This is a genomic window from Kitasatospora albolonga (assembly GCA_002082585.1).
In the GTDB taxonomy this organism is placed as follows: domain Bacteria; phylum Actinomycetota; class Actinomycetes; order Streptomycetales; family Streptomycetaceae; genus Streptomyces; species Streptomyces stephensoniae.
Window position 1 is genome coordinate 171,575 of sequence record CP020563.1, and the last position, 57,671, is coordinate 229,245.

The following is a 57,671-nucleotide window of genomic DNA, read 5'->3' on the forward strand; positions in this document are numbered from 1 at the left end:
GTCACGTCGATGAGGAGGCCGGGCTCCTCGACGCCGAGCTTCATGAGGTCGACGAGGTTGGTCCCGCCGCCCAGGAACCGGGCTCCGGGTCCGGCCGCGCAGAGCCGTACGGCCTCGGCGGTGGAGATGGGTCGCTGATAGCCGAACGGTTTCACGGCGTCACGTCCTCGATGGCTTCGACGATCCGCGGGTAGGCCCCGCACCGGCACAGGTTGCCGCTCATCCGCTCGCGGATCTCGTCCGGGCCGAGGGAGGCGGTTTCCGCGGTCAGGGCGTCCGGAGGGGTGGCGTGGGACGGGTGCCCGTCGGCCGCCTCCTGGAGCATGCCGACGGCCGAACAGATCTGTCCGGGGGTGCAGTAGCCGCACTGGAGGGCGTCGCGTTCCACGAACGCCTGCTGCACGGGGTGCAGGGTGTCGCCGTCGGCGAGACCCTCCACCGTGGTGATCGCCGCGCCGTCCTGGGCGACGGCGAGCAGCAGGCAGCTGTTGGTGCGGCGGCCGTCCACGAGGACCGTGCAGGCGCCGCACTGGCCGTGGTCGCAGCCCTTCTTGGCGCCGGTCAGACCGAGCTGTTCGCGCAACAGGTCCAGGACCGTGGTGCGGTGGTCGAGCGTCAGTGTGGTCTCCTCCCCGTTGATGCGGAGGGTCACGGTGGAACGTTCGACGGCGACCGGTTCCGGTGCGACGACCGTCTCCAGGGCGAGGGAATCCATGCGCGAGCACCTTTCACTGCGGGCTGCTGTTGACCCTGTTCACAGCCTTCTCGGCGTACGCCGCCCTCGTGCGGGGCGACGGGCGTGTCAGCGGTTCTCCAGGCGGAGCCTGACCTCCTGCTCCTGGTCCCCCGCCGCCGTGCCGACGACGCGCACGGTGAACGCCCCGGTGAGGTGGGTCCGCAGCCGGTCGACGGCCCAGTAGCCGCCCTGGGCTTCCACCGTGACCGGGGCGGTGAGCGTCACGGGTTCGGCGGCGGCCTTCGGCTCGGAGACGTCGACCGTGGTGACCCAGACGGTCGGGCGGGGGCCGCTCGTCGGTCCGGGTTCGTCGCCCGCGTCGCGGTCGGACGCGAAGGCGCTGCCGAGGACGCCGAACACGCTCCGCGCGTCCGCGAGGCCGCACCGGCTCAGCGACACCAGCACCTCCTGTCCGTGGCCGTCGGTGACTCCGTCGCCGCTTCGTTCCGTGGTGCTGTTCACGGGGTTCCTTCCGTCGGGTGCCGGCTTCGGGCCCGCTTCGGGCTTCGGGTCCCTTCCAGGCTGACCCCGCATCGGGCCGACGGCGACACGGGAGGGCCGAAGGAAGAGGGCTACAGCTCGCGCAGAGCGGGCAGGAGTGCTTTCTCCGCCCACGAGATGAAGGACTGCTGGTGTTCCCCGCCCACCTGGACGAGCGCGATCTCGGTGAAGCCCGCCTCGGTGTAGGCGCGCACCGCGTCGACGAACGCGTCGACGTCCTGGCCGCAGGGGACGGCCGACGCGATGTCCTCCTCGCGGACGAGTCCGGTCGCCTGGGCGAAGCTCTCCGGCCCGGGCAGCTCGGAGTTGACCTTCCAGCCGCCGACCGACCAGCGGAACTGTTCGTGGGCGCGGGCGATCGCGGCGTCGCGGTCGGGGTCGTAGCAGACGGGCAGCTGGCCCACCCGGGGCTTGCCCGTACCGCCGTGCCGGTCGAAGTCGGCCAGCAGCCCGCTCTTGGCCTCGGTCGCGATCACCAGGTCGGCGCCGCGCCCGGCGAGCGCGCAGGAGGCCGGGCCGGAGACGGCGACGCCGATGGGCACCCTGGTCTCCGGGAGGTCCCAGAGCCGGGCGTTCTCCACGTCGAAGTGGGTGCCGTGGTGGTTGACGTTCCCGCCGTCGAAGAGGGCGCCGATGATCTCCACGGCCTCCTCGAGCATCTCCAGCCGTACGTGGGCGGCGGGCCAGCCCCCACCGACGACGTGTTCGTTGAGGTTCTCGCCGGAGCCGAGGCCCAGCCGGAACCGGCCCTCGGCGAGGATCTGGAGCGTCGCGGCCTTCTGGGCGACGACGGCGGGGTGGTAGCGGACCGTCGGGCAGGTCACGTACGTCATCAGGCCGATGCGTTCGGTGGCCTGGGCCGCCGCGCCGAGCACCGCCCAGGCGTAGGGGGCGTGCCCCTGTTCGCGCAGCCAGGGGAAGTAGTGGTCGGAGGTGACGGAGAAGTCGAAACCGGCCCTCTCCGCGGCCACCACGTCCCGTACGAGCTCTCGCGGTCCGGTCTGTTCGGTCATCATCGTGTAGCCGATTCGCACCATGCGAAACGCTTTTCCCGTTAGATACCCATAAAACATGAATTGATGTGAACAGCCGACTGACGCCGTCCCCCTGGGGTATGCGGCAAGCATGGACGTATCGAACGGAGCCACGCAGTCACTGGCCGCCCCTCTCGCCGACGGCACGGGCGCGCTGGCAGCCGTCCTCTTCCCCATCGCCGCCCTCGCCGTGGTGGGGCTGCTGATCGGCGGCTTCCTGCTGGGCAAGCGGAAGAGGGACACCGAGCTGCCGCCGCCGCACCCCGACGAGCAGCCCCCGCAGCCCGAGGGGCGCACCCACATCGACACGCGCGATCCGCACGCCCCGGACCGCTTCCCCGACGACGGCAGCGCCCTCACCCCCCACCAGCTCGACGACCACGGCAACGCGCCGCTCCCGCCCCACCCGGACGACCCGCGCACCGATACCGATCCCCCGCGCAGCTGACCCGTCCCCCCACAGGGGGCGGGTCACCCGGCCCCCTCGTCACCGGAGGTAGTGATGAGCCGGTCGGCCGCCGACCGACAGACCCGTTTCACCGTCCTGGTCGCGCTCGCGGCCAACCTGGTGATCGCGGCAGCCAAGACCACGGGCGGGCTGATCTCCGGCTCACCCGCGCTGCTGTCCGAGGCGGCCCACTCGGTCGCGGACAGCCTCAACGAGATCTTCCTGCTCGCCGCGCTCCGGCGCAGCAGGCGTCCCGCCGACGCCCGTCACCCGTTCGGCTACGGCAAGGAGCGGTACTTCTGGGCGCTCCTCGCCGCCGTCGGCATCTTCGTGATGGGCGGCTGCTTCTCCTTCTACCAGGGGCTCCACGCCCTGCGGCGCGACGACGACGAGTCCCCCAGCGGCTACACCGCCGGGCTGATCGTCCTCGGCGTCGCCCTCATCGCGGAGAGCACCTCGCTGGCCCGGGCCCTGCACCAGGCGCGCGGCAAGAAGGGCGCGGCCATCGACCCCGCGCTGCGTACGGTCATCGCGGAGGACAGCACGGCGGTGCTCGGCGTCAGCCTGGCCATCGCCGGTATGTCCCTGCACCTGGCCACCGGAAGCGTGGTCTGGGAGGCGGCGGCCTCGCTGGGCATCGGGCTGCTCCTCGTCTACGTCGCCTTCCGGCTCGGCCGCAACGCCCGTGACCTGCTGATCGGGGAGTCCGTCGATCCGGAGCTGCAACGCGAGCTCGTGGGCTTCCTGATGCGCCAGAAGGAGATCGACAACGTGGCCGAGCTCCTCACCATGCGCATGGGCATGCACTCCGTGCTGGTGGCGGCCCGCATCGACCTGGCCCCGGGCATCGACAGCGAACGGGTGGAGGAGGTCTCGATGCGCATCCGGCACGCGATGTGCGAGCAGTGGCCGCAGGCGGACCAGGTCTTCCTGGACATCACGAACGCCCCGCCGCGCATCGGGCTGTGAGCGCGCCCCGCGTTGCGCCGCCGCACGGGCCGACCGAGGGTGGGTGCTGGACCGCAGCGGCCGCCGCGCGCGCCGCACACCCGTGAGAAGGCAGTGGACCATGACCGGAAGCGATCCCCGTACGGCACCCTCCGCAGCGCCCCTGACGGGCTCCGCCGCGCCGTGCTGGGTCACCTTGATGACCCGGGACCTGCGGGCCGCCCAGCGGTTCTACGGCGGGGTCCTGGGCTGGTCGTTCCGCCCGGGGAAGGCCGGCGCGGAGTTCTCCGTGGCCCGCCGCGGCGACATCCCGGTGGCGGGGATCTTCGCCGTCTCGACCGCGTACCAGGTCGCGGTGGCATGGACGCCGTACTTCGCGGTGGCGGACGCGGACGTGGCCGCCGCCCGGGTCCGCGAGCGCAGCGGGACGGTGGCGGTGGGGCCGCTGACGCTCGGCAAGGGGCGCGGTGTCCTGGCCGCCGACCGGGACGGTGCCGCGTTCGGCCTCTGGGAGCGCACCGAACCCGCCACCTCGCCACCGGCCCCCGACGGCCACGCGCACGCCTGGCTGCGGCTGCGCACCCGCGACGCGTTCGACGCGGCGATCTTCTACGGCGAGGTGCTCGACTGGGCGAGCGGACGCCCCGGGTGCTGTGACGTCGCGTACGAGGGCGAGGAGGTCATCGTCCGGTGCGAGGGGCGTCCGCTGGCCCGGATCAGCTCGGGGGCGGTGGAGGCCGCCGTCGATCCGCTGGTGCGCCCGCACTGGCAGGTGCAGTTCCCGGTGGAGGACCTCCCCGTGACGGTCGCGGAGGCCGTACGGGAGGGCGGCACCCTCGTCGAGGAGCGTGCCGTCCTCGACGGCAGGGAGGCCACCCTGCGGGACCCCGACGGCGCGCTGTTCACGGTGACCGACGTACGCGGTCCTGGCGGCCCGGCGAGCTGAGCCCCTCCGGTCCCGCGGGCCCGCTGCCCCGCGGACCGGCGGACGGGCCCCCGTCACCCCCATCGCGCGGCTCGTCCGTGCGCGGCCCCGAACGGCCACGGGCCAGCGCCCAGAGGGGGAAGCCGAACCAGCAGGCCAGGAACCACAGCGCTATCCCGGCGACCAGCCACAGGGCGAACGTGTTGTGGAGCGCGACGCGCATGATGAGCAGCAGGGTCGAGCACATGGTGAGGAGCAGCAGCACCAGCCCGACCATGGTCATCCGCGAGGCCCAGATGACCGTCTGCGGCTTCATCCGGCGGCCGGTGAGCAGCCGGTGGTAGGTGACGGGGCCGATGAGGGCCGCGACGGTCGCGGAGCCGAGCACCACCGTGGTGACGTAGATGTCCCGGTCCACCTCGGACAGTTCGGCGAACCGTGACTGGAACACCACGGCGAGGAGGAAGCCGAAGAGGATCTGCACCCCGGTCTGGGCGACGCGGAGTTCCTGGAGCAGCTCGGTCCACTGCCGGTCCGCCCGCTCCTCCTCGGTCTCCTCGCGGCCTCTGCCGTCGGTCGTTGACACGGGCGCCTCCTCATCTCGACGCGACCGGGTACACCGGCACACCCGTTCGATACGGGTCTACTGGTTCCCCGGCCCGAGGGGCTCAATCCCACCGGTGGGGCGCCCGCGTGCCACTCGACCGGACCACAACGACGGCGGCTGAGCGCGGGCGGTCAGGAGGCGCCGACTGGAAGCAGGAATGCCGGGCGGTCCCACATGACCTCCGGCGGTCGGGCGCGGACCGTGCCGGTGGGTTCCGCGCCCACACTGCGGTAGAAGCCCTCGGCGGGCGGGTGCGCGACGATCCGGACCCCGGTGAGGCCCGCGCGCCCGGCCTCCTCGCGCAGATGGCCGATGAGCAGCCGCCCGATGCCGAGCCCCTGCGCGTCGTCGGCGACGAACATCAGGTCGAGCTCGGGCGGCTGGAGGATCAGCGCGTAGAAGCCGAGGACCCGGTCGTCTTCGCGGTCGACGGCCGCGAAGACCCGGTGCGCCTCGATGTAGTCCGCACCGACGCGGTAACCGGCGACCATCGCGGCGTAGGGCTCCTCGTAGGCGCGGGACGTCCGGACCAGGCGGGTGAGCCGCCGGGCGTCGTGGGCCGTGGCACGGCGGACCAGGAGGTCGGGGCGGAGCGGGCCGCGCCCGGAGCGCGTAATACCTGATCTCATGCCGTGAATATTACGTGGCGCCGCCCATGGACGGTACACGGAGCGGTTCGGCGAACCCCGGCCGCATGAACGGCCGTCCGGGGGTACACGGACTCCTGCACGCCGCCCGGGGGTCACTCCCGCCGGGCCCGGACCGAAAGGGGTTGACCACTGTGCGAGAACAGACCCGCGTACCGGCCGATGAGCGGTGGGGGCGGTAGCCGTGACAACAGCGATCATCATCGTCGCCGTGGCCCTCGTGCTGGCCGCAGCCGTCTACTTCTTCCTGGTCCGTGGCCCCCAGGGCGGCGGCCGGGGGCTGCGCAGCCGCTTCGGCCCCGAGTACGACCGGGTCGTCGCCCGGCACGGCGGTGACACCAAGGCGGCCGAGCACGAGCTCGAGGAGCGGGTGAAGCGTCACGGGCACCTGGAGAGGCGCCCGCTGACCGAGGCGGCCCGCGCCGAGTACACCGCCCGCTGGGCCCGGACCCAGGAGCAGTTCGTCGAGTCCCCGCAGCAGGCGCTCACCGAGGCCGACGCGCTGCTGGCCGAACTCTCCCGCGACCGCGGGTTCCCGGGCGGCGAGAACTTCGAGGAGCACACCGACGCGCTCTCCGTCCACCACGCCCGCCATGTCGACGGGTACCGCCGGGTGCACACCGCGCGGAACGACGGCACCGGCACCGAGGAGATGCGCGAGGCGTTCGTCGAGGCCCGCGGCCTCTTCGACGCGCTCCTGGCGGACGGCCCGGCGGAACACGGACACGGCAACCGACAGCTGACGAAGGGACGGAGCACCTCATGACGCAGACACCGAACGGCGCCGGGAACACCGGCCGCACGCCGGAGAGGCCCACCCCGCCGACCGGGGCCGAGCGGGTACCGCCCGTGACGCCTCCCGGCACCGCTCCCGTACCGCCGACGGCCGCCAAGCCCTCCGAGCCGTCGCCGACGGCCCCCGGCACGCCGGGCCCGTCCGCGCCGGCGGCCGACAAGGTCCACGCCGATTCCGCCCGTACGGACGGCGCCCGGACCACCGGCCGTACGACCGCTCCCCCCGCGACCGCCTCCCCCGGCTCCGCGGACACCGGACGCCCGGCGAAGGACGGCGGCGCGGACAAGGGCCGTCCGCTGTTCGCGCCGGAGGAGCGGGAGAAGTTCGACGCCCGTATCCACCAGGCGGTGGCCGGTTTCGTGGAGAACCCGCGCCAGGCGGTCCAGGAGGCCGACGCCACCTTCGACGAGGTCGTCGCCGGGCTCACCGAGGCCCTCGCCACCCGGTCGCGTCTGCTGCGCGCCGACCGCGACGGCGAGCGGTCCGAGGCGGGGACGGAGGACCTGCGGATCGCCCTTCAGCAGTACCGCGATCTGACGGAACGCCTCGTACGCCTCTGAGGGGCGACGGCGCGATGCCGGGCCGCGAGGGCCGGTCCGACCGGTACGTCACGGTCGGACCGGCCCTCGCGGCGTACGGCCTCCGCCTCACGGCTCCCCTTCGCCGTGGCCCTCCTCGTGATGGCTGGTGGGGGCGGGCCTGGGGGTGGGAGCGGGCTCCGGGTCCGACCCGGTCATCCTGCCGACCCCGAAGGCGACGGCGAAGACGGCGGCCACCGCGGCGACGAAGGCCGCGATCCTGAATCCGGTGTTCATGGCTGCCTCCCGGCGGACGACGGTGGTTCCCGACACCGCTCAATATACCCCCTAGGGGTATCCATGTCACACCGGTGGCCCCTCCCTGTCCGGGCCGGGGCTCAGCCCGCGATCACCAGGCCCTCGCGCAGCCGGTCCAGGGCGGCTTCGGGGAGGCGCAGCCCGGTGCGTACATAGCCGTCGAGGCCGCCCCACCGCTCGTCCATCGCGTCGAGCGCCACATCGAGGTAGCGGGGACGGACCTCGACGATCGCCGCCGCGACGGCCGGATCGCCGCCGCCGTCCAGGAACTTCTGGACGTACGGCGCGAAAGCGGCCCGTACGGCGGGGTTCACGGAGAGGAAGTCCGACCGGACCGTCTCGCGGGACGCCCCCAGGATCATCAGCAGGACGGCCGCCGCCCAGCCGGTGCGGTCCTTGCCCGCCGTGCAGTGGAAGAGCACCGGCCGGGCTGCGGGGTCGGCGACGGTCTCCAGGAAGGCCCGGTAGGCGGCGGCAGCGCCCGGCGAGAGCACCATCTTGCGGTAGGTGTCGGCGAACAGCTCCTCGGCCCGGCCGCCGCCCAGCGCGCGTTCCGCCTCGTCCGGATCGGCGAGCAGCGCCTTGAGCCGGGCCGGTGCCACCCCGGGGTGGTCGCCCAGGACGTCGGCGACGAAGATCCGGGCCCGGTCGGGGAGCCGGTCCGGGGCCCACTGCCGTTCGTCGGCGGTGCGCAGGTCGACGACCGTACGGATGCCGAGCGCGGCCACCGCCCGGTCGCGGTCCGGTTCGAGGCCGCTCAGCTGCCCCGAGCGGAACAGGACCCCCTGCCGCACCCGGCGGTCACGGCCCAGGGCGATACCGCCCAGGTCGCGCAGATTGACAACGGTGGCGGCCGGAACGGTCCGGGCGGTCTGCACGATGAACTGCCTCTTTCCTGATGAGAACGCCGACGACAGGCCCTGGGGGCGTCCGGCCGGCCCACCGGCCGGGACTCAGTCCGCCAACAGATCCGCTTTCTGCTGGGCGAACTCGGCGTCCGTGAGCACGTCCCGCCGCCACAGCTCGGCGAGCCGTTCCAGCCGGGTGATGATGTCGTCGCCCTCCGCCGTGTCGTCCGCGGCCGCCCCGGCCGCGCCGAAGCGCTCATGGGCGACGAAGGCGCCGCCCGCCTCCCGGAAGGCACGGGCGAGCTCCGAGCTCCACAGGTCCTCCCGGACGACGAGGGCCACCGTCTCGCCCTGCGGCACCCTCCGCTCCAGCGCCTCCACATCCTCGGCGCCCGGCGCCACCGCCGCCCCGCCCCGGGCGGTGTCGCGGGGCACCGCCCCCTCCGGGTCGAGCTCCGCCAGCTCCACCAGGGCCAGCGCGCCGTCCCCGGCGCGGCGGACGAAGGCCAGATCGGAGGCCCGTACGGCGCCGGACGCCACGGCATCGGCGAGAACGGGCACGACGGCCCCGGTGAAGCCGCTGCCGGGGAAGGCGATGACGAGGTGTTCCACAGGTCCGACGGCCACGGTCGCGTCCTCTCCGCATCCCGGCGGCCGTGAGGGCTCCGGGGTGGATACGGGCATTCCAGGGATTACGTATAGCGCGCATGACATAAAGAAACGGAAACTTCGCACATAATATGCATCAACCACCCCATTCACCCCGTTGTCGAGCACGGCCGTGTTGCGCCCGGCCCGATCGGGTCCCTGCCGGGTGACGGGTCCGGCCGATAACGCGACGTTCAGTGAACGATCAAGTGCGGACCGGAGAGGGCAAGGTCACAGCACGTGCCCCTGCTGCTCATTCCACACACTGGCCTAGCATCTGAGCATGACGGTCCAGCCTGCTGACGGGCTCTCTCCGGCCGCCGCGTTCCCCGACCCCTCCCATGACCAGTGGCAGAGCCTCGTCGAAGGCGTTCTGCGCAAGTCGGGCAAGGAAGTCTCGGGCTCGGCCGCCGAGGAAGCGCTGTCCACGACACTGGAGGACGGGCTCACCACCCGCCCCCTCTACACCGCGCACGACACCTCGCCGGACACCGGTTTCCCCGGCTTCGCCCCCTTCACCCGGGGCAGCAGGGCCGAAGGGAACGCGGCGGGCGGCTGGGACGTGCGCCAGCGCCACGCCCTGAGCGACCCGGCCCGGCTCAACGAGGCGGTGCTCGGTGATCTGGAGAACGGGGTCACCTCGCTCTGGCTCACCGTCGGCGGTCCGGCCGGGGTCCCCGTGGACGCGCTCGGCCGTGCGCTGGAGGGCGTCTACCTCGACCTGGCGCCCATCGTGCTCGACGCCCCGGCCGACCTGGACGCCGCCGCCACCGAGCTGCTGCGGCTGTACGGGGAGCGGGGCGTCGCCCGGGGCGAGGCGCGCGGCACCCTGGGCGCCGACCCGCTCGGCCACGAGGCCCGGACCGGCATCGAGGCCGACCTCACCGCCGCCGTCCGCTGGGCGAAGGTCTGCGGCCAGGAGTACCCGGGGCTGCGGGCCATCGCCGTGGACGCGCTGCCGTACCACGAGGCCGGCGGCTCGGCCGCCGAGGAGCTGGGGCTCTCCCTGGCGACCGGCGTCGCCTATCTGCGGGCGCTGACCGGGGCCGGGCTGGGCGTGGAGGCGGCCTGCGCACAACTGGAGTTCCGTTACGCGGCCACGGCCGACCAGTTCCTGACGATCGCCAAGCTGCGGGCGGCGCGCCGCCTGTGGGCGCGGGTCGCCGAGGCGTCGGGGGCTCCCGGGGCGGGCGCACAGCGCCAGCACGCCGTCACCTCAGCGGTGATGATGACGCGCCGCGACCCGTGGGTGAACATGCTGCGCACCACGCTCGCCACGCTGGGCGCGGGGGTGGGCGGCGCCGACTCCGTCACCGTCCTGCCGTTCGATCACGCCCTGGGGCTGCCCGACGCGTTCGCCCGCAGGATCGCCCGTAACACCTCGACGATCCTCATGGAGGAGTCGCACCTGGCCCGGGTCATCGACCCGGCGGGCGGCTCCTGGTACGTGGAGCGGCTCACCGACGAACTCGCAGCGGCGGCCTGGGCGTTCTTCCAGGAGACCGAGCGGGCGGGCGGGCTGCCCGCCGCCCTGCGCTCGGGGACGGTCGCGGAGCGGCTGGCCGCCACCTGGGCGGCGCGCAGTGCGAAGCTGGCCCGCCGCAAGGAGCCGGTGACGGGGGTCAGCGAGTTCCCGATGCCCGCCGAGCGGCCGGTGGAGCGCGAGCCCGCGCCCGATCCGTACGCGGGTGCCCCGGGCGGGCTGCCCCGGGTCCGGCGCGACGAGGCGTTCGAGGCGCTGCGGTCCCGCTCCGACGCGCATCTGGCGGCGACGGGCGCGCGGCCGAAGGTGTTCATCGCCGCGCTGGGTCCGGCCGCCGCGCACACCGCGCGGGTCTCGTTCGCCGTCAACCTCTTCGGGGCGGGCGGGATCGAGGCGGTGCACGAGCCGGTGTCGGTGGACGCGGCGACGGCGGCCGGTGCCTTCACCGCCTCCGGTGCGGGTGTCGCCTGTCTCTGCTCGTCGGACGCGCTGTACGCCGAGCAGGCGGCCGGGGTGGCCGGGGCGCTGAAGTCGGCGGGCGCGGCGCGGGTGTTCCTCGCGGGGCGCCCCGGCGAGTACGCCGATGTCGACGCCTACGTCTTCGCGGGCTGCGACGCGGTCGCCGTTCTCACCTCCGTACTCGATCGCATGGGAGTGGCGTGATGCAGACATCGCCCACGGAACAGAAATCCTCCGTTCCCGACTTCTCCGGGGTCCCGCTGGAGTCCCCCGCTCCCCCGGCGGGCTCCGCCGAGGAGTGGCAGGCGGCCGTGGCGAAGGCGGGCGACGGGTCCGAGGCACCGCTCTGGGAGACGCCCGAGGGCATCACGGTCAAGCCGCTGTACACGGGCGAGGACCTGGAGGGCCTGGACGCGCTGCACAGCTACCCGGGCATCGCCCCGTACCTGCGCGGTCCCTACCCGACGATGTACGTCAACCAGCCCTGGACGATCCGTCAGTACGCCGGGTTCTCCACGGCCGAGGAGTCCAACGCCTTCTACCGGCGCAATCTCGCGGCCGGGCAGAAGGGGCTGTCGGTCGCCTTCGACCTGCCGACCCACCGGGGGTACGACAGCGACCATCCGCGCGTCACCGGTGACGTCGGTATGGCGGGCGTGGCGATCGACTCGATCTACGACATGCGCCAGCTCTTCGACGGCATCCCGCTGGACCGGATGTCGGTGTCGATGACGATGAACGGCGCGGTGCTCCCCGTACTGGCGCTGTACATCGTGGCCGCCGAGGAGCAGGGCGTACCGCCGGAGAAGCTGGCCGGGACCATTCAGAACGACATTCTCAAGGAGTTCATGGTCCGCAACACCTATATCTACCCGCCGACCCCGTCGATGCGGATCATCTCCGACATCTTCGCGTTCACCTCGCAGAAGATGCCGCGCTACAACTCCATCTCGATCTCCGGGTATCACATCCAGGAGGCGGGGGCGACGGCCGATCTGGAGCTGGCGTACACGCTGGCCGACGGGGTGGAGTATCTGCGCGCCGGGCAGGAAGCGGGCCTGGACGTCGACGCGTTCGCGCCCCGGCTGTCGTTCTTCTGGGCGATCGGGATGAACTTCTTCATGGAGGTCGCCAAGTTGCGGGCGGCCCGGCTGCTCTGGGCGCGCCTGGTCAAGCAGTTCGACCCGAAGAACCCCAAATCCCTTTCGCTGCGCACCCATTCGCAGACCTCGGGCTGGTCGCTCACCGCGCAGGACGTGTTCAACAATGTGACGCGTACGTGTGTGGAGGCGATGGCCGCGACGCAGGGGCACACCCAGTCGCTGCACACCAACGCGCTGGACGAGGCGCTGGCGCTGCCCACCGACTTCTCGGCGCGCATCGCCCGTAACACCCAGCTCCTGCTCCAGCAGGAGTCGGGCACCTGCCGGGTCATCGACCCGTGGGGCGGCAGCGCGTACGTGGAGAAGCTGACCCGCGATCTGGCGGAGCGGGCCTGGCAGCACATCGAGGAGGTGGAGGCGGCCGGCGGGATGGCGAAGGCCATCGACGCGGGCATCCCGAAGCTCCGGGTGGAGGAGGCGGCGGCCCGTACGCAGGCGCGGATCGACTCCGGGCGGCAGCCGGTGATCGGGGTGAACAAGTACCGGGTGGAGACCGACGAGAAGATCGACGTCCTCAAGGTCGACAACTCCTCGGTGCGCACGCAGCAGATCGAGAAGCTGCGGCGGCTGCGCGAGGAGCGCGACGAGGTGGCCTGCCAGGAGGCGCTGCGCGCGCTGACGGCCGCCGCCGAGCGCGCGCCGGGGCCCGGCCTGGAGGGCAATCTGCTGGCGCTCGCGGTGGACGCGGCGCGGGCGATGGCCACGGTCGGGGAGATCTCGGACGCGCTGGAGAAGGTGTACGGGCGGCACGCCGGGCAGATCCGTACGATCTCCGGTGTGTACCGCAAAGAGGCAGGGGATTCCCCTTCGGTGGACCGGACCCGCGCGCTGGTCGACGCGTTCGAGGAGGCGGAGGGGCGCCGTCCGCGCATCCTGGTCGCCAAGATGGGCCAGGACGGCCACGACCGGGGCCAGAAGGTGATCGCCACGGCCTTCGCCGACCTGGGCTTCGACGTGGACGTGGGCCCGCTGTTCCAGACGCCGGGCGAGGTGGCGCGGCAGGCGGTGGAGGCGGACGTGCACATCGTGGGCGTCTCCTCGCTGGCGGCCGGGCACCTCACCCTGGTGCCCGCGCTGCGCGAGGAGCTGGCCGCCGAGGGGCGCGAGGACATCATGATCGTGGTGGGCGGGGTGATCCCGCCGCAGGACATCGAGGCCCTGCACGAGGCGGGCGCGGCCTCGGTCTTCCCGCCGGGGACCGTGATCCCGGACGCGGCCCACGATCTGGTGACGCGGCTCGGTGCCGCGCTCGGCCACGAGCTGTGAGCCGCTGACCGGATGGCTGCCAAGATCGACATCGACAGTTATGTGCAGGGAGTGCTCGACGGCAGGCGGGCGTTCATCGCCCGCGCGATCACGCTCGTCGAGTCGACGCGGGCCGAACACCGGGTGCTGGCCCAGGAGTTGCTGAGCCGGTTGCTGCCGCACGCGGGGGCGGCCCGGCGGATCGGGATCAGCGGGGTGCCGGGGGTGGGCAAGTCCACGTTCATCGACGCGCTCGGCACGATGCTCACCGGGCTCGGCCACCGGGTGGCGGTGCTCGCCGTCGACCCGTCCTCCAGCCGTACGGGCGGTTCCATCCTGGGCGACAAGACCCGGATGGAGCGGCTCGCGGTGGACCCGGCCGCCTTCGTCCGCCCCTCCCCCACCGCCGGGACGCTGGGCGGGGTGGCGAAGGCGACCCGGGAGTCCATCGTGGTGATGGAGGCGGCGGGGTACGACGTGGTGCTCGTGGAGACCGTGGGGGTCGGGCAGTCGGAGACGGCCGTGGCCAACATGGTCGACACGTTCCTGCTGCTGACCCTGGCCCGGACCGGCGACCAGCTGCAGGGCATCAAGAAGGGGGTCCTGGAGCTGGCGGACGCCATCGCGGTGAACAAGGCCGACGGTCCGCACGAGCGCGACGCCCGCTCGGCGGCGCGTGAACTGGCGGGCGCGCTGCGGCTGATGCACCCGGCGGACGCGGCCTGGACGCCTCCGGTGCTCACGTGCAGCGCCCGCGAGTCGACCGGGCTCGACACGCTGTGGGACCGGCTGGAGCAGCACCGTACGGTCCTGGAGTCCACCGGCCGTCTGGCGGCCAAGCGCCGTGACCAGCAGGTGGACTGGACGTGGTCCATGGTCCGCGACGAGCTGCTGGACAGCCTGCGCAACCACCCGGCGGTACGGAAGCTGGCGCCGGAGCTCGAACAGCGCGTCCGCGAGGGCACGTTGACGGCGACGCTGGCCGCCGAGGAGATCCTCGGCGTGTTCCGGGGCGACGGGCCCGCCTGAGCGGTGCCCCCGGAACGGACCGATGGGCCCCTGGACGGAGGGGCCCATCGGCGTTTTCGGGGACGCTGACTGACGATGCGTCAGGCAGCGACGGGAGGCGCGCTCACGGTCGGTACGACGACGGGGGTGCCGTCGGAGGTGGCGGTGAGGATCTCCGCCTCGATGCCGTACAGCTCCCGTACGAGGTCGGCGTCGACGATCTCGCGGGGCGGGCCGGAGGCGACGATCCGCCCGGCGCGCATGGCGACCAGGGTGTCGGCGTACCGGGCGGCCCCGGCCAGGTCGTGGACGACCATGACGATGGTCCGGCCCTCGGCCGCGACCTCGCGCACCAGGTCCAGCACCTCGACGGCGTGGCCGATGTCCAGGGCGCTGGTCGGCTCGTCGAGCAGGACGATCGGGGTCTCCTGGGCGAGGGCCATGGCGAGCCAGCAGCGCTGGCGCTGGCCGCCGGAGAGCTGGTCGAGGCGGCGGTCGGCCAGACCGGTCGTGCCGGTCGCCTCCAGGGCCCGGGTCACCGCCTCCTCGTCCTCGTGCGACCACTGGCGGAACAGCCCCTGGTGCGGGTGGCGTCCGTACCGTACGAGCCCGGCGACGGTGACGGCCTCCGGGGCCTGCGGGGACTGGGGCAGCAGGGCGATGCGGTGGGCGGCGTCCCGCTGGCGCAGCTCCCAGATGTCGGCCCCGCCCGCGAACACCTTGCCCGAGCGCGGCTGGTGGAGGCGGGCCACGGAGCGCAGCAGGGTCGACTTGCCGCAGCCGTTGGGGCCGACGATCGCCACCACCTGTCCGGACTCGACGGTCAGATCGACACGGTCCACGGCGGTATGACCGGCGTACCCAGCGGTGAGCTGTTCAACACGGATGTCCACGAGGACCGGCCTTTCCGAAGAAATGGGGCATCACCTTGCTTGATGCCGCTAAAGTAAGGCTAACCTTAGCCCGCCGAGTGGTCGTCGGTCGCCCCCGTGCTGCCGCGATGTCCTCGTCAGCTTCATGTCCCGTTGATTCCGGAGTCCTTGATGAACCTGCACCGCCCTGTCCGCACCGCCTCCCGAAGAGCCGCTCAGGCCGTCGCCACGCTCGGGGCCGCCGCCCTCCTGCTCACCGGCTGCGGCGCGGACTCCGACTCCGGCAGCAGCAAGCCGTCCGGCGACAAGCCGGCCAAGGCGGACTCCTCCGCGTCCAAGACCCGGACCGTCAAGGACGCCACGGGTGCGGCCGTGGAGATACCCGCGGAGCCGAAGCGCATCGTGACGCTCACCCAGGAGGACCTGGACGCGGTGCTGGCGCTGGACATCAAGCCGGTCGGTATCACCAACGGGCAGGGCCTGGACAAGCCGCCGGCCTACCTGGCGGACAAGGTCGAGGGCATCAACATCGTCGGCAACCTGCTCCAGCCGGTCATGGACAAGGTCGTGGCCGCCAAGCCCGACCTGATCCTCGCCGGTGACATGCAGGACGAGCAGGTGCTCAAGCAGCTCCGCGAGATCACCCCGGCCACGCTGGTGACGATGGCTCCGGCCGACGACTGGAAGCTGTTCTTCCGCGGGGTCGGCAACGCCGTGAACAAGCTGGACGCGGCCAACAAGTTCATCACCGACCACGAGGCCGCCGCCAAGGCCGCCGGTGAGAAGCTCGGCAAGAACAAGGGCGCCGAGGTCTCCATCGTCCGCTGGAACCCGGACGGGCCGAGCTGGATGGAGAACAAGCAGTTCGCCAGCGGTGTCGCGCTGGAGATGGGGCTGAAGCGGCCCGCGTCCCAGAACAAGGACGGCAACGCGCACACGCCGTCGCTGAGCCTGGAGAAGATCAACGAGATCGACGGCGACTGGCTGTTCCTGTCGACGCTGACCTCGGACGGCGCCAAGGCGCTCAAGGACGTCCAGAACAAGCCGGCCTACAAGGAGCTCGGCGCCGTCAAGAACAAGCAGGTCGTGACGGTCGACGGCTCGGTCTGGTCCACCCGTGGCGGGCCGCTCGCGGCCGACGTGGTGATGGAGGACTACATCAAGGCGCTCTCCGCCAAGTAGTCGCTCCGCGGCGACACTTGATGCCGAACGGCCCGGCGGCCCGGCCCGCGATTCCGGGCCGGGCCGCCGGGCCGTTCGGGCAGGGAGCGGACGGACTCCGGGCGCGGTCAGACGGCCGGGGAAGCTTCCGTACCGGCCGCACGGGCCGCCGCGAAGTCCGCCGCCGTCCATGCCATGCCCACCGCGCCGTCCAGCAGCGCCTGTTCGGCCGCCGGGGAGACCGCCGCGGCGACGAACTCGGGCTCGTGCGGGCCGCAGGCCCCTCCGCTGATGTCCAGCACCGGGTGGATCGAGGGCACCACGTGCGAGACGTTGCCCATGTCCGTACAGGCGAAGGGCGGGCGCTCGACGGATTCGGCGCGGCCGAGCTCGCGGGCGTTGGCGGTCCAGAGCCGGAGCAGCTCCGGGTCGCCCCGGAAGTCGAGGTAGTCGGGCTCGGGGCGCTCCAGGGTCACTTCGCAGCCTGTGGCGAGCGCACCGGCCCGGAAGCAGTCCTCGACGCGCTGCCGCAGCTCCCGCAGGTCCTCGGCGGCGAGCGCGCGGATCTCGTAGGTGGCGGTGGCCCGGTCGGGTATCAGGTTGGGCGCGGTCCCGGCCGCCGTCGTGACGCCGTGCACCCGCCACTGGGGCGGCAGTTGCTGGCGCAGGAGCCCCAGGGCGACCTGGGCGACCGTGAGCGCGTCGGCGGCGTTGCGGCCCTCGTGCGGGTTGAGGCTGGGGTGGGCGGAGCGGCCGGTGTAGGTGACGTCCAGGGTGCCGAGGGCGAACGAACGGAAGTCGGCGAGTTCGAAGGGGCAGGGGTGGACCATCATCGCGGCGTCCACGCCGTCGAAGGCCCCGGCCTCCAGGAGCAGCGCCTTGCCCGCCCCGCGCTCCTCGGCGGGGGTGCCCAGAACCCGTACGGTCAGGCCGAGTTCGTCCGCGTACGGGGCGAGGCCGAGCGCCGCGCCGACCCCGGCGGCGGCGATCAGGTTGTGGCCGCAGGCGTGGCCGAGGCCCGGCAGGGCGTCGTACTCGCAGGCGATGGCGACGGTGACGGGCCCCGAGCCGATCGCGGCCCGGAAGGCCGTCTCCAGGCCGTGGGCGGGTGCGGTGACCTCGAAGCCGTGCGCGGCCAGGAGTTCGGCGCAGAGCGCGGCGGAGCGGTGCTCCTCGAAGGCGGTCTCCGGATCGGCGTGGATGCGCCGGCTCAGCTCGAGCAGGGCGTCGGTGTGCTGGGCGACCGTGGCCCGTACGGCGGACCTCAGGGCGCCGAGCCGCTCGTCGGCCACCTCTTCGGCCGGGGTGGCGGAGCGTTCGGTTCCGGGGGCGGTCATGGGGCTCTCCTGGCGTTCCGGACCGCCCGGGGACGGTCGCCTGCAGTGTCGGAAATAGGTTAACTTAGCCTTACCTAAGTGCGTGCCGGGGAGTCTGGTGGCCCGGCGTCCGTTGTCCTTCAGGGGAGTCGTCACACACATGCATGAGCGTCCGAACCGCCCGACCAGCTCTTCGGCAGCGCACCCCGGCAGTCCTCCTTCCCCGCCGCTGCCCCTCCTGACCGCCCAGTCGGGCATCTACTACGCGCACCAACTGGCGCCCTCGGGCACCGAGCTGAACACGGCCGACCGCGTGGAGATCGACGGGCCGCTCGACGGGGACCTGCTCGCCGGGGCGATCGTACGGACCGTGGGCGAGGCGGACACGCTGGCCCTGCGGCTCTCCGACGCCGACGGCACCCCCGCGCAGCACGTCGTGCGCGCCGAACCCGTCGTCCACCGGCTCGATCTGACGGAGGAGCAGGCCGAGGCGTGGATACGGGAGGATTTGGCGCGGCCGGTGGACCTCGCCTCCGACGGCGGGCTGATGACCCAGGCGCTGATCCGTGTGGGCGAGGACCGCCACTGGTGGTACCAGCGCGTCCACCACATAGCCGTCGACGCCTATGCCCTCTCGCTCATCGGGCAGCGGGTCGCCGAGCTGTACTCGGCCGCCGTCGCCCGGGAGCCCGCGCCCGAGGGCCGGTTCGCCCCGCTGAGCGAGCTGACCGACGACGAGACGGCGTATCTGTCCGGCGAGGAGTACGCGGCGGACCGCGCCTTCTGGGCGGAGCGCATGGCCGGGTACGTCCCCGAGGCCGCGCCCGTCCACGCCGGTGGCCCCGCCGACGGCGGCCTCCGCCACCGGACCACCGACCTTCCCGCGAGCACCCTGGACCGGCTCTCCCGGGCGGCGCGCGCCGCGAAGGCGACCTGGGCCGAGCTCGTCGTCGCCGCGACCGCCGGGCATCTGCACCGGCTCACCGGCACCGAGGACGTGGTGCTGGGCCTGCCGCTGACCAACCGGCGCGGCCCGGCCGCCCTGCGCACCCCGGCCATGACGGTGAACGTCCTGCCGCTGCGGATCGCCGTGCGCCCGCGGGACACCGGGGCCGAGCTGCTGCGCCGGGTGGTGCTGGAGATCCGCGCGGTCCGCCGCCACCAGCGCTACCCGCAGGCCGACCTGCGCCGCGATCTGGCCCTGGAGTCGGCCGACGCGCCGCTGACGGGCCCGATGGTGAACATCAAGCCCTTCGACGGCTCCCTGGACTTCGCCGGGCTCCCCGGCACCGTGCACAACCTCGCCGCGGGCCCCGTGGAGAGCCTCGCGGTCGGCGCGGCGCCGGGCCCGGACGGCGGTCTGCGGCTGACGCTGGACGCCAACCCGGCCGCGTACGGGGAGGCCGGGCTCGCCGCCCACGAGGAGACGTGGCTGCGCTACCTCGACGGTCTGGCCGAGCTGCTGCTCACCGCCCCCGACCGGCCCGTCGCCACCCTGGACCTGCTCACCGCCGACCAGGTCCGCGAGGCCACGGCGGGCCGCACCGAGCCGGCCGTCGATCTGGCCGTCCCGCAGACGTTCACCGCCCGGGCCGCGCTGACGCCCGGGGCCGTCGCCGTACGCTCCACCCTCGCGGGCACGTTCCGGGGAGCCGGAGAAGCGGCGGACGCGCCCGGGACCGCCCTCACCTTCGCCGAGCTGGACTCCGCGTCCGACCGGCTGGCCCATCTGCTGGCCGGGCCCGGGACGCCCGAAGGGGCCCCGGCGCGGACCGGTGCCACGGTGGCGCTCGCGCTGCCCCGGACCGCCGACATGGTGGTGGCCCTGCTCGCCGTGCTCAAGGCGGGCCTGGTCTGCCAGCCGCTGGACCTCGGCCACCCCGCCGCCCGGACGCTCGCCGTCCTGGAGGACGCCCGGCCTGTCGCCGTCATCGGCACGGCCGCGACCCTGGCCGCGCTGCCGCCGCACGGCGTGGCCACGGTGGCGCTCGACGAGCCCGCCACGGCCGACGCCCTGGCCGCCGTCCCCGACGGGCCGCCCGCCACCGGGCCCGCCCTCGCCGACCCGGCCTATCTCATCCACACCTCCGGTTCCACCGGGCGCCCCAAGGGCGTCCTGGTCAGCCACGCCGCACTGGCCAATCTCGGCGCGGGCCACCTCACCGACCACATCGCCCCGGCCGTCGCCCGCACCGGCCGGGAGCGGCTCCGGGTCGCCCACAGCGCCTCGTTCGCCTTCGACGCGTCCTGGGACCCGCTGCTGTGGCTGGTCCACGGCCATGAGCTGCACCTGCTGGACGACGCCGCCTACCGGGACCCGGCGGTCCTGTCCGCGTACGTCGACAGCCACCGCGTCGACTATCTCGACATCACCCCCTCCTATGCCGAAGCGCTCATCGCCGAAGGTCTGCTGGACGAGGGGCGCCACCACCCCGCCCATCTGGTCGTCGGCGGCGAGACCGTGCCCCCGGCCCTGTGGGAGCGGCTGACCGCCGCCGGGGCCGTGCACCCGGTCAACCTCTACGGCCCGACCGAGACGACCGTCGACGCCTACTACTGGCTGCCCGGCGACTCCGCCGACCGGCCCGAGGGCAGACCCGTGCGCGCATCGCGGGTCTACGTCCTGGACTCCTCCCTGCGTCCCGTGCCCGCCGGGGTGACCGGTGAGCTGTACGTCGCCGGGCCCTGCCTGGCCCTCGGCTACCTCGGCCGCCCCGACCTGACCGCCGAGCGGTTCGTCGCCGACCCGTTCGGTGACCTGCACGGCGCCCCCGGCGGCCGGATGTACCGCACCGGGGACCTGGTGCGCCGCCGCGAGGACCACACGCTGGAGTTCCTCGGCCGCAGCGACGACCAGGTGAAGATCCGCGGCTTCCGGATCGAACTCGGCGAGATCCAGGCCCGGCTGGCCGCCCACCCCCAGGTCGCGGCGGCCGCCGTCATCGCCCGGGAGACCGGGCACGGCAAGCGCCTCCTCGCCTACGCGGTCCCGGAGAAGGGCGACGCGGCACCCCCGGCCCCGAACGCCCTCCGCGACCATCTGGCCGCCGCGCTGCCCGAGCACATGGTCCCCGCGACCGTGACGCTGCTCGACGCCCTCCCCCGTACCGCCAACGACAAGCTGGACCACCGCGCCCTGCCCGATCCCGAACCGCTCTCCCCCGCCATCGGGGCGGAGGTCGTCGGCGAGAGCGGGCCGCACACCGAGATCGTGCGCGGGCTCTACGCCGATGTGCTCGGTATCGCCGAGCCCCCGGCCGCCGACGCGGGCTTCCTCGACCTCGGCGGGCACTCCCTGCTCGCCGCCCGGCTGGCCGCCCGCGTCCGCGAGCACTTCGGCGTCCCGTTCTCCATCGCCGACGTCTTCCGCCACTCCTCCCCCGCCGCCATCGCGGCGCAGGTGCGCACCCGCAGCGGCGCGGCCACCGCGTCCGTCCCGCTCTCCCTCGTCCCCCGCACGGGTCCCCTCCCGCTCTCCCCGGCCCAGCAGCGGCTGTGGTTCCTCCACCGCCTCGAAGGGCCCAGCCCGACCTACAACATCCCGCTCGTGCTCAGCGTCAACGGCCCCCTGGACCGGGACGCCCTCCAGCTCGCCCTGCACGACCTGGTGGACCGTCACGAGACACTCAGAACGGTATATCCGCCCACTGACAACGGGGCCGGAGCCGACGGGGACGGCACCCCCCACCAGGTGATCCTTCCCCCGGGCCATGAGGCGGCCCGCCCGGTGCTGCGCCTCGCGGAGCCCGGCAGCGATCTGACCGAGGCCGTGCGGTACTGCTTCGACCTGGCCGCCGAGCCGCCGCTGCGCACGGTCCTGTTCAGCGAGGCGAACGACCACCACACCCTGCTCCTGCTGCTCCACCACATCGCGGGCGACGGCGCGTCCACCACTCCCCTGGCCCGTGACCTGGCCACCGCCTACACAGCCCGCCTCGCGGGGAGCGCCCCGGAGTTCACGCCGCTCGTCGGCCAGTACGTCGACCACGCCGCCCGGCTCCAGGAGGTGCTGGGCACCCCCGCCGATCCGACCCCGCTGGCCGAGGCGCAGCTCGCCCACTGGCGCGAGGCGCTGGCCGGACTGCCGGACCAGCTGGAGCTGCCCACCGACCGGCCCCGCCTGCCCGTCGCCACCTCGGCCGGTGACACCGTGCCGTTCGCCCTGGACGCGGCCGCCCACGAGGCACTGCGCCGACTGGCCCGCGAGCACGGGGCGACGGTCTTCATGACCGTGCAGGCGGGTCTCGCCGCCCTGCTGACCCGGCACGGCTGCGGCACCGACATCCCGCTCGGCACCCCCGTGGCGGGCCGCGACGACGACACCACGGCCGGGCTCGTCGGCTTCTTCACCAACACCGTGGTCCTGCGCACCGACACCTCCGGCGACCCCGGCTTCGGCGCCCTGCTGGACCGGGTGCGGGCCACCACGCTCGCCGCCTACGAGCACGACGCGCTGCCCTTCGACCACCTGGTGGAGGCGCTCAACCCGCCGCGCTCGCTGGCCCGGCACCCGCTGTTCCAGGTGATGCTGGCCTGGCAGTCGATCGCGGACGGGCCCGCCGCCTTCGGTCCGGACGCCACCGCGCGGCTCGCCGCCGTACCGTCGGGCACCGCCAAGTTCGACCTGACCCTGAACGCGGGCGAGCTGGCCGGGGGCGGGATCGCCGGGTTCCTGGAGTTCCGCACGGACCTCTTCGACCGGGCGACCGCCCAGGCGCTCGCGGACCGGCTGGCCCGGCTGCTGACCGCCGCCGCCGAGCGGCCGGAGACCCCGGTGGGGCTGCTGCCGGTGCTCGGCGAGGACGAGGTGCACCGCGCCCTGGTCGAGGCCAACGGTCTGCCCGCCGACCGGCCGGTGCCCCTCACGCTCGCGGAGGTCTACGAGGTGGCGGCCCGCCGTCACCCGGAGCGGGTGGCGGTGAGCTGTGCGGGCGATTCCCTGACGTATGCTCAGCTCTCTTCCCGCGCGCAGTCGTTGGCGCGGCTGCTGGCGGCCCGGGACATCGGGCCCGGCTCCATCGTGGCGCTGGCGCTGCCGCGTTCGCTGGACCTGGTGGCGGGGCTGCTCGCGGTGTCGCTGTCGGGGGCCGCGTATCTGCCGATGGACCCGGACTACCCGGCGGACCGGCTGGCGTACATGCTGGCGGACGCCCGGCCGGCCGCGCTGATCACGGACGCGGCGACGGCGGACCGGCTGCCCGCGCACGAGCTGCCGCTGATCACGGTGGACGAGGCGGCGGGCTTCCCCGACGGGCCGCTGAGCCAGGCGGACCGGACGCGGCCGCTGAGCCCGCAGGACCCGGCGTACGTCATCTACACCTCGGGTTCCACCGGGCGCCCCAAGGGCGTGGTCGTCACCCAGCACAATGTGACGCGGCTGATGACGGCGACCGAGCACTGGTTCGCGTTCGGCCCCGAGGACGTGTGGACGCTGTTCCACTCCTACGCCTTCGACTTCTCGGTGTGGGAGCTGTGGGGCGCGCTGCTCTACGGCGGCAAGGTGGTCGTCGTCCCGCATCTGACGAGCCGTGACCCGCAGGCGTTCCTGCGGCTGCTGGCCGACGAGCAGGTCACCGTCCTCAACCAGACGCCGTCCGCGTTCTACCAGCTGGCCGCCGCCGACCGGGAGGCGCCGGGGCACGAACTGGCCCTGCGCTACGTGGTGTTCGGCGGTGAGGCGCTGGAGCTCGGGCGGCTCGCGGACTGGTACACGCGGCACGGCGAGAACGCGCCGACGCTGGTCAACATGTACGGCATCACCGAGACCACGGTCCATGTCTCCTATCTCGCGCTCGACCGGGAGACGGCGGCGTCCGCCGTCTCCAGCACGATCGGGGTCAACATTCCCGACCTGCGGGTCTATGTGCTGGACGACCGGCTCCAGCCGGTGCCGCCCGGGGTGACCGGTGAGATGTACGTGGCCGGGCAGGGCGTGGCCCTCGGCTATCTGGGGCGGCCGGACCTGACGGCGGGGCGTTTCGTCGCCGATCCGTTCGCGCATCTCTTCGGGGAGAGCGGGACCCGGATGTACCGTTCGGGCGACCTCGCCCGGCGGCGTGCGGACGGGGCGCTGGAATACTTCGGGCGCGGCGACCAGCAGGTGAAGATCCGCGGGTTCCGTATCGAACTGGGCGAGATCGAGGCCGTATTGGCCGGGCATCCGGAGGTCGCCGATGTGGCGGTCGTGGTCCGGGAGGACGTGCCGGGCGACAAGCGGCTGGCCGGTTACGTCGTTCCCGCTCCCGGCACCGACCCGGTCCCGAGCGAGCTGCGCGAGCACGCGGCGGCCTCGCTGCCGGTGCACATGGTGCCCTCGGCGGTGGTGGTGCTGGAGCGGCTGCCGCTGACCGGCAACGGGAAGCTGGACCGCAAGGCGCTGCCCGCGCCGGGGGTTCCGGTGGGCGGGGGCGGCCGGGCGCCGCGCACGGTCCGCGAGGAGCAGCTCTGCTCGATCTTCGCCGAGGTGCTGGGGCTGCCGTCGGCCGGGGTGGAGGACAACTTCTTCGACCTGGGCGGCCATTCGCTGCTGGCGGTGCGGCTCGCGGGGCGGATCAGGTCCGCGTTCGGCATCGAGGTGTCGATCGGCACGGTCTTCCAGGCACCGACCCCGGCCTCGCTCGACGCGGCGCTGGACGTCTCGCGCGAGGACGATCCGCTGGACGTGCTGCTGCCGCTGCGGCCGGCCCGCCCCGGCGACCGGGCGCCCGTCCACTGTGTGCACCCGGCCGGCGGTCTGAGCTGGTGCTACGCGGGGCTGATCCGCCACCTCCCGGCCGATGTGCCGATCTACGGGCTCCAGGCCCAGGGCGTCGGTGAGGCGACGGCACAGGCGCCGCTGCCGACCACGCTGGAGGAGCTGGCCGCCCACTACGCCTCGCGCATCCGCGAAGTGCAGCCCGAGGGGCCCTACCGGCTGCTCGGCTGGTCGACCGGCGGGATCATCGCCCACGCCATCGCGGCGGTGCTCCAGGAGGCGGGCCACGAGGTCGAGTTGCTGGCGATCCTGGACGCGTACCCCGCCGAGGGGTTCCGGGGCCTGCCGGTGCCCGACCAGGCCGAGGCGCTCGAATCGCTGCTCACCATGGGCGGTTACGGCCCCGAGAGCCTCGGCGACAAGGAGCTGACGACGGCCAACGTGGTGGAGGTGCTGCGCCGCGAGGGCTCCCCGCTGGCCGCGCTCTCCGCCGCGAAGATCGAGGCGCTGGGCGAGGTGTACCTCAACACCAACGACCTCGTACGGGCCTACGACCACCGGGTGTTCCGGGGCGATGTGCTGTTCTTCCGGGCCACGGTGGACACCATCGACGACACCCTGACGCCGGAGACCTGGACCCCGTACGTGAGCGGGCGCATCGACAACACGAACGTGGCCTGCTCGCACAAGGACATGACCCTGCCCGAACCGATCGCGCACATCGCGCGCGTGGTCGCCGACCGACTGACCGAGCTGGAGAAGTGACACCGATGAGTGACGCACCCGCCAACCCCTTCGACGCGGACGGGGAGTTCCTCGTCCTGACCAACGACGAGGGGCAGCACTCGCTCTGGCCGCTCTTCGCGGCGGTGCCCGCCGGGTGGTCGACGGCGCACGGTCCGTGCGCCCGCCAGGAGGCGCTGGACTGGATCGGCGCCCACTGGTCCGGCCCCCTCGCCGCCCGGTGAGCGGGCTGCTGATCCGGCCCCGGATACGTCCCCGGGTCGCCGTCGTCCTCGTCTACACGGCCGCGATGTGCATGAACGGCCTGGACTCGACGATCGTGAACCCGGCGCTCTACACGATCGCGGGCGACTTCGGCCGCCCCCTGTCGGCCGCCAACACCGTCGAGACGGCCTTCCTGGTCGCGCTCGCGGTGGGACTGCCGGTGGCGGGGTGGCTGGGCGACCGGTTCGGGACCAAGCGGGTGTTCCTCGGCGCGCTGACCGCGTTCACGATCGCCTCGGCGGTCTGCGGTCTGGCGCCCGACCTCAACACGCTCGTGGTCGCCAGGGCCGTACAGGGCCTGGCCGGTGGGCTGTTGACGCCGGTCGGGATGACGCTGCTGTTCCGGGCGTTCCCGCCGCACGAGCGGATGAAGCTGGCCAAGGTGCTGATCGTGCCGACGGCCCTGATGCCCGCGCTGGGTCCGCCGCTGGGCGGGCTGCTCACCGAACACCTCTCCTGGCACTGGCTGTTCTTCGTGAACGTGCCGATCGGTACGGCGGCGATCCTGCTGGGTCTCTTCGGTCTGCGCGAGCATGTCGAGGGCCCCGAGGGGAAGTTCGACACGGTCGGCTTCTGGCTGGCCACTCCGGCGCTGGGGCTGCTGACGTACGCGCTCGGCTTCGGCCCGTCCCAGGGCTGGACCCGGCCCGCCGTCGCGGTCAGCGCGGCCCTGGGCTCCGTCCTGCTGGTGGCGGCCGTCCTCCACCAGGTGCGGGCGAGGACGCCGTTGCTGAAGCTGCGGCTGCTCGCGGACCGGGTGTACGGGTCGGCCTCGGCGCTCGCCGGGGTGACGGCGGCCGGGCTGATGGGCGTGCTGTTCGTCTTCCCGCTGCTCTACCAGGCGAGCCTGGGCGCCTCGGCGCTGGACGCCGGGCTGAGCGTCTTCCCGGAGGCGGTCGGGCTGATGCTGGCCTCGCAGGTGGTGGACCGGCTGCTCCCCCGGCTCGGCCCCCGGCTGCTGACCGTACCGGCGCTGCTGGTCGCCGCGGCCGTCTTCGCGACGCTCGCGATCCCGGGCGTGGCGGAGAACGCGTGGAGCGTGCGCGGGCTGATGTTCCTGATCGGTCTGGTGCTCGGTACGGCGGTCCTCACCGTGCAGATCTCCGGGTTCGAGTCGATCGGGCCCGCCGACATGGGGCAGGCGATGGGCCTGTTCCAGATCGTCCGCACGCTCGGCGGTGCCCTGGGCATCGCCGTCTGCGCGGCGGTGATCGGGGGCGGCCATGTGACGGAGGCCGCCGCCGACCCGGGCCCGTACCGCACGGCGGTATGGGTGACGGCCGCGCTCGTCGCGCTCGGGGCGGTGATGGCGCTGCGGCTGCCGCGCGAGGCCCCGCAGCCGCCGCCCTTCGACGACGAGGAGGCGCCGCCGCCGGGTGAGGGCCTGGCGGCGGACGGGGCTCCGGCCGTCAAGGGCTGAGGGCCACGGGGCCCGCAAGGGCTGAGAGCGCACGGAGAAGGGGCGGGACGGCATCCGGAGAGGATGCCGTCCCGCCCCTTCCCGTCGTTCGCGGAGCGGTTGTTACGGGGCGGGCTCAGCGCCCGCCGAGCAGGGACACCAGGCCGTCCGCCAGGCCGCCGCGCCAGCAGGCGTAGTCGTGGCCGCCGTTGAACTCCCGGTAACGCACGTCGTAGCCGCGCGCCCGCAGGATGTTGCGGAACCTGCGGTTCTCCGCCAGCAGCATCCACTCCTGGTGGCCCACCTCCAGGTGGAGGGTGACGGGCCTGCGCTCGGCCCAGGCGTACTGGCCGGTGAGCCATTCGCCGCCGCGCTCGTCGTCGGGCCACCAGAAGGAGCCGGACTGGGAGAGCGCGAGGCCGAAGCGGTCGGAGCGCCGGAAGGCGGCGAAGGCGGCGGTGAGGCCGCCCGCGCTCTGTCCGGCGACGACGGTCCGTGCGGCGTCCGCCCCGGCCCCGTACTCCCGCGTCGCCCAGGGCACCAGGGTGTCGGCGAGCCAGTCCACGAACGGGGCGCTGCACGCGAGGTCGTCCATGCGCCGGCCCATGGTGTCGATCAGGACCGCCACGGTGGGCGGGAGTTCGCCGTCCGCGTGCAGGTTGTCGAAGATGTCGCCGACGCCGAGGACCGGCCCCCACATCTCGCCGTCCATGAGGAGGGCGAGCGCGTACGGGCCGCCGTCCGGGCGGTGGCCCGGCGGGAGGTGGACCATGACCCGGCGGCCGTCCAGCTCAGCTTCGAGCGTCCGGCCCCGCTCCACGTCGTCCCGGCGGTGGACGCGCGACTGGTCGGGGGCTTCGGGGAGTTCGAGTACGGAGGCGGGGTTGCGGCCGTCGCGGGAGGGCAGCGGGGCCCCGGTGTTGAGCGGGTCGGGCTCCGCGTGGTCGAGGACGCGGCGCCAGGAGGGCCGGTCGGCGCGCAGGGCGTCCTCGCGGGTGCCGTCGGTGGCGTGGAACTGGTAGGAGGCGCGGTGGTCGGCGCGCAGCCGGTGGCTGATGGCCCAGACCCCGGTGCCCTCGACGCGTTCCATCAGGTGCGGGGCGAGGTTCCCGGCGTACCGGTCCTTGTCGGTGACCGTGTGGACCAGGGCCAGGACATGGGTGGCGGGGCGCTCGGGGTCCTCGCGGCGGACAAAGGTGACCAGCCGGTGGGCGGGGTCGCCCTCGGGGTCGGGTTCCACGAGCGGGGCGCCGGTCTCGGAAACGTGACCCCAGAACGCCTCCTCGGCGTCGGGCTTGCCCGCGCGTATGTCTTCAAGGAGCGTACGGAGCAGGGGGCTTCGCACGGCGGTCACCTCGGTTGTGGTCGGTCCGGCGGGGGTGGGCGGGTGGTGGGTCATGTGCGGGCCGCCTTTCAGACGCGGGTGGCGGCGGAGCGGCCGAGGAGGACCCAGAGGAGGAACGGGCCGCCGAGGACGGTGGTGACGATGCCGACGGGGAGTTCGACGCCGTCGAAGACGATCCGGCCGAGGGTGTCGGCGACGACGACGAGGACGGCCCCGGTGAGCATCGAGCCGACGAGCGGGACCCGCAGGGGTCCGGCGAGCCGGGAGGCGATGACGGGTGCGGCGAGCGCGACGAAGCCGACCGGGCCGCAGATGCCGACCGCGAGCCCGGCGAGGCCGACGGCCAGGAGGAGGGCGAGGGTGCGGACCCGGCCGGGGGCGGAGCCCAGCGAGGAGGCGGTGGCGTCGTCGAAGCGCAGGACGCCCAGGTGGCGGGCGACGACGAGGGCGGCGGGGACGAGGACCGCGAGGCCGATGAGGACGGGTACGGCGACGGAGTAGCTGCGTCCGTTGAGGCTGCCGGAGGTCCACACGTACAGCGAGCTGGCGGAGCTCAGCGAGCGGCGGGAGAGGACGACCTGGGTGATGGCGGAGGCCAGGGCGGACATCGCGAGGCCGACGACGAGGACCCGGTAGCCGCGCTGGCCGAGGCCGCCGGAGACGGTGGTGACGACGATGACGGCGACCAGGGCGCCGATCGGCCCGGCCCACCAGGCGCCGAACGTGCCGGAGGCGCTGAGGGTGACGGAGAGCAGGACGGCGGCGGTGGCCCCGTCGTTGACGCCGAGGAGTTCGGGGGTGGCGAGGCGGTTGCGGGCCAGGGTCTGGGTGAGGCAGCCCGCGAGGCCGAGCGCGGCGCCCGCCGTGAGTCCGGCGACGATGCGGCCGAGGCGGAAGTTCTGGACGAGCAGGACGTCGAAGCGGTCGCCCTGGCCGAGGACCGCGCGGAAGGTGCGGGCGACGCCCATGTCGCTCTGGCCCGCGTAGGCGGAGAGGACGACGGCGGCCAGGAGGGCGGCGGCCAGCGCGACGGCGGCGAGGGCCGCGCGCCGGGTGACCAGCAGGGAGAGGGGGCCCCGGCGCACGACGAGGGTGTCGGGCGGGCGGACCCGGACGGCCTTGGGCTTACGGGACTTGGGGCGCGGCAGGGTGATCCGGAAGCGGCGGGGGCGGTCGGGGGCGCGCTCCTCGGTGGCCGGTTCCGTCATGCCCATCGAGGCCAGCTGCTTGGAGCGGACGATGGCGATGAGGACGGGGGCGCCGATGAGGGCCACGATCACGGAGACGGGCGCCTCGAAGGGGCGGGAGACCACGCGGGCGGCGACGTCGGAGACGGCCAGGACGCAGGCGCCGATGAGTCCGGCGAGCAGGAGGCGGGCGGCCAGCCGGGTGCCCGCGATGGCCCGGGCGAGGAATCCGGCGAGGAGGCCGAGGAAGGAGATGGGCCCGGCGAGCGCGACGGCGGAGGCCGTGAGGAGGGTGACGCCGATGGCGACGACCGTACGGATGACGGGCGGGCGGTGGCCGAGGCTGCGGGCCAGGTCGTCGCCGAGCGCGAGCGCGGAGAGCGGGCGGGCGACCAGCAGGGCGACGAGGAAGCCGACGGCGAGGACGGGGGCCAGGCGGCCCAGTTCGCCGAAGCCCTCGACTCCGGCGAGGGAGCCGAGGACCCAGAAGCGGAACCGGTCGTAGGTCTCGGCGGAGTTGACGACGATGACGCTGGTGAGCCCGCCGAAGGTGGCGCCGAGCGCCGCTCCGGCGAGGACGAGCCGCATGGGGGAGCCGCCGCCGCGCCGCCCTGATATGAGGAGGACCAGACCGCTGGCGACCACCGCGCCGACGAACGCGCAGACCAGGTAGGCGTAACCGGAATCGAAGCCGAGGAGCGCGATACCGGCGACGACGCCGAGCGAGGCGCCCGCGTTGACACCGAGGAGACCGGTCTCGGCGAGCGGGTTGCGGGTGACCGCCTGAAGCAGGCAGCCGGCGACGCCGAGGGCCGCGCCGACGAGCAGCGCGGTGAGGGTGCGCGGGAGGCGCAGGTCGCCGACGACCAGGGCGAGGCGGGCGTTGTCGCGGGCCCCGTCCCGGTTGAGCAGATAGTCGAGGACCCCGCCGACGCCGACCTCGCCCGCGCCGATCGCGAGGGAGAGGCCGCTCAGCAGCAGGACGGCGGCGGTGAGACCGGCGACGGCGAGCGCCACGGTACGGCGGCCGGTGGAGGGTGCCCCCGCCGCCTTGCCGGGATTCTCTCCCGTACCGGGTCCGGAGTCGGGTCCCGAAGCGGATTTCCCGGCTCCGGCGGGCGGTGTCGCCACCCCCTGGTCCTTCTCCCCTCCGTCCAACTGGGCGGTCGAAGAGTCTTGTTCGGGAGCCGAGGCCGTGGTCCCCGTGTGCGGCGTATGCATAAGGTGAGGCTAACCTAACCGTATATGGACAGCTCGACACCCTTCTGGGCGGTCGAATCGATTTAGGTTACCCTTACCTAACACCCAGGGGGAGGTTTGTTCATGCCTGAGCACATACCGGGCAGAAGCGGCGAGTTCGAGGGCCGAACGGCCCTGGTGACCGGGGCCGGACAAGGCATCGGAGCCGCTGTCGCCGAGCTGCTCGCCGATCTGGGCGCGCAGGTGGCGGCCACCGACCGGGCCGGGCACACCATCGAGGCGCTGGCCGCCGACTGGCCCCGGCGGCAGGGGAAACTGCCCGCGGGCGAGCGCTCGGCGGGCTGTCTGGAACCGTATGTGATGGACGTCACCGACCGGGTCTCGGTGGAGAACACCGTGGCCCGTGTCGAGGACCAACTCGGGCCGGTGGACGTACTGGTGAACGTCGCGGGCATCCTGCGCACCGGCCCGGCGGCCACGCTCTCCGCGCAGGACTGGGCGGACACCTTCGCGGTGAACGCCACCGGCGTCTTCCAGGTCTCGCAGGCGCTCGCCCCGCTCATGGCGGCCCGAGGGAGCGGCTGCATCGTCACGGTCGGCTCCAACGCCGCAGGCATCCCGCGCACCGGCATGGCCGCCTACGCCGCCTCCAAGGCCGCCGCCGCCATGTTCACCAAGTGTCTGGGTCTCGAACTCGCCCGCAGCGGCGTACGCTGCAACGTCGTCGCCCCCGGCTCCACCGACACCGCGATGCAGCGCGCGCTGTGGACCGACCCGGGCGCCGAACAGCGCGTGATCGACGGGGACCTGCCGACGTACCGCACCGGCATCCCGCTGGGCCGGATCGCCGAACCCGCCGACATCGCCGACGCGGTGGCGTTCCTCGCCTCGGACCGCGCCCGCCACATCACGCTCCAGGAGCTGTACGTCGACGGCGGCGCGACCCTGCGCTGACCGGCGGCCCCGCACACGTCACCCCCGTACCACTTCACCCCTCCCATCCAGCCCCCCGCACCCGCTGACGGGACCATCAAGAATGGAGTGCCCGTGTCGACGGCATCCCAGGTCGCCACGCACGTATCCCCGGCCGATCCGGCCCACCCCTCCGTAGGAGCGGCCACCTCGCTCCTGGACGCCTACACACCGGGCGACCACTTCCTCGCCACGCCCGAACGCACCCTGCTCGCACGCGGAGCGGCACGCCAGGTGCCGCACGACGAGAGACCGCTGACCCGGCGGGTGGAAGCCACCCTGGCCGAGGCCGTCGCCGCCGGTCAGGAAGCGCCCGTCGTGATCGGCGCCATCCCCTTCGACCACACGGCGCCCTCCGCGCTCACCGTCCCGGCCTCGGTGCGCACCGCCCCGCCGCTCGCCTCCGACCCGCTCATCGCACTGCCCGCCGCCCTCTCCGCCGCCACGGACTGGCGGATACGGCCGGTCCCCGAGCCCGAGGTGTACGGGGCGGGCGTCGCCTCCGCCGTGGCCCGGATGTGGCGCGGCGAGTTCAGCAAGGTGGTGCTGGCCCGCACCCTGGAGCTCACCTCCGGCGCCCCGCTCGACCTGCCCGCGATGCTCCAGCGGCTGGCCCGTCGCGACCCCTCCGGCTACACCTTCGCCCTGCCGACCGGGCCGGACCGCACCCTGATCGGCGCCAGCCCCGAACTGCTCGTCTCCCGCCGGGGCAAGCAGGTCGTCGCCAACCCGCTCGCCGGGTCGACCCCGCGCAGCGAGGACCTCGCCGAGGACGTCCGCCGGGCCGCGACGCTCCTGGAGTCCGTCAAGGACCTGCACGAGCACGCCGTCGTCGTGGACGCCGTCCACCAGGCGCTCGCCCCGCACTGCACCGAGCTGACCGTCCCGCCCCGGCCGACACTGATCCGCACCGCCACCATGTGGCACCTGTCCACCACGGTGACCGGCACCCTCGCCTCCCCCGACACCTCGGCGCTGGAGCTGGCGACCGCGCTGCACCCGACGCCCGCCGTGTGCGGTACGCCGACGCAGACGGCCCGTCAGATCATCGCGGAGACCGAGCCGTTCGACCGCGGCTTCTTCACCGGTGTCGTCGGCTGGGGGAACGCCGACGGCGACGGCGAATGGGTCGTCACGATCCGCTGCGCCGAGGCCGAGGAGCGTACGCTGCGCCTCTACGCCGGAGCGGGCATCGTGGCCGCCTCCGAGCCCGAGGCGGAGACCGCCGAGACCGCGGCCAAGTTCCGCACCTTCCTGAGCGCCGTGGGAGCCGAGCTGTGAGTACGCAAGCGGCGCCGACCTGGCCCGCCGAGTTCGCCGAGAAGTACCGGGCGGCCGGGTGGTGGCGCGGGGAGACCTTCGGCGAGATGCTGCGGCAGCGCGCCGAGGAGCACCCGGACCGGATCGCGATCGTCGACCCGGTGGCCGGGAGCCGGTGGACCTACGCCGATCTCGACCGGCGGGCCGACCGGCTGGCGGCGGGCTTCCTCGCCCGGGGCATCGCCAAGAACGACAAGGTGGTGGTGCAGCTCCCCAACATCGCCGAGTTCTTCGAGGTGATCTTCGCGCTGTTCCGGATCGGCGCGCTGCCCGTCTTCGCGCTGCCCGCCCACCGCGAGACCGAGATCGCCTACTTCTGCGAGTTCACCGAGGCCACCGCGTACATCATCGCGGCCGAGCACGGCGGCTACGACTACCGGGAGCTCGCGGCCAGGACCCGCGCCCACGTGCCCACGCTGAAGCACGTGTTCGTCGCCCAGGGCGACCCGGGTGACTTCGAGGCGCTGGCCGAGGTGGCCGGGGAACCGGTCGGCTACGGCGGGCCGCGCCCGGACGACCTGGCCTTCCTCCAGCTCTCCGGCGGCAGCACCGGCGTACCGAAACTGATCCCGCGCACCCACGACGACTACATCTACTCGCTGTGGGGCTCCAACGAGATCTGCGGGGTCGACGAGAACAGCGTCTACCTGGTCGTGCTGCCCGCCGCCCACAACTTCCCGCTCTCCTCCCCCGGTTCGCTCGGCACGCTGTACGCCGGAGGGCGCGTGGTGCTCTGCCCGCAGCCCTCGCCCGAGGTGGCCTTCCCGCTGATCGAGCGCGAGGGCGTGACCATCACCGGCCTGGTGCCGCCGCTGGCCCTGCTGTGGACCGAGGCGGCGCCCGGCAGCGCGCACGACCTCAGCAGCCTGGACGTCCTGCTCGTGGGCGGCGCCAAGTTCAGCGAGGAGGCGGCCCGCCGGGTGCGCCCCGCGCTCGGCTGCACGCTCCAGCAGGTCTTCGGGATGGCCGAGGGGCTGGTCAACTACACACGGCTGGACGACCCGGTGGAGACCGTCGTCACCACGCAGGGGCGGCCCATCTCGCCGGACGACGAGATCCTGGTCGTCGACGACGAGGACCGGGAGGTGGCGCCGGGCGCTACGGGCCACCTGCTGACCCGGGGCCCGTACACCATCCGCGGCTACTGGAACGCCCCCGAGCACAACGCCCGTTCGTTCACCGAGGACGGCTTCTACCGCACGGGCGATGTCGTCCGGGTCACGGAGACCGGGCACATCGTGGTGGAGGGGCGCGCCAAGGACCAGATCAACCGGGGCGGTGAGAAGGTCGCCGCCGAGGAGGTGGAGAACCACATCCTCGCCCACCCGGCCGTCCACGACGCCAACGTGGTGGCCGAACCGGACCCGTATCTGGGCGAACGCGTCTGCGCGTACGTGATCCTGCGCCCGGGTGCCGGTCCGCTGAAGGCCGTGGCCGTCAAAAGGTTCGTACGCGAACGGGGCCTGGCCGCCTACAAGGTGCCGGACCGGGTCGAGTTCGTGGACGCGTTCCCGCAGACGGGGGTGGGCAAGGTCTCCAAGAAGGACCTGCGCGACGCCGCCGCCCGCACCGCCTCCCTCTGACGTCTCCCCCGCACACCCCGCACCTCTCGAACGGAACCCTCTCCACCATGGCCCTGCCCGCCATCACCCCCTACCCCATGCCTGCCGCCGACGAGCTGCCCGCCAACCGGGTCGACTGGACCGTCGACCCGGCGCGCGCGGTGCTGATCGTCCACGACCTGCAGAACTACTTCCTGACGGCGTACGACCGCGAGGCCGCCCCCGTACCCGAACTCCTCTCCCATGTGGCCGAGTTGAAGAAGGACGCGGCGCGCCTGGGCGTCCCGGTCCTCTACACCGCCCAGCCCGGCGGCCAGAGCGCCGAGGAGCGCGGGCTCCAGCAGGACTTCTGGGGCCCCGGTCTGCCCGCCGACGAGCACCTCGCGGCGATCGCGGACGAGGTGGCGCCCGAGGAGGGCGACACCGTCATCACCAAGTGGAAGTACAGCGGTTTCGTCCGCACCGATCTGCTGGAGCGGCTGCGCGAACAGGGCCGCGACCAGATCGTCATCACCGGCGTCTACGCCCACATCGGGGTCCTGATGACCGCGTGCGACGCCTGGATGCAGGACATCCAGGCGTTCGTGGTGGCCGACGCCGTGGCGGACTTCTCGGCCGACGACCACGCGATGGCGCTGCGCTGGGCGGCCGGCAAGTGCGCCGTCGTCACCACCGCCCGAGCCGTCTTCGAAGGGAAGTGACCACTGTGGCCCTGACGCTCGAACAGCTGCGCGCCGATGTCGCCGACATCCTCGGCGAGGAGCCGGAGGAGATCCCGCTCGACGAGAACCTCGTCGACTACGGGCTCGACTCCGTCCGCCTGATGGCCCTGGCGGCGGCCTGGCGCCGCGACCACGGGATCGAGGTGGCCTTCGCCGACCTCGCCGAGAAGCCGGCCCTGGAGGCGTGGGCGCCGCTGCTCGGCGCGACCGGCTGAGCAGGCAGTTCTTCAGAGGGCGGTGCGGACCCGGTGGTACCGGGTCCGCACCGCCCTCTCTCCGTTCCCGCACGTATGTTCCACCATTCCCGCGCTCATGATCCCCGCGCCCCCGGCGCGCGGTGCTACAGTGCGATGAGTACCTGTGGATGCCCCATCGTCGGGCGTCGGTACTGAACCTCTCTTCATTTCTCTCTCCATCGCTGTTGCGCCCGTCCTTTCCCGACCGGCGATCCAGCTTCTTCATCGGCGTCTCCGCGCCGTTTCTCCCGACCGGTGCGGGTGTGACGACACCGCCCGCCGTACGCCGGTCCCTCATGCGCCCTGTCCGCGAAAGGACCCCTCCCATGACCACCACACTGGAACACCCCACCGTCCGCGAACCCCGTCCCGTCCGGGCCGCAGGGCTCCTCGACACCGTCCCGGGCGGCCACGGCCTGCTCCGCGTCCGGGGCGGCCACCCCTCCCCCGACGACATCAAGGTCTCCCCCGCGCTGCTGCGCCGCTACGGCCTCCGCACGGGCGACGCCGTCGAGGGGAGCTGTGAGCGGCCCCGCGTCCTCGCCTCCGTCGACCGGGTCAACGGCCTGGCGCCGCAGGCCCTCGCCGGCCGCGCCCACTTCCGCGACCTGACCCCCGTCCACCCCGCCGAACGGCTGCGGCTGGAGACCCCGAAGGGCGGTCCGGCGCTCCGGATCGTCGACCTGGTCACCCCCGTCGGCAAGGGCCAGCGCGGGCTGATCGTCGCACCGCCCAGGACCGGCAAGACGGTCCTGCTCCAGCAGCTCGCCGCCGCCGTCGCCACCAACCACCCGGAGTGCCATCTGATGGTGGTCCTGCTGGACGAACGGCCCGAGGAGGTCACCGACATGCGGCGCTCGGTGCGCGGCGAGGTGTACGCCTCCACCTTCGACCGGCCCGCCCAGGAGCACATCGCCCTCGCCGGGCTGGCCGTCGAGCGGGCGAAGCGCCTGGTCGAGCAGGGCCGGGACGTGGTGGTCCTGCTGGACTCCCTCACCCGGCTGTGCCGGGCCCACAACAACGCGGCCGGGCGGGGCGGCCGCACGCTGAGCGGCGGGGTGGACGCGGCGTCCCTGGCCGGGCCCAAGAAGCTGTTCGGCGCGGCCAGGGCCGCCGAGGAGGGCGGCTCGCTCACCGTCCTGGCGACCGCCCTGGTGGAGACGGGTTCCCGCGCCGACAACTTCTTCTACGAGGAGCTGAAGGGAACCGGCAACATGGAACTGCACCTGGACCGCTCGCTCGCGGACCGGCGGGTCTTCCCGGCCGTCGACATCGCCCGTTCCGGCACCCGCCGCGAGGAGCTGCTGACGGGCGCCGCCGAGCTGTCCACCGTACGGGCGCTGCGCCGCGCCCTGCACGCCCGGGACGGGCACGGCGCCCTGGAGACGCTGCTGGACAAGGTCCGCCGCACCCCGGACAACGCGGCGTTCCTCCGTCAGGTGCAGCCCACCGTGCCGGGCGCCTAGGGTCTTTCGTTTGGATCAGGCCGGATCGAGGAGCGGGGTCCGGTGCGTGCAGCTGCAAGGCGGAGGCCCTGGCCGAACGGGCCCCGCACGGTGGCCGCGTACCGGATCAGGCGCCGTCCAGGGCCTCCGAGACCAGGGCGCGTGCCTCCTCCTGGACCCGGCCGAGGTGGTCGGGGCCCTGGAAGCTCTCCGCGTACACCTTGTAGACGTCCTCCGTGCCCGAGGGGCGGGCGGCGAACCAGGCGCTGTCGGTGCAGACCTTGAGGCCGCCGATCGCCGCCCCGTTGCCCGGTGCCTCGGTGAGGACGGCGGTGATGCGCTCCCCGGCGAGCGTATCGGCCTTCACCTGCTGCGGGGAGAGCCGGGCCAGGACCGCCTTCTCCTCGCGGGTGGCGGGCGCGTCCACGCGGGCGTACGCCGGGTCGCCGAAGCGGGCGGTGAGCCGGTCGTAGTGCTGGGAGGGGGTGGAGCCGGTGACGGCGGTGATCTCGGAGGCGAGCAGGGCCAGCAGGATGCCGTCCTTGTCGGTGGTCCAGACCCGGCCGTCGCGGCGCAGGAACGAAGCGCCGGCCGACTCCTCGCCGCCGAAGCCGAGGCTGCCGTCGTACAGCCCGTCCACGAACCACTTGAAGCCGACCGGGACCTCCACCAGGGGGCGGCCGAGGTCGTGGGCGACGCGGTCGATCATCGAGGAGGAGACCAGCGTCTTGCCGATGCCGGTTCCGGCGGGCCAGCCCTCGCGGTGGGTGTAGAGGTAGTCGATGGCGGTGGCCAGGTAGTGGTTGGGGTTCATCAGGCCGCCGTCGGGGGTGACGATGCCGTGCCGGTCGGCGTCGGCGTCGTTGCCGGTGGCGATGGTGTACGCGTCGCGCCGCTCGATGAGCGAGGCCATGGCGTGCGGGGACGAGCAGTCCATGCGGATCTTGCCGTCCCAGTCCAGCGTCATGAACCGCCAGGTGGGGTCGGCGAGCGGGTTGACCACGGTGAGGTCGAGCCGGTGGCGCTCCGCGATCCGCCCCCAGTACGCGACGGAGGCGCCGCCGAGCGGGTCGGCGCCGATCCGGATGCCCGCCTCCCGTACGGCGTCCAGGTCGAGGACGGCGGGCAGGTCGTCGACGTACGTGGTCAGGAAGTCGTAGCGGCCGGTGGTGTCGGCGGCCAGCGCACGCGTATACGGGATGCGGCGGACCCCGTCGAGCCCCGCCTCGATCAGGGCGTTGGCCCGGTCCTGAATCCAGGAGGTGGCGTCGGAGGCGGCCGGGCCTCCGTTGGGAGGGTTGTACTTGAAGCCGCCGTCGGCGGGCGGGTTGTGCGACGGGGTGACCACGATGCCGTCGGCCAGGTGCTCGGTGCGCCCCTGGTTGTACGTGAGGATGGCGTGCGAGAGCGCGGGCGTCGGGGTGTAGCCGTCGTCGCTGTCGATCAGGACGGTGGCCCCGTTGGCGGCGAGGACCTCCAGGGCGGTGGTCCGGGCGGGCTCGGACAGGGCGTGGGTGTCGGCGCCGAGGAAGAGCGGGCCGTCGGTGCCCTGCCGGGTCCGGTAGTCGCAGATCGCCTGGGTGGTGGCGGCGATGTGGTCGTCGTTGAACGCGGCGGCGAACGCGGAGCCGCGGTGGCCCGAGGTGCCGAAGGCCACACGCTGGGCGGGGTCGGCCGGATCGGGGTGGCGGGCGTAATAGGCCGTCACCAGCCGTGCCACGTCGACCAGGTCCGCTGACTGCGCCGGCTGCCCGGCCCGTGCGTGCACCATCGGGTCTCCTCTTGCGTCTTCGGTCATCACCGGCCCGGGGGAACGGGCCGCCGTCCCGGGGCGGACGATCACCCCGTTCCGTACCCGATTCTGACGCCTCGCCCGCATCGGTGCGTGACCGGTTCACGCCTTCCTCGTCCCGTGCCCCCGGGGCCGGAGCGGCACCGGGGGCACGGAAGGAGCGGCTCAGCGGCCCTGAAGAGCCTTCACGTTGTCGCCGAAGGTCCAGCCCCTGGAGCCGTCCCAGTTCAGGGACCAGGTCATCAGCCCCTTGAGGGAGCCGTTGTAGTGGTTCCATGCCTGGGAGACCAGCGAGGGGGACATGTGGCCGCCGCCCGCGCCGATCTGGGCGGGCAGGCCCGGGACCTGCCGGTCGTAGGGGACCTTGATGGTGGTGCCCTGGATGACGAGCCCCCGGTTCAGGCAGTCCGTCTGGGCCACGAAGCCCGCGACCGTACCGGCGGAGTAGGAGTCGCCGGAGCAGCCGTACATGCTGCCGTTGTAGTACTGCATGTTCAGCCACCAGAGCCGGCCGTTGTCGGCGTACTTCTTGATGACGGGGAGGTACGCGCCCCAGATCGAGCCGTAGACCACGCTGCCGCCGGTGACGTACGCCGTCTCGGGAGCCATCGTCAGACCGAAGTTCGGCGGCATCGCGGCGAGGACGCCGTCGATGATCCGGATGAGGTTGGCCTGCGACGGGGAGAGCTGGTTGATGTTGCCGGTGCCGACGAGGCCGGTCTCGATGTCGATGTCGATGCCGTCGAAGTTGTACTTCTTCAGGATCGGGACGACGGTCGCGACGAACCGGTCGGCGACCGTGCTGGAGCTGAGGTCGATCCCGGCGGTCGCACCGCCGATGGACAGGAGGAGGGTGAGCCCGGCGGCCTTGGCCTGACACATCTCCGCCGGGGTGGCGACCTTGACGGTGTTGTCCATGCCGTCTTCCCACAGGACGGTGCCGTCGGAGCGGATGACGGGGAAGGCCGCGTTGACGACGTTGTAGCCGTGCTGGGTGATACGGGAATCCGTGATCGGTATCCAGCCGAGCGGCGGGTGCACGCCGTTGGCGGCGCCGTCCCAGTTCTCCCAGTAGCCCTGGAGCACCTTGCCCGCGGGCTTCGACTTGACCGCGCAGGTGTCGGCGGCAGCCCTTGGGGGAGCCTCCGCGGTCTTCGGCGGTACGGCTCCGATCAGCATCGGTACGGCGAGCGCCGCGGCCAGGCCGAGGCCCAGCAGTCGTGAGGTACGGCCCATGGTCCGTAGTCCTTCCTGCCCGGGTCGGCCGCCGACGGCGCGAAGGGTTCGCCCCGACCCGCCCAGTGTCGTGACCCTGTCAAACCGTAGAATGGTCCAGACCTTCGGTCAAGAGGTCTGGACCAAGCCACCGGCGCATCGGCCGGAGACACCGCGGCGGGGTGGGAAGCAGCACAGTCAACTGCTCCGCACCCCGCTCGGCACCGGCCGCGGTCCCTCAACCGCGGCCCGGACCCGGGCCCCTCAGCCCCGGTCGTACGTGTGGAACCCGCGGCCGGTCTTCCGGCCGAGCAGCCCCGCCTCCACCATGCGCTGGAGCAGCGGCGGCGGGGCGTAGAGCGGTTCCTTGAACTCGTCGTAGAGCGAGGCGGCGATGGAGGCCACCGTATCCAGGCCGATCAGGTCGGCGAGCTTGAGCGGGCCCATCGGGTGGGCGCAGCCCAGCTCCATCCCGGCGTCCACGTCGGCGGCGGTCGCGTAGCCCGACTCGGCCATCCGGATCGCGGAGAGCAGGTACGGGATCAGCAGCGCGTTGACGACGAAGCCGGACCGGTCCTGGGAGCGGACCACCGTCTTGCCGAGCACGGAGGTGACGAACTCCTCGGCCGCCGCGACCGTGGCGGGCGCGGTGTGCAGGGAGGGGACGACCTCGACCAGCGGCAGCACGGGCACCGGGTTGAAGAAGTGCAGGCCCAGCACATGGTCGGCGCGGTGGGTGGCCATGCCGAGGCGCATGACGGGGATGGCGGAGGTGTTGGTGGCCAGGATGGCCCCCGGGTCCTCGACGATCTTGTCGAGGGCGGTGAAGACCTCCGTCTTGGCCTCGGCGTTCTCGACCACGGCCTCGACCACGAGCTGACGGTCGGCCAGGGCGTCGAGGTCGCCGGTGAAGACCAGCCTGCCGAGGGCGTCCTCGGCGGACAGCCGGTCCAGTTTGCCGCGCTGCACCGCCCGTTCCAGGGAGACCGCGACCCGCTCGCGGGCCCGGTCGGCGGCGGTGGCGTCGGCCTCGCAGACGATGGTGTGCACTCCGGCGCGGGCGCAGACCTCGGCGATCCCGGCGCCCATCTGGCCGCCGCCCACGACACCGGCCTTCGTGATGCGCGCGCTCATGCCTGGACCACCGGGCGGCCGACGAGGTGGCGGGCGTACGCCTCCGTGGTGAAGAAGGCGGGCAGCTCCTTGGCGAGGGCGGTGCGTTCGAAGAGGTCGCGGACCTGGTCGAGGCGGGCCCAGGGGTAGGTGGCGCCGAGCGCGGCGAGCTCCTCCTCCAAGAGGTGCTCCACGCTCTCGCGGTCCACCGCCTTGTGCTTGAGCCACTGCCAGATCTGGACCCGGGCGATCTCGGCGGTGGCCGCGTCCTCCATGAGGCCGTTGAGGGCGACGGCTCCCTGGCCGTTCAGCCAGGCGTCGTAGTAGCGCAGGGTGACGGCGATGTTGTCGCGCACCCCGGCCGGGGTCGGGCGCCCGGCGGTGCGGCGGACGGCGACGAGCTCCTCGGCGGTGACGTGGACGTCGTCGCGGGTGCGCTCCAGCTGGTGCGGCCGGTCGCCGAGGACTCCGTCGAAGACGGTCCGGCAGACCGGGACGAGGCCGGGGTGGGCGACCCAGGAGCCGTCGAAGCCGTCCTCCGCCTCGCGCTCCTTGTCGAGCCGGACCTTGGCCAGCGCCGCTTGCACGGCCTCCGGGGAGCCGCCGGGGATCTGGGCGGCCATGCCGCCGATGGCGTGGGCGCCGCGCTTGTGGCAGGTGCGGACCAGGAGTTCGGTGTAGGCGCGCAGGAAGGGGGCGGTCATGGTGACCGTCGACCGGTCGGGGAGGACGAAGTCGGGGCGGTGCGCGAAGTTCTTGATCAGGCTGAAGAGGTAGTCCCAGCGGCCCGCGTTGAGGCCCGCGCTGTGTTCGCGCAGCTCGTAGAGGATCTCCTCCATCTCGAACGCGGCGGTGATCGTCTCGATGAGGACGGTGGCGCGGATGGTGCCCCGGGGGATGTCCAGCAGGTCCTGGGCCAGCAGGAACACGTCGTTCCAGAGGCGGGCCTCGTACCGGTTCTCCAGCTTGGGGAGGTAGAAGTACGGTCCGCTGCCCGCGTCGATCTGGCGGCGGGCGCAGTGGAAGAAGTAGAGGCCGAAGTCGACAAGGGCGGCCGGGACGGGCCGGTCGTCGATGACGAGGTGCTTCTCGGTGAGGTGCCAGCCGCGCGGCCGGACCATGATGGTGGCGGGCCGGTCGGTGAGCCGGTACTCCTTGCCGTTGTCGGCGGTGAAGTCGATACGGCGGTCGATGGCGTCGATCAGGGTCAGCTGGCCCTGGACGATGTTCTCCCAGGTGGGCGAGGTGGCGTCCTCGAAGTCGGCCATCCACACCTGGGCGCCGGAGTTGAGGGCGTTGACGGCCATGCGCCGCTCGGGCGGTCCGGTGATCTCCACCCGCCGGTCGGTGAGGCCGGGGGCGGGGCGGGCGACCTGCCAGTCGGGGTCGGTGCGGATCGACTTGGTGGCGCGGGAGAAGTCGAGCGGGGTGCCGCCGCGCAGGAGCGAGGAGCGGCGGCGGCGCTCGGTGAGCAGGTCGAAGCGGCGGGCGGCGAAGGCCGCGTCGAGCCGGGCGATGAAGTCGAGGGCCTCGGGGGTGAGGACCTCGTCGTGGCGGTCCCCCGGTATGCCGAGGACCTGGACGCGGCCGGTCGTGACAAGGGTGGTCATGCGGGTCTCCTCAGCGGGGTGTGGGCGGGGACGGGATCGGGTCCCGGTCGCGGGGGCGGTGGACCCCCCGCGACCGGCCGGGACTTCTAGTGGAACTGCTCCTCCTCCGTCGACCCGGTCAGTGCCGTGGTCGAGGAGGCGGGGTTGATGGCGGTGGAGACCTGGTCGAAGTAGCCGGTGCCGACCTCGCGCTGGTGCTTGACGGCGGTGAAGCCCTGCGCCTGGGCGGCGAACTCCCGCTCCTGGAGGTCGACGTAGGCGGTCATGCCCTGCTCGGCGTAGCCGCGCGCCAGGTCGAACATCGCGTGGTTGAGGGAGTGGAACCCGGCCAGGGTGATGAACTGGAAGCGGTAGCCCATCGCGCCCAGCTCCCGCTGGAACTTGGCGATCTGGTCGTCGTCCAGCGCCGCCCGCCAGTTGAAGGAGGGCGAGCAGTTGTACGCGAGCATCTGGTCCGGGTGCTCGGCGTGGATCGCCTCGGCGAACTCGCGGGCCTGGGCGAGGTCCGGGGTGCCGGTCTCGACCCAGATGAGGTCGGCGTACGGGGCGTAGGCGAGGCCGCGCGAGATGACCGGGGCCATGCCGTTCTGGACGCGGTAGAAGCCTTCGGCGGTCCGCTCACCCGTGATGAACTGCGCGTCGCGCTCGTCCACGTCGCTGGTGATGAGGTTGGCGGCGAGTGCGTCGGTGCGGGCCACGATCAGGGTCGGGACGTCCGCGATGTCGGCGGCGAGGCGGGCCGCGTTGAGGGTGCGCACATGCTGGGCAGTGGGGACGAGGACCTTGCCGCCGAGGTGGCCGCACTTCTTCTCGGAGGCGAGCTGGTCCTCGTAGTGGATGCCTGCCGCACCGGCCTCGATCATCGCCTTGGTGAGCTCGAAGGCGTTGAGCGGGCCGCCGAAGCCCGCCTCGGCGTCGGCGACGATCGGGGCCAGGTAGTCGGTGGTGTCACCGGCGTCCTCGGCGGTGGCGATCTGGTCGGCGCGCAGCAGGGCGTTGTTGATCCGGCGGACCACGCTCGGCACCGAGTTGGCCGGGTAGAGGCTCTGGTCGGGGTAGGTGTGACCGGCCAGGTTGGCGTCGGCGGCGACCTGCCAGCCGGAGAGGTAGATGGCCTGGAGCCCGGCCTTGACCTGCTGGACGGCCTGGCCGCCGGTCAGCGCGCCGAGGGCGTGGATGTAGTCCTGCTCGTGGAGCTGGCGCCAGAGCCGCTCGGCGCCGCGCCGGGCGAGGGTGTGCTCTTCGCGGACGCTGCCGGAGAGCCGGACCACGTCCTCGGCGCTGTAGGTGCGCTCGATGCCCTTCCAGCGGGGGTCGCTCGCCCACCGCCGCGCCAGCTCTTCCGCCGTCGTCCTTGCCTGCGCCATGGCGTTACTCCCGAAGTCGTGTGGGTCGATCGTGTGAACGGTGCGAAGTCCGCGTCACTGAGTGACGCGCCTTCTGGGTGCGGCCCACCGGACCTCCGAGGTGGAACGGTAAGCAATGCGCCCGGCGGACCGGTCCGGATTCCCGAGGAGTACGACGTCAGGGCGTGAAATCGTGCTCGGTACCCCGGCCCGGAGCCGGTGTCCGGTGGGCCGCTGGAACAACTCTGGCAGTGGCACTGAGTGCCATCAACCGGGGACGCATGCCAAGTTCTGCGAATCTTTCCGTGCACTTTGCCAAGGTTGCGAAGGCACCCGGGGGTCGTATCGCGGCTAATGTTGCCGACATGTGGACCACGGCTCGAAAGGCTCCGGCATGAGCAAGACCTACGCGGGCGCGCGGCTGCGCAGGCTGCGCGAGGAGCGCGGGCTGAGCCAGGCGGAGCTGGCCCGGATGCTGGCGATCTCGCCGAGCTATCTGAACCAGATGGAGCACGATTCGCGCCCCCTCACCGTGCCGGTGCTGCTCCGGCTGACCGAGGCGTTCGGGGTGGACCCCGGCTTCTTCTCGGAGCGGGACACCACCCGGGTGCTGGCGGATCTGCGCGAGGCGCTCGCGGACGAGGTCGGCGCGGCGCGCGTCTCGGCCGCCGAGCTGTCCGAGCTGGTCTCCCGGCTGCCGGGCGTCGCGAACGTGCTGCTGGACCTGGGGCGGCGCAACCAGGAGCTGGCCGGACGGCTCGCGGAGGCCGCCGAGCTGCGGGGCGGCGGCGGACCCGAGCTGCCGCGCTCGCCGCACGAGGAGATCCGCGAGTTCTTCTACCGGCGGCAGAACTATCTGCACGAGGCGGACCTGGCGGCGGAGGAACTGGCGGCGGAGATCGGGGTGCGCCCCGGTGAGGTCGTACGGGCGCTGTCGGCCCGGCTCGGCGAGCGGCACGGCATCCGGCTGGCCACCGCCGACGACCGGCGGGGCGGGGCCGGGGGCGCGCCGGGGGGCCGCCGTCCGGCCCGGCAGCCGGGTGACGAGGGCCGCGGGGGCACGGACACCGGCCGGCTGCACCACTTCGACCGGGACGCGCGGGTGCTGTATCTCTCCAGCCGACTCCGGCCCGGGCAGCAGGCGTTCCGGATGGCCACCCAGCTGGCGCTGCTGGAGTACGGCGGGGAGATCTCGCGGCTGGCGTCGGAGGACTACGACGAGGGGTCCGCGGTCTGGCCGCTGGCCCGGATCGGGGTCGCCAACTACGTCGCGGGCGCGCTGATCCTCCCGTACCGCGCCTTCCACACGGCGGCGGAGGAGGTCCGGTACGACATCGAGCGCCTCACCGACCACTTCGGGCTCGGTTACGAGACGGTCTGCCACCGGCTCTCCACGCTCCAGCGGCCCCGGCTGCGCGGGGTGCCGTTCTCCTTCGTCCGGGTCGACCGGGCCGGGAACATGTCGAAGCGGCAGTCCGCGACCGGGTTCCACTTCTCCCGCGCGGGCGGCACCTGCCCGCTGTGGAACGTGTACGAGGCGTTCGCCGCCCCCGGCCGTATCCACGTACAGATCGCGGCCATGCCCGACGGGCAGCGCTATCTGTGGACCGCGCGGGCGGTGACGCGCCACCGGGGCGGCTGGGGCGAGCCCGGCAAGACGTTCGCGATCGGGCTCGGCTGCGAGATCCGGCACGCGGGGCGGCTCGTCTACTCCGACGGGCTCGACCTGGACAACGCCTCGGCCGCCACCCCGATCGGGATGGGGTGCCGGATCTGCGAGCGGCTGGACTGCCCGCAGCGGGCGGTGCCGCCGCTGGGGCAGCCGCTGGCCATCGACGAGAACAGCAGCACGTTCGTGCCGTACCCGGTGAAGGGGGCGCCGCCCGCGTAGGCGCGGTGGCCGCCCCCCTTCACCGGCTCCGGTCAGGAGTAGCGCAGGGCGATCGTGTCGCCCACGTTGATCACCTTGTTGCGGGTGGCCCCGGCGAAGGCCGAGCCGTCGGTCGACACCTTCCAGGTCGCCGAACCGGCGTTGGCCTTGCCGTTGACGGAGGTGATGGTGCCCGTCCCGGAGGAGGGGACCACGGAGGTGACGCACCCGGCCGGGGTGGAGGCGGTCGACGCGGCGGCCAGGACGGTGCCGAGGTCGGTCGTGGTGCCGGTGGGGGTGAAGGCCACGTTGCAGACCTTCAGGGTGCCGGTCCCGTCGTCCACGGTGAGCGCCAGCTTCGTCGCCGTACCGGAGGTGAATCCGCTCGCCGCGACCCACTGGGGCGCGCCGGAGGTGACCGGGGTGGGCGGGGCGGCGGTGAAGCCGCCGCCCGCGACGGCGCGCAGGGCGTCGGTGGAGGAGTAGGCGGACGGGGAGGTGTCCGAGGGCTGGTACTTGAAGCCGCCGCCGGGGTTGAACTGGTGGGCGATCAGGAAGTCGATCGGGGTCTTGTTCATCGGGGTGAGGAAGTCGCCGGTCTGCGGGTTGATCCCGCAGGCGTTGAGGCCGGAGACGGCCCAGCCGTTGGAGCTGGTGTTGAAGCCGTACATGGCGTTGAAGGCGCCGGTGGCGTTGACCAGCTTGCTCTTGAGGAACGCCTTGGCCTGCACGATGTCGGGGTCGGTGTTGGGAACGCCGGAGACGCAGAGCGCGGCCATCGAGGCGCCCGTCATGTCGATGTCGCCCGGCTTGTTGAGCTCGGTCGGGTTGCCCTCGGCCTTGCTGTAGGCCCAGCCGCCGTCGTTGTGCTGGTTGGCCCGGACCCGGGCGACGATCTTGTCGACGAGCGCCTGCGGTACGCGCTGGCCGCCCGCCTGGGTTCTGGCGCCGCCCAGCGCGAGTGCGGCGAAGACCGTGCCGTTGTAGTTGGCGGACGGGCCGAAGTAGCCGGCCTCGGCGTTCTGCCAGTAGCCGTAGATGTCGGCGATCAGGTTGCGGGAGGCGGAGACCCGGGCCGGGTCGATCCCGGCGGCGTACGCGTTGAGCGTGCCGCGCTCGAAGTCGGTGACGACGGGGGTGGCGGAGGGCCAGCCGGGGGTGGCCAGCAGGTTGCGGTAGACGGTGCGCGCGTTCTTCGTGGTGTCGCCGCCGGGCGTCACGTCCACGGCGGCCGTCCCGGCGGCGGCGAACGCGCTGAAGGCCCACTCGTTGGAGAGCCCGGAGCCCGCGTACGAACCGTCGGCGGCCTGGAGGGACTTGAGGTAGGCCACCCCGTTGGTCTTCGAGGTGGCGATCTGGGCGGGGGTGGAGGTCGCGGCGGCGGGCAGCGCCGTGAGGACGAAGGCCCCCAGGGCGGCGGGCACCACGAGGGCGATGCGACGGGACGTACGGGAGGTGACAGAACGGGGCATGTGCCTGCTCCTGGAGTGAGGGGCGCACGGCACCGCCCGCCCCCGCGTCCGCACACGGGGCAGAGGTGGGTGGCCGACGCCCGAACGCGTGGGTACGGCTTCGCTGGTACAGCTGCCAGCAGGGCATTCGGGCTCGGGAGCGGCCCCCTGCCGTCCCCACACCGCTGCGCGTCAGCCCCGGATTCGCACCGGGTTCCCCCTCGTGGCAGGCCAGGACGCTACCCGAGGCGGCAGGGGCGCGCCAGGGACGGCCGGGGGCGCGCGGGAGGCGCGGAGGCGAGGAGACGGAAACCACCTTGACGGTCTCTTCGAGAGCGTGTTCCAATCCGCCTGATAAGCACTCAGCCCCAGGGGAAGCCGGTCGAAGTCCGGCGCTGACCCGCAACCGTGGGCCCGTCACCGTACGGGCGAGCCGGAATGCCTGGGGCCAGGAATTCCAGCGAGAAGCGCCGTCGCGGACTACGGCGTGGTTCGAACAGCTCCCCGCGGGCGGCCCCTTCACGGCCGCGTCCCGGGGAGCGGTCTGCCACGCATGGCCCGCCCGGACGACACGAGGGGCCGTGGTGGGGACCGCACAGCAACAGGACCGGCGTACAGCGGGGAAGAGACTCCTCTCCCTGTTCTCGGCGGCAGCGGTGACGTTCGCCGCGACCGTGGCCTTCGTCACCGGCGCCCCTCCGGCGTCCGCCGACCCCATCGAGCAGTGCACGCCCACCGTGGGCGCCATCGTGGCGGTCGACTTCGGGCCGTTCGGCGGGGGTGTGGTGCGCGGCTGCGACACCACCCCGACCACCGGGTACGAGCTCCTGCGCGACGGCGGGTTCACCACCGAGGGCACCCAGCACGACGGCCCCGGCTTCATCTGCCGCATCGGCAACGCCGCCTTCAACTCCGGTACGCAGTACCCGACTCCGAAGACCGAGAAGTGCATCCTGACCCCGCAGGCCACCGCCTACTGGTCGTACTGGATCGCCTCGCCCGGCCAGGAGGACTGGTCCTACAGCCCACTCGGCGCGATGAGCCGCCAGCCCAAGCCGGGGGACGTGGACGCGTGGGTGTTCGGCGGCACGGACATCGGCGGCTCCACCGGCCGCCCCACCTTCACCCCCGACGACGTCCGCGCGGGCGGAGGCGTCAAGCCGACGCCGCCCGAGGAGCCGGACGTCCCGGACGGGGAGATCGACGTACGGGCCGCCGGCCGCTGGGTGGCGAAGCAGCTGCACGACGGCACCCATGTGGTGGACGAGGGCTCCGAGACCCCGAACTACTTCCTCACCACCGAGGCCGTGTACGCGCTCGCCGCGGCGGGCGGCCGGAGCCCGGCCCTGGACAAGGTGGTGGCCCGTCTCGCCTCGGGCGCCGGTGAGTACGCCTACGCGGCGGGCTCCGAGGAGGCACCCGACGCCACGGCCGCCGCGCGGCTGGCCCTGGTCGCGTCGAGCACCGAGGGCGACCCGCGCGACTTCGGCGGGCACGACCTGCTCGGCGACCTGGTGGCGAACGTCTGCCAGGAGGGGCCCGGCCCGGGCTGCTCGGCGAAGGGCGACTTCAAGAACGCCTCCTACGGCGACGGACAGGCGCTGGCCGTGCTGGCGCTGCTGCGCGGCGGGATCGTGCCGCCCGCCGAGACGGTGACCCGGCTGACCCGGCTGGTCTGCCAGGACGGCTCGGTGAGCTACATCCTCATCGGCCCCGGCGAGAACTGCGACGGCGACCCGGCGACCACCGGTCTCGTCGCCCTGGTGCTGCACAAGGCGGGCGGCCACGACGCCGTCGTCGCCAAGACGCTCGCGTACCTGAAGAAGGCGCAGCTCACGAGCGGCGCGTTCCCCTCGTCCAACCACGACACCACCGGCTCCGTCACAGCCACCGCCTACGCGGCGCAGGCGCTGCGCGCGCTCGGTGAGACCCGCCGGGCCGACGCGGCCGTCTGGTGGCTGTCGCAGGTGCAGCTCGACGACGGCGGTTTCGGGTTCGACGAGAGCTCCACCGACGGCGCCCTCTACCCGACGGCCCCCTCCGTGCTGGCGGGCGCCGGCACGGACCTGGTCACCCTGACCACGAAGGTGACCGAGCCGACCCAGCCGCCGTCGCCCTCCCCCACCCCGACCCCTCCGCCCACCACCACCCCGCCCACGAAGCCCCCGGCCGGTGACGGCCCGGACCTCAAGAAGGGCGTCGCCTACCTCACCCGCCCCGCCAACCTCCTCCAGGGCCGCTACTACGGGGCGCCCGGCTCCACCACCCGGGCCGACTTCGGCCTCACCGTCGACGGCGCCTTCGCCCTGGCCGCGACGGGGCACGACAACAACGCGCTGCGCACGGTCGTGGACTTCCTGGACAAGGGCGGCAAGGACCGCGAAGCCCGTACGGTGCACGACTGGACCAACGTCGGCACGGACCACGCCCTGGGCGGCGCGATGGGCAAGGCGGCGGTGCTCGCCCAGGTCGTCGACCGCGACCCGCGCGACTTCGGCGGCAAGGATCTGATCGCGGGTCTGGCCGACGCGGTCTGCGCGGAGAAGAGCCCCCAGCCGGACCGCAGCTGCGCCGACAAGGGCGCCTACGCCTACGCGATGTCCGTCTTCGGCCAGTCCCTCGGCGTCATCGCCCAGCTGCGGGCGGGCGAGGAGAGCGCGGCGAAGGCCCCGGTCGCCTATCTGGCCGGGCTCCAGGACACCTCGTCGGGTGCCTGGCCGAGCCTGGTCCCGCCGACGGGTGACGCGGACGTCGACTCCACCGCGATGGCGGTGATGGCCCTGGACCTGGTCCCCGGCGGCACGCACACGGCGGCCGTGGACAAGGCCCTGGCCTGGATCGCCTCGCAGCAGCTCAAGGACGGCGGCTTCCCGGGCGCGGCGGGCAACTCGGTGAACTCCGCGGCGCTCGCCGTGCAGGGCCTCTCCCTGGACGCCGAGAAGTACGGCAAGCAGATCACGAAGGCTGGCAAGTTCCTCGCCTCGCAGCAGAACGCGGACGGCGGCTTCAACGTGGCCAAGGGCGGCCAGCAGGGCTCCGACCTGCGCGCCTCCACGCAGGCGGTGGGCGGTGCCACGGGGATCTCGTTCGGCACGCTGACCCGCAGCCTGGAGGGTACGGTGCCCAATCCGGTGCCGTCCTCCTCCGCCTCCGCCCCGGTGATCGTCACGCCCGGGGACAGCGCGGGCTCGGCGGGCGGACCGGGCATCGTGAACACCGACGGGTCCGGGGGCTCCGGCGGTTCAGGGGGCAACCTCGCGTCCACCGGCTCGCAGGCGCTCGGCCTCGCGGCAGCCGCCGCCGTGCTGGTCCTCGCGGGCTGGGGCACGGTCGTGGCCGCCCGCAACCGGCGTACGGCCCCGGGCGGTGAGCTGTGAGGCCGCGCCTCCGCCGGACCGTCGGCCACGCCCTGGCCGTCATCGGGCTGGCGGGCGCCGCCGTTGTCGCGCCCGCCGCCCCGGCGGGCGCGGCCCCGCAGCCGATCGGGAAGTGCACGACCTCCTCGGGCGTCGTCCTGGCCGTCGACTTCAGTCACTGGGGCGGTCCCGTCTACCGCTCCTGCGGTACGACGCCGACCACGGGCTACGAGCTCCTCAACCAGGGCGGCTGGCGGACCACCGGCACCGGGCACGACGGGCCGGCGTTCATCTGCCGGATCGGCTACAGCGGCCACCAGGGCGGCAAGCAGTACCCGACGCCCCAGCAGGAGAGCTGCGTCCTCACCCCGCCCGCCTCCGCCTACTGGTCGTACTGGCACGCCGATCCCGGGGAGAACACCTGGGAGTACAGCCAGCTCGGGGCCATGAGCTACAAGCCCAGGCCGGGCAGCGTGGACCTGTGGATCTTCGGCGGGACGAACATCGAGGGCACGAAGGGGCGGCCGACGGTCACCCCGGACCAGCTGCGCGCGCACAACACCCGCCCCGTGGGCGGCGATCCGGCGCCCGCGCCGAAACCGAAGCCGCAGCCCGACCCCGTACGGACGGCCCAGCCGCCGGGCGGGGGCGAGCAGGCCCCGCCGCCGCCCCCCGCCGCCCCGGTGAAGACGGTCACGGCGTCCCCCTCGGCGTCTCCTTCCCCCTCGGCTTCCCCCTCCCCGTCCCCTTCCGCGTCCCCGTCCCCCTCCCCCAGCGCCTCCGTGTCGGAGACGCCGGGTGATGCGGTGGCGGCGCCGGAGGCCCCGGCGAAGGTGGTGGACGCCGCTCCGGCGGCGGACGCGGAGCACGACTCCGGCTCGCTGCTGCCCGTCGCGGCGACGGCCGCTCTGGTAGCGGTGATCGGCGGCGCGGCCGTGTTCGCCGCGAAGCGCCGCCGCCGTGCGGAGTAGCGCCCGCGTGGCCGGTACGGCGGAGAAGCCCGGCACGCCGCTGCCGACGGCCGGGCCGGACAGCCGCGGGAGGCGGCTCCCGCGCACCCTGCATCCGGTCGCCTGGTGGATCTGGGCGCTCGCCCTGGCCACGGCCGTCAGCCGGACCAACAACCCGCTGCTGCTCTTCCTGGTCCTCGCGGTCCTCGGCTATGTCATCACCATGCGGCGCACCGAGGCCCCGTGGGCGCGGGGGTTCAAGTACTACCTGTATCTGGCCCTGACGGTCGTCGCGATCCGGGTGCTCTTCCGCGCGGTCTTCGCCACCGGTATGACCCCGACCGACCACTACCTGTTCTCCCTGCCGCACATCCCGACCCCGGACTGGTACGCGGGCATCCAGCTCGGCGGCCCGGTCTCCCTGGAGGCGCTGCTGTCGGCCGCCACGGACGGGCTGCGGCTGGCCTGCATGCTGTGCTGCATCGGCGCGGCGAACACGCTCGCCAACCCGAAGCGGGCGCTGCGGGTGCTGCCGGGCGCGCTGTACGAACTCGGTGTCGCCGTCACCGTGTCGATCAGCGTCGCCCCCCAACTGGTGCAGAGCGTGCAGCGGGTGGCCCGGGCGCGGCGGCTGCGGGCCGGTCGCAACAAGGGGCTGAAGGCGCTGCGGGGCGTGGTCGTGCCGGTGCTGGAGGACGCGTTGGAGCGGTCGCTGCGGCTGGCCGCGGCGATGGACTCGCGCGGCTACGGGCGGGCGGGGTCGGCCACCGCGGGCTCGCGCCGGCTGACCGGGGTGCTGATGCTCCTGGGGATGTGCGGGCTGTGCGCCGGGGCGTACGGGCTCCTCGACGCGACCGCGCCGAAGCTGCTGGGGCTGCCCGCGCTGCTGGCCGGTTCGCTGTTCTGCCTGGCCGGGCTGCGGCTCGGGGGGCGGCGGGTGACCCGGACGACGTACCGCCCCGATCCGTGGCGGTTCGCGGAGTGGGCGGTGGCGTCCTGCGGGGTGCTCTCGGCCGTCCTGCTCTTCGTGAACCTGGGCTACGACCCGGCCGAGCTCAACCCGTCCATCTATCCGCTGAGCTGGCCGACGCTGCCGCTCGTCCCGGCCGCCGCGATCCTGCTCGCCGGGGCGGCCGGGTTCCTGGCGCCGCCGCCGAGCGCCCCCACCCCGCACCCGACCGTACAGCGCACCGAGGAAGCCGCATGATCACCTTCGACCGGGTGTCCGTCGTGTACGACGGCGCCGACGAACCGGTCCTGCGGGACGTGGAGCTGGAGGTCGACGAGGGGGAGCTCTGCCTCGTGGTCGGCCATACGGGGGTCGGCAAGTCGACCCTGCTGGGTGCGGTCAACGGGCTCGTCCCGCACTTCACGGGCGGCACGCTGTACGGCACGGTCACGGTCGACGGCCGCGACACCGCGGACCATCCGCCGCGTGAACTCGCCGATGTCGTCGGCGTGGTGGGCCAGGACCCGCTGGACGGCTTCGTCACGGACACCGTGGAGGAGGAACTCGCCTACGCGATGGAGCAGTTGGCCATCGCCCCGAACGTCATGCGCAAACGGGTGGAGGAGACCCTCGATCTGCTGGGGCTCGCCGATCTGCGCCACCGGGCGCTGCACGAGCTGTCCGGCGGGCAGCAGCAGCGCGTCGCGATCGGCTCCGTGCTCACCGCCCACCCGCGCGTCCTGGTGCTGGACGAGCCGACGTCCGCGCTCGACCCGACGGCGGCCGAGGAGGTGCTGGCCGCGGTGACCCGCCTCGTCCACGACCTGGGGGTCACGGTGCTGCTCGCCGAACACCGCCTGGAGCGGGTGGTGCAGTACGCGGACCGGGTCATCCATCTGCCGGGCGACGGCCGGGTGGTGTCGGGCGCCCCGGCGGAGATCTTCACCGCCTCCTCGATCGCGCCGCCCATCGTGGAGCTGGGCCGCGCCGCGCGCTGGTCGCCCCTGCCCCTCTCGGTGCGCGACGCCCGCCGGGCGGCCCGCCCGCTGCGCACCGCCCTGGACGGCACACCACCGCCGCCGGTGCGCCCGGTGCCGGACGCGCCGGGCGCGGCCCTGCTCACGGCGCGCGGGATCACGGTGGCGTACCGGGGGGTCGCGGCGGTCCGCGAGGTCGACCTCGAACTGCGGGAAGGCGAGATCACCGCGCTGATGGGCCGCAACGGCTCGGGCAAGTCCTCGCTGCTGTGGGCGCTCCAGGGGTCGGGGCCGCGCAGGTCCGGCACGGTACGCGTCGACCGGGCGGACGCGGAGGGCTCGCGCGGCTCGGCGAAGGGCAGCGACCCCAAGGATCTGTCCGCCGCCGAGGCGCGGACGCTGGTCGGGCTGGTCCCGCAGACACCGACGGACCTGCTCTATCTGGAGAGCGTCAAGCAGGAGCTGGACCAGGCGGACACGGAGTCGGCGGTCCCGGTCGGCGGCGGGCCGTCGGCCCGGGCGATCCTGGACCGGCTGGCGCCCGGCATCGACGGCGCGACGCACCCGCGCGACCTCTCCGAGGGCCAGAAGCTGGCGCTGGTCCTCGCCATCCAGCTGACGGCGGCGCCCCGGGTGCTGCTGCTGGACGAGCCGACCCGGGGTCTCGACTACCGGGCCAAGTCCCAGCTCATCGCCATGGTCGACGAACTGGCCGCCGGGGGGCGGTCGGTGGTGATCTCCACCCATGACGTCGAGTTCGCGGCGCGGGCGGCGGACCGGGTGGTGGTGATGGCCGAGGGCGACATCGTCGCGGACGGTCCGACGGCCGAGGTGATCGTCGCCTCCCCCGTCTTCGCCCCGCAGGTGGCGAAGATCCTCGCCCCGCTCCCGTACCTGACGGTCGACCAGGTCGTCTCCGTACTGCCGGGCGAGGGGGCGGACGCGTGAAGAAGCTCCCCGGACTTCCGCAACTCCCGGATCTCACCGAGCGCTCCGCGGGCGCCATCCGTATCGCGCCGCGCGCCGCGATCGTGATCACCATGGCGGCCTTCATCGGGCTGGTCGCCTTCTTCTGGCCCTTCGTCGTCGCCCCGGGCCGACTGGGCGCCAACTACGCGCCTCCGCTGATCTTCGGCGTCCTGCTGATCCTCGTCCTGTGCGTCGTGATCTCGGAGATCGCCGAGGGCGGCATCAGCTCCAAGGCCCTGGCGATGCTCGGGGTGCTCTCCGCCGTCAACGCGGCGCTGCGTCCGCTCGGGGCGGGGACGGCGGGCATCGAGACGGTGTTCTTCGTCCTCGTCCTGGCCGGGCGCGTCTACGGTCCGGGCTTCGGCTTCACGCTGGGCTGCACCTCGCTGTTCGCCTCCGCGCTGATCACGGGCGGGGTCGGCCCGTGGATGCCGTACCAGATGTTCGGCTGCGCGTTCGTCGGGATGCTCGCCGGTCTGCTGCCCCGCGCCACCGGCCGCCGCGAGGTGATGATGCTGGCCGTCTACGGATCGCTCTCCGGCTATCTGTACGGCTTCCTGCTCAACCTGTCCTTCTGGCCGTTCTCCCTCGACCCGAACAGCTCCATCGCCTACCTCCCCGGCCTCCCCTTCACCGAGCAGTGGCAGCGCTACCTCGCCTTCGACGTGGCGACCTCGCTCGGGTGGGACACGGGGCGCGCGGTCACGAACTTCATCTGCATCACCCTGGCCGGACCGGCCGTCCTGGTCACGTTCCGCAGGGCCGCCCGCAAGGCCCGGTTCCGCGCCCCGGTGCGCTTCGCCGCCCCGAAGGCCGGGGGGCCACGGTAGATTCGGGACACCGCGGGAACGTGGATCACTTCTTTGGGGGAAGTCGTGGACTGGGGGACACTCGTCGCGACGGTCGGCGGTGGTTTCATCGCCATCTCCGGGACCGTACTGGCCGACCATCTGCGCCAACGCCATGAGAAGGACCGAGGGGCGGCGGAACGGCGGCGGGCGGTCTACATCGAGTTCATCTCGGCGGTCGGGGAGTGCCACTCCCGGCTGCGGCAGATCGCCCAGAACCAGGACACCTCCCTCGACCCGGACCGGGCAGCCCGCACGGCGCTGAGCGAGGCGGCCGTCCACGAGGTGCGCGAGCGGCTCTTCATCGACGCGTCGGCCGAGGTGGCCGGTGCGGGGCAGGCGATGTTCGCGCGACTGCGCGCGGTCCAGCGGGTCGTGGCCACGGGCGCCACGCCCACATCCGCCGCCTTCCACGATGCCTACCACCCCTACCTGGACGCGGTCTGGGCCTACCGGGTGGCGGTGCGCAAGGAGTTGGAGGGCCGGACGTTCGCGCCGGAGTCCTTCGGGTGGGACGCGTGGGACGGGAAGGGCCGCTGCGTCATCTGTCAGGGCGAGCTGACGGTGGGGGCGTGAGGGGGCCTCCGGCGGGGCGGGTTCAGCCGCGCTGCGGCCCGGTCGGAGGCGATGGCCATACCATACGATCGCCACTTTTCCCGCCCGACCCCGAAATGGTTGCAGCGCCGCTTGAGATGCGATAAGCCGACAATAGCCGCGAGCGGACGGTGTACCCGTAGCCTTTCGGGGTGGCCATGCACACCAGCCGGCCCCTCCGCGTTCCCGTCGGGACCGACCCCGGGCGGTGGAGCGCCTTTCAGCTTCGCCGCCTCCGGGTTGGTGCGCAGGGCCCGGCGGAGCCTGAGCCGCCACTCCTCCTCGGCATCGGCGGCGCTGTCCTCGTCGGCGCCCGCGCGGAGCCCGATCCGCTCCGCGCGGGACTCCTCCAGCTCCGCGTCGACGGCCGCGCTCTCCTCGTCGTTCCGCGCCAGGAACCTGGCAACCCGGCCGCGCACCTGGTTCCACGCCTCGGTGGCCATCAGCCCCACGAGGGCCGTCGCGCCCGATGCCGCCAGTGCCGCCAGTGCCGCCAGTGCCGCCAACTCGGCTTCCACCGAACCCCCTACGCCTCACCCGCCACCGTACGGGCACGTAACCCGCCGCTGGTGCAGCCGTAGAGAGCGAACAGTCCCACCGGAAGCGGAATCAGGGGCGCGGCGCGGTGCGGTTCCGGCCATGTCTGCCGAGGTCAGCCGTGCGGCGCGGGGCTCCTCTCCGTGGGGCGGCCCTCCGGCCGCGGCAGTCCCGCCATGAGCGCCGCCGCCACCGCCAGATGCATCAGCGCCAGGGACGTACGCGTTCCGCCGCTCATCCCGGATCCGGTCAGCGGGAGGAACGACAACAGGAGGACGGCGAAGGCGGCCACGGTCCACAGGAGGCGCGCGCGTCCGGTGAACCGTTCCAGGGCCGCCAGCAGCCCCCAGCCCAGCAGGGAGACCAGCAGCGCGAGCACCACGACCGGCAACAGGCCGATGTCCAGGGTCTCCCCCGCCTCCGGGTCGGTGATCCGCAGCCGGTGGCCGAGCAGCGGGTCGGTGACGAGCCAGACGAGGGCGGGGGCCAGGACGGCAATAAGGACCGTGAGGGAACGGCGGCTCCGGACGGGGGCCGTCATCGGTCCCCCTCCGTACGGGAGAGCGCGCCGTGGAGGAAGACGTCCGCCAGCTGCTGTGTGGTGAGGCGGGTTTCCTCCTCGGGGCGCGGGCGGGTGAACAGGAGGCCGAGGAAGAGCGCGGCGACCTGGTCGGCGGGGAGGCGCAGCGCGTCCCTGTCGGGCTCCAGGAGCTCCGCGACCGCGCCGCGGATGGCCGCCATCGACTCCTCGCGCCCCATGCCCCGGCCCTGCTCGCCCGCCGGGGTGTCGCGGCGGCGGTGGCCGGAGGCGTGCAGCGATCCGGCGACGGCGCCCATCCGGTCCAGATGCGCCTCCAGGGCGTCGGCGGCCTCGGCCAGACGGTCCGGCAGCGGGAGGTCCACCGGGATCGACATCAGTTCGCGTACAGCGTGGTCGTGGCGCATCGCTTCGGCCATGCAGGCATCGAGAAGCTCCTCCTTGTCGGCGAAGACGCGGAAGATCGTCGCCTCGCCGATACCGGCGGCGCGCGCGATCTTGCTGGTGGTGACCGCGGCTCCGTACTCGGCAATCAGGGGAATCGCCGCCTTCACGATCATTTCCCGGCGCTGCTCGGGGCTCATGCCCGCAGCGCGACGGCGAGTAACCGGTTGTTGTGTCATGCCTCGAACTCTACGGAGTGAGTACTCACTCCGTCAAGGTCCCCGTCCCTCCCCGGGCGCCCGGGGCAACCGCGAACGAGCCGGACGCGTGATGATGGATGAGGGACAGCGACGCGGCAGCGCTCCGCCGGGAGGGCCGGCCGGTGCCCCCGGAAGGACGGT

45 protein-coding genes, 1 pseudogene and 2 riboswitches (1 of these 48 cut by a window edge) are annotated in these 57,671 nt (G+C 73.2%); of the genes and pseudogenes, 25 read left to right on the forward strand and 21 right to left on the reverse strand.

Going from position 1 to position 57,671, the window contains the following annotated elements:
* The 4 genes from B7C62_00730 to B7C62_00745 all read right to left on the reverse strand — a co-directional run.
* Positions 1-155, reverse strand: the 5' end (the start) of a protein-coding gene (locus B7C62_00730) for a molybdopterin dehydrogenase (protein ARF70938.1). Its footprint begins 856 nt before the window's first position; 155 of the gene's 1,011 nt are visible here — the first part of the coding sequence; it begins with the start codon at positions 153-155; the stop codon falls past the left edge of the window.
* The gene (locus tag B7C62_00735; protein ARF70939.1) at positions 152-715 is read right to left on the reverse strand and encodes a (2Fe-2S)-binding protein; all 564 of its coding nucleotides are present in this window, start codon (positions 713-715) and stop codon (positions 152-154) included. Before B7C62_00735 ends, B7C62_00730 begins: the two co-directional genes overlap by 4 nt.
* A gap of 87 nt (positions 716-802) precedes the next feature.
* Positions 803-1,198, reverse strand: coding sequence for a hypothetical protein (locus tag B7C62_00740; protein ID ARF70940.1), 396 nt, complete (start codon positions 1,196-1,198; stop codon positions 803-805).
* A 110-nt stretch (positions 1,199-1,308) separates the two neighbouring features.
* Complete coding sequence (locus B7C62_00745) at positions 1,309-2,274, reverse strand: LLM class F420-dependent oxidoreductase (GenBank protein ARF70941.1); 966 nt, start codon at positions 2,272-2,274, stop codon at positions 1,309-1,311.
* An 88-nt stretch (positions 2,275-2,362) separates the two neighbouring features.
* Here B7C62_00745 and B7C62_00750 point away from each other — a divergent pair, with 88 nt between their 5' ends.
* The 3 genes from B7C62_00750 (at position 2,363) to B7C62_00760 (ending at position 4,613) form a co-directional block, all read left to right on the forward strand.
* The gene (locus B7C62_00750) at positions 2,363-2,719 is read left to right on the forward strand and encodes a hypothetical protein (protein ARF70942.1); all 357 of its coding nucleotides are present in this window, start codon (positions 2,363-2,365) and stop codon (positions 2,717-2,719) included.
* A gap of 54 nt (positions 2,720-2,773) precedes the next feature.
* The gene (locus B7C62_00755; protein ARF70943.1) at positions 2,774-3,688 is read left to right on the forward strand and encodes a hypothetical protein; all 915 of its coding nucleotides are present in this window, start codon (positions 2,774-2,776) and stop codon (positions 3,686-3,688) included.
* 100 nt (positions 3,689-3,788) lie between these two features.
* Positions 3,789-4,613, forward strand: coding sequence for a bleomycin resistance protein (locus tag B7C62_00760; GenBank protein ID ARF70944.1), 825 nt, complete (start codon positions 3,789-3,791; stop codon positions 4,611-4,613).
* Here B7C62_00760 and B7C62_00765 read toward each other — a convergent pair.
* Both B7C62_00765 and B7C62_00770 read right to left on the reverse strand, forming a co-directional pair.
* On the reverse strand, positions 4,570-5,178 hold the full coding sequence (locus B7C62_00765; GenBank protein ID ARF70945.1) for a hypothetical protein: 609 nt from the start codon (positions 5,176-5,178) through the stop codon (positions 4,570-4,572). The genes B7C62_00760 and B7C62_00765 overlap by 44 nt on opposite strands.
* 152 nt (positions 5,179-5,330) lie before the next feature.
* On the reverse strand, positions 5,331-5,828 hold the full coding sequence (locus tag B7C62_00770) for a GNAT family N-acetyltransferase (GenBank protein ID ARF70946.1): 498 nt from the start codon (positions 5,826-5,828) through the stop codon (positions 5,331-5,333).
* A 202-nt stretch (positions 5,829-6,030) separates the two neighbouring features.
* Here B7C62_00770 and B7C62_00775 point away from each other — a divergent pair, with 202 nt between their 5' ends.
* Both B7C62_00775 and B7C62_00780 read left to right on the forward strand, forming a co-directional pair.
* A complete protein-coding gene (locus tag B7C62_00775) occupies positions 6,031-6,612 on the forward strand; it encodes a hypothetical protein (protein ARF70947.1) in 582 nt (193 codons plus the stop codon).
* Positions 6,609-7,202: a hypothetical protein gene (locus B7C62_00780; protein ARF70948.1), complete on the forward strand. Its 594-nt coding sequence runs from the start codon at positions 6,609-6,611 to the stop codon at positions 7,200-7,202. Before B7C62_00775 ends, B7C62_00780 begins: the two co-directional genes overlap by 4 nt.
* 356 nt (positions 7,203-7,558) lie before the next feature.
* Here B7C62_00780 and B7C62_00785 read toward each other — a convergent pair whose 3' ends face one another.
* Together B7C62_00785 and B7C62_00790 are read right to left on the reverse strand one after the other, a co-directional pair.
* Positions 7,559-8,356, reverse strand: a complete 798-nt coding sequence (locus B7C62_00785; protein ID ARF70949.1) for a protein tyrosine phosphatase — start codon at positions 8,354-8,356, stop codon at positions 7,559-7,561.
* Between the two features lie 75 nt (positions 8,357-8,431).
* Positions 8,432-8,953 carry a hypothetical protein gene (locus tag B7C62_00790; protein ARF70950.1) on the reverse strand — a complete coding sequence of 174 codons (522 nt, stop codon included), beginning with the start codon at positions 8,951-8,953 and terminating at the stop codon, positions 8,432-8,434.
* Positions 8,954-9,257: 304 nt separating this feature from the next.
* Here B7C62_00790 and B7C62_00795 point away from each other — a divergent pair, with 304 nt between their 5' ends.
* From B7C62_00795 to B7C62_00805, 3 genes are read left to right on the forward strand one after another with little or no spacing between them, the layout of a single operon-like run.
* Positions 9,258-11,120, forward strand: a complete 1,863-nt coding sequence (locus B7C62_00795) for a methylmalonyl-CoA mutase (GenBank protein ID ARF70951.1) — start codon at positions 9,258-9,260, stop codon at positions 11,118-11,120.
* Complete coding sequence (locus B7C62_00800) at positions 11,120-13,345, forward strand: methylmalonyl-CoA mutase (protein ARF70952.1); 2,226 nt, start codon at positions 11,120-11,122, stop codon at positions 13,343-13,345. The genes B7C62_00795 and B7C62_00800 overlap by 1 nt, the downstream gene beginning before the upstream one ends.
* Positions 13,346-13,357: 12 nt before the next feature.
* A complete protein-coding gene (locus tag B7C62_00805; protein ID ARF70953.1) occupies positions 13,358-14,353 on the forward strand; it encodes a methylmalonyl Co-A mutase-associated GTPase MeaB in 996 nt (331 codons plus the stop codon).
* Between the two features lie 80 nt (positions 14,354-14,433).
* On the opposite strand, the gene fecE is transcribed toward B7C62_00805, so the two are convergent.
* Positions 14,434-15,225: an iron-dicitrate transporter ATP-binding subunit gene (fecE, locus tag B7C62_00810; GenBank protein ID ARF70954.1), complete on the reverse strand. Its 792-nt coding sequence runs from the start codon at positions 15,223-15,225 to the stop codon at positions 14,434-14,436.
* A gap of 150 nt (positions 15,226-15,375) precedes the next feature.
* On the opposite strand from fecE, the gene B7C62_00815 reads away from it, so the two are divergent.
* On the forward strand, positions 15,376-16,386 hold the full coding sequence (locus B7C62_00815) for an iron-siderophore ABC transporter substrate-binding protein (protein ID ARF70955.1): 1,011 nt from the start codon (positions 15,376-15,378) through the stop codon (positions 16,384-16,386).
* 107 nt (positions 16,387-16,493) lie between these two features.
* On the opposite strand, the gene B7C62_00820 is transcribed toward B7C62_00815, so the two are convergent.
* Positions 16,494-17,702, reverse strand: a complete 1,209-nt coding sequence (locus B7C62_00820; protein ARF70956.1) for a peptidase M20 — start codon at positions 17,700-17,702, stop codon at positions 16,494-16,496.
* A 139-nt stretch (positions 17,703-17,841) separates the two neighbouring features.
* Here B7C62_00820 and B7C62_00825 point away from each other — a divergent pair, with 139 nt between their 5' ends.
* The 3 genes from B7C62_00825 to B7C62_00835 are packed head-to-tail and all read left to right on the forward strand — an operon-like array spanning position 17,842 to position 26,803.
* The gene (locus B7C62_00825; GenBank protein ARF70957.1) at positions 17,842-25,140 is read left to right on the forward strand and encodes a non-ribosomal peptide synthetase; all 7,299 of its coding nucleotides are present in this window, start codon (positions 17,842-17,844) and stop codon (positions 25,138-25,140) included.
* Positions 25,141-25,145: 5 nt separating this feature from the next.
* Positions 25,146-25,343, forward strand: coding sequence for an MbtH family protein (locus B7C62_00830; protein ARF70958.1), 198 nt, complete (start codon positions 25,146-25,148; stop codon positions 25,341-25,343).
* Positions 25,340-26,803, forward strand: coding sequence for an MFS transporter (locus tag B7C62_00835; GenBank protein ARF70959.1), 1,464 nt, complete (start codon positions 25,340-25,342; stop codon positions 26,801-26,803). The genes B7C62_00830 and B7C62_00835 overlap by 4 nt, the downstream gene beginning before the upstream one ends.
* A gap of 115 nt (positions 26,804-26,918) precedes the next feature.
* Here B7C62_00835 and B7C62_00840 read toward each other — a convergent pair whose 3' ends face one another.
* The gene (locus B7C62_00840; protein ID ARF70960.1) at positions 26,919-28,181 is read right to left on the reverse strand and encodes an enterochelin esterase; all 1,263 of its coding nucleotides are present in this window, start codon (positions 28,179-28,181) and stop codon (positions 26,919-26,921) included.
* 14 nt (positions 28,182-28,195) lie between these two features.
* The gene (locus B7C62_00845) at positions 28,196-30,535 is read right to left on the reverse strand and encodes a Fe3+-hydroxamate ABC transporter permease FhuB (protein ARF70961.1); all 2,340 of its coding nucleotides are present in this window, start codon (positions 30,533-30,535) and stop codon (positions 28,196-28,198) included.
* Positions 30,536-30,637: 102 nt separating this feature from the next.
* Between B7C62_00845 and B7C62_00850 the strand changes: the two genes are divergently transcribed.
* The 6 genes from B7C62_00850 to B7C62_00875 all read left to right on the forward strand — a co-directional run bounded on the left by B7C62_00850 (position 30,638) and on the right by B7C62_00875 (position 36,792).
* Positions 30,638-31,468, forward strand: coding sequence for a 2,3-dihydro-2,3-dihydroxybenzoate dehydrogenase (locus tag B7C62_00850; GenBank protein ARF70962.1), 831 nt, complete (start codon positions 30,638-30,640; stop codon positions 31,466-31,468).
* A 93-nt stretch (positions 31,469-31,561) separates the two neighbouring features.
* Complete coding sequence (locus B7C62_00855; GenBank protein ID ARF70963.1) at positions 31,562-32,767, forward strand: isochorismate synthase; 1,206 nt, start codon at positions 31,562-31,564, stop codon at positions 32,765-32,767.
* Positions 32,764-34,389, forward strand: a complete 1,626-nt coding sequence (locus B7C62_00860; protein ARF70964.1) for a (2,3-dihydroxybenzoyl)adenylate synthase — start codon at positions 32,764-32,766, stop codon at positions 34,387-34,389. The genes B7C62_00855 and B7C62_00860 overlap by 4 nt, the downstream gene beginning before the upstream one ends.
* A gap of 47 nt (positions 34,390-34,436) precedes the next feature.
* On the forward strand, positions 34,437-35,069 hold the full coding sequence (locus B7C62_00865; protein ID ARF70965.1) for an isochorismatase: 633 nt from the start codon (positions 34,437-34,439) through the stop codon (positions 35,067-35,069).
* Complete coding sequence (locus tag B7C62_00870) at positions 35,066-35,305, forward strand: isochorismatase (GenBank protein ID ARF70966.1); 240 nt, start codon at positions 35,066-35,068, stop codon at positions 35,303-35,305. Before B7C62_00865 ends, B7C62_00870 begins: the two co-directional genes overlap by 4 nt.
* Before the next feature lie 317 nt (positions 35,306-35,622).
* On the forward strand, positions 35,623-36,792 hold the full coding sequence (locus B7C62_00875) for a transcription termination factor Rho (GenBank protein ARF76916.1): 1,170 nt from the start codon (positions 35,623-35,625) through the stop codon (positions 36,790-36,792).
* Positions 36,793-36,898: 106 nt separating this feature from the next.
* Here the strand turns inward: B7C62_00875 and B7C62_00880 are convergent, their stop codons facing one another.
* The 5 genes from B7C62_00880 to B7C62_00900 all read right to left on the reverse strand — a co-directional run bounded on the left by B7C62_00880 (position 36,899) and on the right by B7C62_00900 (position 43,868).
* Positions 36,899-38,542, reverse strand: a complete 1,644-nt coding sequence (locus B7C62_00880) for a phosphoglucomutase, alpha-D-glucose phosphate-specific (GenBank protein ARF70967.1) — start codon at positions 38,540-38,542, stop codon at positions 36,899-36,901.
* Positions 38,543-38,728: 186 nt separating this feature from the next.
* Positions 38,729-39,799, reverse strand: a complete 1,071-nt coding sequence (locus tag B7C62_00885; GenBank protein ID ARF70968.1) for a chitinase — start codon at positions 39,797-39,799, stop codon at positions 38,729-38,731.
* 243 nt (positions 39,800-40,042) lie between these two features.
* A complete protein-coding gene (locus B7C62_00890) occupies positions 40,043-40,912 on the reverse strand; it encodes a 3-hydroxybutyryl-CoA dehydrogenase (GenBank protein ARF70969.1) in 870 nt (289 codons plus the stop codon).
* Entirely contained in the window at positions 40,909-42,501 is a 1,593-nt protein-coding gene (locus B7C62_00895; protein ARF70970.1) for a malate synthase A, read from the reverse strand. The genes B7C62_00890 and B7C62_00895 overlap by 4 nt, the downstream gene beginning before the upstream one ends.
* Positions 42,502-42,587: 86 nt before the next feature.
* The gene (locus B7C62_00900; protein ARF70971.1) at positions 42,588-43,868 is read right to left on the reverse strand and encodes an isocitrate lyase; all 1,281 of its coding nucleotides are present in this window, start codon (positions 43,866-43,868) and stop codon (positions 42,588-42,590) included.
* Positions 43,869-44,241: 373 nt separating this feature from the next.
* Between B7C62_00900 and B7C62_00905 the strand changes: the two genes are divergently transcribed.
* Positions 44,242-45,738 (forward strand): Cro/Cl family transcriptional regulator, encoded by a 1,497-nt coding sequence (locus tag B7C62_00905; GenBank protein ID ARF76917.1) that lies wholly within the window; start codon positions 44,242-44,244, stop codon positions 45,736-45,738.
* Positions 45,739-45,770: 32 nt separating this feature from the next.
* Here the strand turns inward: B7C62_00905 and B7C62_00910 are convergent, their stop codons facing one another.
* Complete coding sequence (locus B7C62_00910; GenBank protein ID ARF70972.1) at positions 45,771-47,189, reverse strand: hypothetical protein; 1,419 nt, start codon at positions 47,187-47,189, stop codon at positions 45,771-45,773.
* A 121-nt stretch (positions 47,190-47,310) separates the two neighbouring features.
* A riboswitch (cobalamin riboswitch) is annotated at positions 47,311-47,390 on the reverse strand.
* A 150-nt stretch (positions 47,391-47,540) separates the two neighbouring features.
* Positions 47,541-47,611, forward strand: a riboswitch (cobalamin riboswitch).
* A 141-nt stretch (positions 47,612-47,752) separates the two neighbouring features.
* On the opposite strand from B7C62_00910, the gene B7C62_00915 reads away from it, so the two are divergent.
* The 6 genes from B7C62_00915 to B7C62_00940 are packed head-to-tail and all read left to right on the forward strand — an operon-like array spanning position 47,753 to position 55,793.
* Positions 47,753-50,545 (forward strand): peptidase, encoded by a 2,793-nt coding sequence (locus tag B7C62_00915; protein ID ARF76918.1) that lies wholly within the window; start codon positions 47,753-47,755, stop codon positions 50,543-50,545.
* Entirely contained in the window at positions 50,542-51,495 is a 954-nt protein-coding gene (locus tag B7C62_00920) for a hypothetical protein (protein ID ARF70973.1), read from the forward strand. The genes B7C62_00915 and B7C62_00920 overlap by 4 nt, the downstream gene beginning before the upstream one ends.
* 7 nt (positions 51,496-51,502) lie before the next feature.
* Complete coding sequence (locus B7C62_00925; protein ARF70974.1) at positions 51,503-52,681, forward strand: cobalt ABC transporter permease; 1,179 nt, start codon at positions 51,503-51,505, stop codon at positions 52,679-52,681.
* Positions 52,678-54,348 carry a cobalt ABC transporter ATP-binding protein gene (locus B7C62_00930; GenBank protein ID ARF70975.1) on the forward strand — a complete coding sequence of 557 codons (1,671 nt, stop codon included), beginning with the start codon at positions 52,678-52,680 and terminating at the stop codon, positions 54,346-54,348. Before B7C62_00925 ends, B7C62_00930 begins: the two co-directional genes overlap by 4 nt.
* A complete protein-coding gene (locus tag B7C62_00935; GenBank protein ID ARF70976.1) occupies positions 54,345-55,199 on the forward strand; it encodes an ECF transporter S component in 855 nt (284 codons plus the stop codon). The genes B7C62_00930 and B7C62_00935 overlap by 4 nt, the downstream gene beginning before the upstream one ends.
* Positions 55,200-55,244: 45 nt before the next feature.
* Positions 55,245-55,793, forward strand: a complete 549-nt coding sequence (locus B7C62_00940; GenBank protein ID ARF70977.1) for a CchlQ — start codon at positions 55,245-55,247, stop codon at positions 55,791-55,793.
* Between the two features lie 233 nt (positions 55,794-56,026).
* Here B7C62_00940 and B7C62_00945 read toward each other — a convergent pair.
* The 3 genes and pseudogenes from B7C62_00945 to B7C62_00955 form a co-directional block, all read right to left on the reverse strand.
* Positions 56,027-56,254 (reverse strand): annotated as a pseudogene (locus B7C62_00945) (hypothetical protein).
* Positions 56,255-56,463: 209 nt separating this feature from the next.
* Positions 56,464-56,847: a hypothetical protein gene (locus B7C62_00950; GenBank protein ID ARF76919.1), complete on the reverse strand. Its 384-nt coding sequence runs from the start codon at positions 56,845-56,847 to the stop codon at positions 56,464-56,466.
* A gap of 38 nt (positions 56,848-56,885) precedes the next feature.
* Positions 56,886-57,509 (reverse strand): TetR family transcriptional regulator, encoded by a 624-nt coding sequence (locus B7C62_00955; GenBank protein ARF70978.1) that lies wholly within the window; start codon positions 57,507-57,509, stop codon positions 56,886-56,888.
* Positions 57,510-57,671 lie beyond the last annotated feature (162 nt).

Coding starts and splice junctions, on each gene's coding strand:
- B7C62_00890 (ARF70969.1), bottom strand. CDS start 40,912: ATGAGCGCGCGCATCACGAAGGCCGGTGTCGTGGGCGGCGGCCAGATG.
- B7C62_00795 (ARF70951.1), top strand. CDS start 9,258: ATGACGGTCCAGCCTGCTGACGGGCTCTCTCCGGCCGCCGCGTTCCCC.
- B7C62_00885 (ARF70968.1), bottom strand. CDS start 39,799: ATGGGCCGTACCTCACGACTGCTGGGCCTCGGCCTGGCCGCGGCGCTC.
- B7C62_00815 (ARF70955.1), top strand. CDS start 15,376: ATGAACCTGCACCGCCCTGTCCGCACCGCCTCCCGAAGAGCCGCTCAG.
- B7C62_00955 (ARF70978.1), bottom strand. CDS start 57,509: ATGACACAACAACCGGTTACTCGCCGTCGCGCTGCGGGCATGAGCCCC.
- B7C62_00865 (ARF70965.1), top strand. CDS start 34,437: ATGGCCCTGCCCGCCATCACCCCCTACCCCATGCCTGCCGCCGACGAG.
- B7C62_00880 (ARF70967.1), bottom strand. CDS start 38,542: ATGGTGCACGCACGGGCCGGGCAGCCGGCGCAGTCAGCGGACCTGGTC.
- B7C62_00745 (ARF70941.1), bottom strand. CDS start 2,274: ATGGTGCGAATCGGCTACACGATGATGACCGAACAGACCGGACCGCGA.
- B7C62_00750 (ARF70942.1), top strand. CDS start 2,363: ATGGACGTATCGAACGGAGCCACGCAGTCACTGGCCGCCCCTCTCGCC.
- B7C62_00850 (ARF70962.1), top strand. CDS start 30,638: ATGCCTGAGCACATACCGGGCAGAAGCGGCGAGTTCGAGGGCCGAACG.
- B7C62_00755 (ARF70943.1), top strand. CDS start 2,774: ATGAGCCGGTCGGCCGCCGACCGACAGACCCGTTTCACCGTCCTGGTC.
- B7C62_00770 (ARF70946.1), bottom strand. CDS start 5,828: ATGAGATCAGGTATTACGCGCTCCGGGCGCGGCCCGCTCCGCCCCGAC.
- B7C62_00910 (ARF70972.1), bottom strand. CDS start 47,189: ATGCCCCGTTCTGTCACCTCCCGTACGTCCCGTCGCATCGCCCTCGTG.
- B7C62_00930 (ARF70975.1), top strand. CDS start 52,678: ATGATCACCTTCGACCGGGTGTCCGTCGTGTACGACGGCGCCGACGAA.
- B7C62_00900 (ARF70971.1), bottom strand. CDS start 43,868: ATGGCGCAGGCAAGGACGACGGCGGAAGAGCTGGCGCGGCGGTGGGCG.
- B7C62_00845 (ARF70961.1), bottom strand. CDS start 30,535: ATGCATACGCCGCACACGGGGACCACGGCCTCGGCTCCCGAACAAGAC.
- B7C62_00780 (ARF70948.1), top strand. CDS start 6,609: ATGACGCAGACACCGAACGGCGCCGGGAACACCGGCCGCACGCCGGAG.
- B7C62_00830 (ARF70958.1), top strand. CDS start 25,146: ATGAGTGACGCACCCGCCAACCCCTTCGACGCGGACGGGGAGTTCCTC.
- B7C62_00895 (ARF70970.1), bottom strand. CDS start 42,501: ATGACCACCCTTGTCACGACCGGCCGCGTCCAGGTCCTCGGCATACCG.
- B7C62_00840 (ARF70960.1), bottom strand. CDS start 28,181: ATGACCCACCACCCGCCCACCCCCGCCGGACCGACCACAACCGAGGTG.
- B7C62_00825 (ARF70957.1), top strand. CDS start 17,842: ATGCATGAGCGTCCGAACCGCCCGACCAGCTCTTCGGCAGCGCACCCC.
- B7C62_00905 (ARF76917.1), top strand. CDS start 44,242: ATGAGCAAGACCTACGCGGGCGCGCGGCTGCGCAGGCTGCGCGAGGAG.
- B7C62_00760 (ARF70944.1), top strand. CDS start 3,789: ATGACCGGAAGCGATCCCCGTACGGCACCCTCCGCAGCGCCCCTGACG.
- B7C62_00820 (ARF70956.1), bottom strand. CDS start 17,702: ATGACCGCCCCCGGAACCGAACGCTCCGCCACCCCGGCCGAAGAGGTG.
- B7C62_00875 (ARF76916.1), top strand. CDS start 35,623: ATGCGCCCTGTCCGCGAAAGGACCCCTCCCATGACCACCACACTGGAA.
- B7C62_00800 (ARF70952.1), top strand. CDS start 11,120: ATGCAGACATCGCCCACGGAACAGAAATCCTCCGTTCCCGACTTCTCC.
- B7C62_00805 (ARF70953.1), top strand. CDS start 13,358: ATGGCTGCCAAGATCGACATCGACAGTTATGTGCAGGGAGTGCTCGAC.
- B7C62_00735 (ARF70939.1), bottom strand. CDS start 715: ATGGATTCCCTCGCCCTGGAGACGGTCGTCGCACCGGAACCGGTCGCC.